38 protein-coding genes and 1 rRNA gene (1 of these 39 only partly in view) are annotated in these 41,009 nt (G+C 36.9%); 24 read left to right on the top strand and 15 right to left on the bottom strand.

Translation table 11 applies throughout. The features are described 5' to 3' along the window. Window positions 1-33 precede the first annotated feature (33 nt). From rrf to B9T35_RS14405, 8 genes are all read left to right on the top strand, one after another. Window positions 34-148: ribosomal RNA gene (gene rrf, locus B9T35_RS14440) — 5S ribosomal RNA — on the top strand. A gap of 95 nt (window positions 149-243) precedes the next feature. Further along, window positions 244-1,089, top strand: a complete 846-nt coding sequence (locus tag B9T35_RS18715; protein ID WP_228147162.1) for a hypothetical protein — start codon at window positions 244-246, stop codon at window positions 1,087-1,089. A gap of 15 nt (window positions 1,090-1,104) precedes the next feature. Then, complete coding sequence (locus tag B9T35_RS14430; protein ID WP_086191794.1) at window positions 1,105-1,416, top strand: ankyrin repeat domain-containing protein; 312 nt, start codon at window positions 1,105-1,107, stop codon at window positions 1,414-1,416. Window positions 1,417-1,703: 287 nt separating this feature from the next. After that, on the top strand, window positions 1,704-2,219 hold the full coding sequence (locus tag B9T35_RS14425) for a metal-dependent hydrolase (RefSeq protein WP_086191793.1): 516 nt from the start codon (window positions 1,704-1,706) through the stop codon (window positions 2,217-2,219). A gap of 348 nt (window positions 2,220-2,567) precedes the next feature. After that, entirely contained in the window at window positions 2,568-3,857 is a 1,290-nt protein-coding gene (locus tag B9T35_RS14420; RefSeq protein WP_086191792.1) for a glutamate carboxypeptidase, read from the top strand. Between the two features lie 118 nt (window positions 3,858-3,975). Next, entirely contained in the window at window positions 3,976-4,419 is a 444-nt protein-coding gene (locus B9T35_RS14415) for an NUDIX hydrolase (RefSeq protein WP_171264292.1), read from the top strand. Window positions 4,420-4,475: 56 nt separating this feature from the next. After that, window positions 4,476-5,720, top strand: coding sequence for an esterase-like activity of phytase family protein (locus B9T35_RS14410; protein WP_086191791.1), 1,245 nt, complete (start codon window positions 4,476-4,478; stop codon window positions 5,718-5,720). 174 nt (window positions 5,721-5,894) lie between these two features. Further along, on the top strand, window positions 5,895-7,100 hold the full coding sequence (locus B9T35_RS14405; protein ID WP_086191790.1) for an MFS transporter: 1,206 nt from the start codon (window positions 5,895-5,897) through the stop codon (window positions 7,098-7,100). Here B9T35_RS14405 and B9T35_RS14400 read toward each other — a convergent pair. Beyond that, on the bottom strand, window positions 7,097-8,113 hold the full coding sequence (locus B9T35_RS14400; protein WP_228147161.1) for an alpha/beta hydrolase: 1,017 nt from the start codon (window positions 8,111-8,113) through the stop codon (window positions 7,097-7,099). The genes B9T35_RS14405 and B9T35_RS14400 overlap by 4 nt on opposite strands. Before the next feature lie 331 nt (window positions 8,114-8,444). Between B9T35_RS14400 and B9T35_RS14395 the strand changes: the two genes are divergently transcribed. Continuing rightward, the gene (locus B9T35_RS14395) at window positions 8,445-10,883 is read left to right on the top strand and encodes a YgiQ family radical SAM protein (RefSeq protein WP_086191789.1); all 2,439 of its coding nucleotides are present in this window, start codon (window positions 8,445-8,447) and stop codon (window positions 10,881-10,883) included. A 542-nt stretch (window positions 10,884-11,425) separates the two neighbouring features. Next, the gene (locus tag B9T35_RS14390) at window positions 11,426-11,965 is read left to right on the top strand and encodes a DUF2726 domain-containing protein (protein WP_086191788.1); all 540 of its coding nucleotides are present in this window, start codon (window positions 11,426-11,428) and stop codon (window positions 11,963-11,965) included. Window positions 11,966-12,084: 119 nt separating this feature from the next. Here the strand turns inward: B9T35_RS14390 and B9T35_RS14385 are convergent, their stop codons facing one another. The 8 genes from B9T35_RS14385 to mdtD all read right to left on the bottom strand — a co-directional run bounded on the left by B9T35_RS14385 (window position 12,085) and on the right by mdtD (window position 20,469). Continuing rightward, the gene (locus B9T35_RS14385) at window positions 12,085-12,441 is read right to left on the bottom strand and encodes a RidA family protein (protein WP_086191787.1); all 357 of its coding nucleotides are present in this window, start codon (window positions 12,439-12,441) and stop codon (window positions 12,085-12,087) included. 63 nt (window positions 12,442-12,504) lie between these two features. Further along, complete coding sequence (locus B9T35_RS14380) at window positions 12,505-12,759, bottom strand: hypothetical protein (protein ID WP_228147160.1); 255 nt, start codon at window positions 12,757-12,759, stop codon at window positions 12,505-12,507. Window positions 12,760-12,829: 70 nt separating this feature from the next. Then, window positions 12,830-14,236: a cell envelope integrity protein CreD gene (gene creD / locus B9T35_RS14375; RefSeq protein ID WP_086191786.1), complete on the bottom strand. Its 1,407-nt coding sequence runs from the start codon at window positions 14,234-14,236 to the stop codon at window positions 12,830-12,832. An 89-nt stretch (window positions 14,237-14,325) separates the two neighbouring features. Then, window positions 14,326-15,795 carry a two-component system sensor histidine kinase CreC gene (gene creC / locus B9T35_RS14370; RefSeq protein ID WP_086191785.1) on the bottom strand — a complete coding sequence of 490 codons (1,470 nt, stop codon included), beginning with the start codon at window positions 15,793-15,795 and terminating at the stop codon, window positions 14,326-14,328. Between the two features lie 3 nt (window positions 15,796-15,798). Continuing rightward, entirely contained in the window at window positions 15,799-16,530 is a 732-nt protein-coding gene (gene creB, locus B9T35_RS14365) for a two-component system response regulator CreB (protein WP_086191784.1), read from the bottom strand. Window positions 16,531-17,041: 511 nt separating this feature from the next. Next, window positions 17,042-18,097, bottom strand: a complete 1,056-nt coding sequence (dinB, locus tag B9T35_RS14360; RefSeq protein WP_086191783.1) for a DNA polymerase IV — start codon at window positions 18,095-18,097, stop codon at window positions 17,042-17,044. A gap of 151 nt (window positions 18,098-18,248) precedes the next feature. After that, window positions 18,249-18,998 (bottom strand): GH25 family lysozyme, encoded by a 750-nt coding sequence (locus tag B9T35_RS14355; protein WP_086191782.1) that lies wholly within the window; start codon window positions 18,996-18,998, stop codon window positions 18,249-18,251. A 79-nt stretch (window positions 18,999-19,077) separates the two neighbouring features. Beyond that, the gene (gene mdtD, locus B9T35_RS14350) at window positions 19,078-20,469 is read right to left on the bottom strand and encodes a multidrug transporter subunit MdtD (protein WP_086191781.1); all 1,392 of its coding nucleotides are present in this window, start codon (window positions 20,467-20,469) and stop codon (window positions 19,078-19,080) included. A gap of 264 nt (window positions 20,470-20,733) precedes the next feature. Between mdtD and B9T35_RS14345 the strand changes: the two genes are divergently transcribed. After that, window positions 20,734-21,699, top strand: a complete 966-nt coding sequence (locus B9T35_RS14345) for a hypothetical protein (RefSeq protein ID WP_086191780.1) — start codon at window positions 20,734-20,736, stop codon at window positions 21,697-21,699. 67 nt (window positions 21,700-21,766) lie between these two features. On the opposite strand, the gene B9T35_RS14340 is transcribed toward B9T35_RS14345, so the two are convergent. Next, window positions 21,767-22,405: a TIGR00730 family Rossman fold protein gene (locus B9T35_RS14340; RefSeq protein WP_416202446.1), complete on the bottom strand. Its 639-nt coding sequence runs from the start codon at window positions 22,403-22,405 to the stop codon at window positions 21,767-21,769. 350 nt (window positions 22,406-22,755) lie between these two features. On the opposite strand from B9T35_RS14340, the gene B9T35_RS14335 reads away from it, so the two are divergent. The 7 genes from B9T35_RS14335 to B9T35_RS14305 all read left to right on the top strand — a co-directional run bounded on the left by B9T35_RS14335 (window position 22,756) and on the right by B9T35_RS14305 (window position 32,352). Continuing rightward, window positions 22,756-24,342: a TerC family protein gene (locus B9T35_RS14335; protein WP_086191779.1), complete on the top strand. Its 1,587-nt coding sequence runs from the start codon at window positions 22,756-22,758 to the stop codon at window positions 24,340-24,342. Between the two features lie 170 nt (window positions 24,343-24,512). Then, window positions 24,513-25,223, top strand: a complete 711-nt coding sequence (locus B9T35_RS14330; RefSeq protein WP_086191778.1) for a hypothetical protein — start codon at window positions 24,513-24,515, stop codon at window positions 25,221-25,223. Window positions 25,224-25,325: 102 nt separating this feature from the next. Next, window positions 25,326-25,841: a YchJ family protein gene (locus B9T35_RS14325; RefSeq protein ID WP_086191777.1), complete on the top strand. Its 516-nt coding sequence runs from the start codon at window positions 25,326-25,328 to the stop codon at window positions 25,839-25,841. Window positions 25,842-25,901: 60 nt separating this feature from the next. Continuing rightward, a complete protein-coding gene (locus B9T35_RS14320; RefSeq protein WP_086191776.1) occupies window positions 25,902-26,546 on the top strand; it encodes a trimeric intracellular cation channel family protein in 645 nt (214 codons plus the stop codon). A 146-nt stretch (window positions 26,547-26,692) separates the two neighbouring features. Further along, window positions 26,693-28,012: an MFS transporter gene (locus tag B9T35_RS14315; protein WP_086191775.1), complete on the top strand. Its 1,320-nt coding sequence runs from the start codon at window positions 26,693-26,695 to the stop codon at window positions 28,010-28,012. Window positions 28,013-28,297: 285 nt separating this feature from the next. Continuing rightward, window positions 28,298-30,517, top strand: coding sequence for a DNA topoisomerase IV subunit A (gene parC, locus B9T35_RS14310; protein ID WP_086191774.1), 2,220 nt, complete (start codon window positions 28,298-28,300; stop codon window positions 30,515-30,517). A gap of 161 nt (window positions 30,518-30,678) precedes the next feature. Next, window positions 30,679-32,352, top strand: coding sequence for an AMP-binding protein (locus tag B9T35_RS14305; protein WP_086191773.1), 1,674 nt, complete (start codon window positions 30,679-30,681; stop codon window positions 32,350-32,352). Between the two features lie 65 nt (window positions 32,353-32,417). On the opposite strand, the gene B9T35_RS14300 is transcribed toward B9T35_RS14305, so the two are convergent. Beyond that, the gene (locus B9T35_RS14300) at window positions 32,418-32,810 is read right to left on the bottom strand and encodes a hypothetical protein (RefSeq protein ID WP_086191772.1); all 393 of its coding nucleotides are present in this window, start codon (window positions 32,808-32,810) and stop codon (window positions 32,418-32,420) included. A 105-nt stretch (window positions 32,811-32,915) separates the two neighbouring features. Here B9T35_RS14300 and B9T35_RS14295 point away from each other — a divergent pair, with 105 nt between their 5' ends. Then, window positions 32,916-33,314, top strand: a complete 399-nt coding sequence (locus B9T35_RS14295; protein ID WP_086191771.1) for an MAPEG family protein — start codon at window positions 32,916-32,918, stop codon at window positions 33,312-33,314. Window positions 33,315-33,440: 126 nt separating this feature from the next. After that, window positions 33,441-33,977 carry an inorganic diphosphatase gene (gene ppa / locus B9T35_RS14290; RefSeq protein WP_086191770.1) on the top strand — a complete coding sequence of 179 codons (537 nt, stop codon included), beginning with the start codon at window positions 33,441-33,443 and terminating at the stop codon, window positions 33,975-33,977. 101 nt (window positions 33,978-34,078) lie between these two features. Here the strand turns inward: ppa and B9T35_RS14285 are convergent, their stop codons facing one another. Further along, the gene (locus B9T35_RS14285) at window positions 34,079-35,380 is read right to left on the bottom strand and encodes an OprD family outer membrane porin (RefSeq protein WP_086191769.1); all 1,302 of its coding nucleotides are present in this window, start codon (window positions 35,378-35,380) and stop codon (window positions 34,079-34,081) included. 310 nt (window positions 35,381-35,690) lie between these two features. Here B9T35_RS14285 and B9T35_RS14280 point away from each other — a divergent pair, with 310 nt between their 5' ends. Next, the gene (locus B9T35_RS14280) at window positions 35,691-36,461 is read left to right on the top strand and encodes a TorF family putative porin (RefSeq protein ID WP_086191768.1); all 771 of its coding nucleotides are present in this window, start codon (window positions 35,691-35,693) and stop codon (window positions 36,459-36,461) included. A gap of 508 nt (window positions 36,462-36,969) precedes the next feature. Next, window positions 36,970-37,743, top strand: a complete 774-nt coding sequence (locus tag B9T35_RS14275) for a TorF family putative porin (RefSeq protein ID WP_086191767.1) — start codon at window positions 36,970-36,972, stop codon at window positions 37,741-37,743. A 160-nt stretch (window positions 37,744-37,903) separates the two neighbouring features. On the opposite strand, the gene B9T35_RS14270 is transcribed toward B9T35_RS14275, so the two are convergent. From B9T35_RS14270 to B9T35_RS14260, 3 genes are all read right to left on the bottom strand, one after another. After that, window positions 37,904-38,413, bottom strand: coding sequence for a GNAT family N-acetyltransferase (locus B9T35_RS14270; protein WP_086191766.1), 510 nt, complete (start codon window positions 38,411-38,413; stop codon window positions 37,904-37,906). A gap of 48 nt (window positions 38,414-38,461) precedes the next feature. Further along, window positions 38,462-39,949: a YifB family Mg chelatase-like AAA ATPase gene (locus B9T35_RS14265; protein WP_086191765.1), complete on the bottom strand. Its 1,488-nt coding sequence runs from the start codon at window positions 39,947-39,949 to the stop codon at window positions 38,462-38,464. A 75-nt stretch (window positions 39,950-40,024) separates the two neighbouring features. Next, window positions 40,025-40,249 carry an accessory factor UbiK family protein gene (locus tag B9T35_RS14260; RefSeq protein WP_086191764.1) on the bottom strand — a complete coding sequence of 75 codons (225 nt, stop codon included), beginning with the start codon at window positions 40,247-40,249 and terminating at the stop codon, window positions 40,025-40,027. Window positions 40,250-40,526: 277 nt separating this feature from the next. Between B9T35_RS14260 and glnK the strand changes: the two genes are divergently transcribed. Together glnK and B9T35_RS14250 are read left to right on the top strand one after the other, a co-directional pair. Next, the gene (glnK, locus tag B9T35_RS14255; RefSeq protein WP_004868205.1) at window positions 40,527-40,865 is read left to right on the top strand and encodes a P-II family nitrogen regulator; all 339 of its coding nucleotides are present in this window, start codon (window positions 40,527-40,529) and stop codon (window positions 40,863-40,865) included. A 68-nt stretch (window positions 40,866-40,933) separates the two neighbouring features. Next, window positions 40,934-41,009, top strand: partial view of an ammonium transporter gene (locus tag B9T35_RS14250; RefSeq protein WP_086191763.1) — the 5' end (the start) only. 1,331 nt of this gene lie beyond the right edge of the window; 76 of the gene's 1,407 nt are visible here — the first part of the coding sequence; its start codon is at window positions 40,934-40,936; its stop codon lies off the right edge, out of view.

Raw genomic sequence — 41,009 nt, 5'->3', positions numbered from 1 at the left:
ATAAGACCTAAGCAAGTAGTCATAAACAGTTGTGCTGGCGACAATAGCAAGAGTGAACCACCTGATCCCTTCCCGAACTCAGAAGTGAAACCTCTTCGCGCTGATGGTAGTGTGGGGTTACCCATGTGAGAGTAAGTCATCGCCAGCTCATTATTCCTAAAAACACCCCCTTCTTATGAAGGGGGTGTTTTTTTATGTCGATATTCTATAAAATATTTATTAATTAAATGAAATATTAACTATATGGACGATATTCAAGCATTAACTCAAGTAATATCATCATTAAAGCAAGAGGAAAACTACTTTAAGGACTATATTTTTCCTGTAGCGATGGCTTTTTTTTCTTCTTTTATTGGGGCTTTATTAGCATATTTTGTTTTTCATAGACAAGAAAGAATAGTTGCGGATAAATTAAAATTAGATAATGTAAATAAATGGTTGTTATTAGCAGATGAATTGCATCAATCTTTGATTGCAATAAAATTTAATTATTATAATCATTTAAATACAGATCCATACCAAAGAGTATTTTCTGTTCCTTCTATGTTGCTAAGTGATGAAAATTATAAATTTGATTACTATGAATTAGTTTTTATTTCAGATATAGATAAAAAAAAGTGGTCAAATATCCCTTATTTAAGAACATTATTTTCTAATTATTCTAGTTTACTTTCTATATGGAAAACACGAAATAATTTAAATGATAAAGTTAGATCGCAAATAATGACTGCTAATAATAAAAATACTACATATATTGACCTAGTAGATTCACAAATTGAAGAGTTCGCTAATCAAAGTGATTTAGCTGCTCTTATAGATTTAACTGAAACAGCATTAAGGCTTACAGATGATTTAGTAATTGAATTTCATAATTTTTTAAATGAATTCCCTGATGTCGCAAAGGATAAAATAAATTTAAAACTAATTAAAAACTATGGTTCTATTTTAAAATATGATTCTAGTAAGAATGGAAGTATAAAATTAGTTTTAAAAGAAATCCCTTTGCCTAATTACAAAAAATTATCAACTATTTTAGGACGTTCAGAAGAAGAAGTTATGGCAAGATATAGCCCATTATTTCATAAATAATCTATGGTGTATTTAATGAAACTCAACTCAATCTCCCCAATTCCTGAAGATAATGAAGAACTTCATCTTCCTGAACTTGTTTATTGGGCATCTTTAGGTGATCTTGAGCAAGTTCGAAACAGTTTAGCCAATGGTATTGATGTAAATTCTACCGATGATGAAGGTTATAACGCTTTACAAGCAGCAGCTGAAAATGATTATTTAGATATCGTCAAATTATTGGTCAGCTATGGTGTGAATGTTCATTATAAAAGTGAATATACTGCTTTAGAGCTTGCTGAAATGGCTGGAAATACTAAAGTCATTGCATATTTAAAGAGTTTATAATCTATAAAAATAGTCGTAAAAAAGCCCCAACATCCTGTTGAGGCTTTTTTATATTCATTGCTTAAGTACAACTCCTATCATACTTCACATCCTGATGTTCAAACTTAGTATTCTTGTTTTATGTTCGGGGAGCTTCCTGTTCCCTATGGCTTAAGAATAATGTATATGTTACTCACCTAAAATAGGCTATTGTTAGTAGGCAATGTAAGCTATTTCTTACATTGATTCTGAAAGTATATTATTTCAAATACTTAATATTTTAATAAATTAAAAATAAAGAGAACACAATGTTTATCGCTCATCTACCTTCGGGGTATATTTTTGCAAAAGCTATTCTAGCTCGCTATAAGTTTGAAAAAATCTCTACAAAAACAGTCATTGTAACGATGATACTGGGTGCAATTTTTCCCGATATCGATTTGGTTTATTTCTTTTTGATAGATCATCAACAAGTGCATCACCACCGATATTTTTTACATTGGCCCATTTTTTGGATCGTATTATGGCTTATTTTATTCGCTTCATTAAAATTGAAACAATGTAAATTATTCCATACTCGGCAATCTTTTTTAGCATTGCTTTTTTGCTCAGCAGCTATACTTCATGTAGTTTTGGATACTTTAGTCGGAGATATTTGGTGGTTTGCACCTTTCATTGATCAACCTTATGCATTGTTTAAAATTAAAGCCCAATATTCTCCATGGTGGCTGAATTTCATATTTCACTGGTCATTTTGGGTAGAAATATTCGTTTGTATAATTGCTGGGATTATCTATCTTAGAAGTCAAAAATTAAAAGAATAACGATAAAAAAAGCCCTGATATCCTATCAGGGCTTTTCCGTATTCATTACTTTTAGTAACATCCTCTTTACTATTTCTTCTCTATTTTTATTGTTCATCCCATCTTTCTTTGTCTTTTATTATTATTTTTGTTTGAAAACTTCCTGTTTCCTGATTAGTTAATATTATTAAAATATCATTTATGTTGAAAGATGCAAAGTACATCACATTATGTAGGTTAAAACGTACAATGCAATTTCTTAATACCATAGTCTGAGTAGAAGGTTATTTTTATTGAAAAGTGTTTTAATTTAATCAGATTGTTTTAAGTATTGAATTGATTAACGAATTGAAAAAATGGAATTTTGATATGTTAGAGAAAAATTTAAATAAGCGTCATCATTTAAAACTTATGTCTTTAGGACTCATCGGTTGTTTGGCTGTAGCACAAGCAAATGCTGCTTCCGATAGTCAATTAAAACAAACCGTTGAATCTGAAAAAACAGCATATTTAAATACATTAAAAGACTTAGTGAATATTGAGTCGGGCAGTAAGGATTTAGAGGGCGTAAATACGATTGCGAAGCTTGTTGCAGAAAAATTGAAAGCGACAGGTGCAGATGTGAGTATTTTACCGACTCAAGATATTTACCGCATGGATGATACACCTGATCAGACAGGTCCAATGGTCAAAGCGGTATTGAAAGGGAAAGGCAAAAGTAAAATTATGCTGATTGCCCATATGGATACAGTATATCAAAAAGGGCAGTTAAAAGATCAGCCCTTTAGAATTGAAGGGAATAAAGCATTTGGTTTAGGGATTCTTGATGATAAACAGGGTGTTGCTGCTGTTATTCATGTACTCAATACAATTAAAAAATTAAATTATCAAGATTTTGGCACGATTACAGTTTTGTTTAATTCAGATGAAGAAATTAGTTCACCTGGTTCGCGTAAAACCATTACTGAAACAGCAATTGATCAAGATGTTGTATTGTCTTTTGAAGGTGGTGGAACAGAAGGTAATCTGCGTTTGGCGACCAGTGGTATTGGGGCAGCATATTTGAATGTGAAAGGCAGAGGTTCACATGCAGGTGCTAAGCCTGAAGATGGGATAAATGCTTTAACTGAACTTTCTTATCAATTGCTTCAATTACAAGATTTGTCCAATCCAAATACGGGGTTGAAGTTGAATTGGACCGTTGCATCAGCAGGGAAAAATCGTAATGTGATTCCAGATAGTGCGGTTGCTCAAGCAGATGCACGTGCTTTAAGAGTTGAAGATTTTGATTTGTTAGAAAAGACCTTACAAGATAAAATTAAAACTAAAAAATTGGTAGATAGCCAAGTCAGTGTAAAGTTTGAAGTACGTCGCCCACCATTGGTTGCAAATGCCAAAGCTCAGAAAATATCTGCTCAAGCACAAAATATTTATAAGACTGAATTAAATTTGCCTTTAAATATTTTATCGAAAGCAACCGGTGGTGGAACGGATGCAGCATTTGCAGGTTTAAAATCTAAAGCTGCTGTGATTGAAGGTTTTGGTTTATCTGGCGAAGGGGCACATTCTGATCAGGCTGAGTTTGTCGTGATTGATACCATTGTTCCGCGTTTATATTTAGCAACACGTTTAATTATGCAATTATCTGAACAAAAATAAGCGATTGATAAAATTTAAAGCCCTTTTTGGAGGGCTTTTTTATTATTGAAATTCGAGATGGGCAAGTAGGCTGTAATCTCGATTTTGGTTTTGATCTAAAGATATTGAGCTAATTCAAATGAATATAATGAATATTCAAAAAGTCGTTCCCGTTGTACTTAGAGTGCAAAAAGCTGAAATTCAAATATTAGTTTTTCGTCACCCATTGGCAGGTATTCAAATTGTTAAAGGAACAGTTGAACTGAATGAAATGCTTGAAGATGCTGCATTACGTGAGTTACTTGAAGAATCTGGAATAAAGCAGGGAATAGTTCAATCTTATTTAGGCATTCATTTTCCTAAAGAGACGGGTCTAAATTGGCATGTGTTTGTATGTGAAGTGCATGAGTTACTTGCTGAAACATGGACACATTTTTGTTTAGATGATGGTGGTTTAAGTTTTCAATTCTTTTGGCACCCATTATTTTCTGAACCGACAGATGAATGGCATCCCATATTTCAAGATTTACTGCACTTTATTCAGATCCAATATCAAGAAGACGCTAATCTGTCATCTGACTGACGTTGAACTGTCATTTTGCTTGGTTTTAATAGACTTTTTGAATATGAAAAACTGGCATGAAAAAAATATACTCTTCACTTTTAGCGTTAAGCCTAACGAGTTTAAGTGCTTGTAATGACGATAATGATGTCTATCAAACTGAACAAAATGTCACAGCACCGACTTTAGTTTCTTTCGCAAAATTAGATGTAGAAACTTATGCTGCTGGGCCAAGCTCAGGTGCATTTGTAACAGGGGCAAATGGTATTTTTCCTCCATTTAAAGGACAACCTGTACAAGGTTTTTCTGCAGCACTAAAAAATGGTGATGGAACTTATATGGCAATGGCCGATAATGGTTTTGGCACACAAGATAATTCATCTGACTTTTTATTGCGTATCTATCAAATTAAACCGGATTTTAGAAGCAAAACAGGTGGGACAGCAAAAGTTCAAGTCATGAGCTTTATTCAATTGAAAGATCCAAATAAATTAGTTCCATTTACGATTATTAATCAAAACACATCGGATCGTTTGCTGACAGGTGCAGATTTTGATCCTGAATCTATGCAACGTACGGCTGATGGAACGTATTGGATTGGCGATGAATTTGGACCTTATCTACTCCATTTTGATAAAGATGGCATATTGCTTGATGCCCCAATTGCATTGCCGAATCCTTATAGTAAAGGTAAAGAATTACGCTCTCCACAGAATCAGTTGAATAAAGCCAATATCAATTATGTTGAGCCTTTAGTTCAGCAAAGTGGTGGTTTTGAAGGTATGGCGCTGTCCAAAGATGGTCAGTTTCTTTACCCATTACTGGAAAAACCATTAAAGGGTGAGACAACCAATCAGCTGCTTATTTCTCAATTTGACTTGAAGAAAAAAGCCTATACAGGAAATTACTATCTCTTCAGCCTGAATAGTAAAGCCAGCAATATTGGTGATTTCCAAATGTATGATGATAAATCGGGCATTATTATTGAGCGTGATGCGAGCCAAAATAAGTTGGATGCTTATAAAAGACTGATCAATGTAAAACTGAATGATTCAGGCAAAACCATAGATCGTACCGATTTGGTAGATCTTATGAAAATTGATAATCCAAATTTATTGTACGGCACAGCGCGTAATGGTGATATTGGCACAGGAAGCACATTTAGTTTCCCGTTTGAAACCATTGAAGATGTCATTATTGAAAATAAAAACACACTGACGGTATTTAATGACAATAATTTTCCAGGTTCTTCAGGGCGTAATGCAAAACTTGCAGATGATAATGAAATAATTCAAATTAAATTGCCGAAAGCCTTATATTAGACATCTTACATAAGCGTGAACAAGCTCTTTATTTCTCTGCTTTCAGACGAAATAAAAGGCACTAAACTAAAAGCTTACTCATCAATAAAAGTAAGAAATTAAAGCTTAAGAATTGGGCTTTAATTTCTTAGCAATAAAAACAGGCGTATACTGATTCAGACCTAAGGAGTAATTATGTCTGAATCTACAAGCTATATAGAGTATGGTACTCAGCCATTTAAGGCGATTTTACTCTCATTATTCTTGGCGGGATTCGCTATATTTTCCTCCTTATATTGCGTACAACCCATGATGCCATTCTTGGCAAAATTCTTTCAAACCACAGCGACCAATAGTAGTTTTCCACTCTCATTGTCGACCATTGCTTTGGCTTTAGGCTTACTGTTTGCAGGTTTGATTTCTGATCGTTTTGGTCGAAAACAAATCATGGCAATATCGCTATTTTCTACAGCAACTTTATTATTGATCAGCTCATTTTTACCTTATTGGGAAATATTTTTAGCCACACGAATGATGATTGGCTTAGCTGTCAGTGGTGTAGCTTCAGTTGCCATGACTTATATTGGCGAGGAAATTGCGCAAAAAGATGTTGGCTTTGCCATGGGATTATATATTTCAGGCACAGCGATTGGAGGAATGGGAGGACGGTTGATTGCAGGTGTATTGTTAGATTTTATTTCATGGCAAACAGCAACATTAATTATTGGCGTATTGAATTTTATTATTGCTATCATCTTTTATTTGGCTTTGCCGGCATCGAAACATTTTAAAGCCTACCCAATTCAATTTTCACGTTTTAAAGAATCTTTTAAAAAGAATTTATCTGATCCTAAGCTACGCTTACTGTTTGCCGAAGGTTTTATTCTCATGGGTTGCTTTGTGACGGTATTCAATTACATGAGTTACCATCTACTGGAAAAACCATTTGAACTTTCACAAACATGGATAGGTCTGATTTCAGTGGCTTATTTATCGGGCATTTATAGCTCACCACGTGCAGCCAGTTGGAGCCAAAAGTTCGGACGTGAAAAAGTACTCATTTTCATGTTTTTAAGTATGATTTTGGGGTTATGGATCATGCTGATTCCCTCTATCTGGTTTATTTTATTGGGCTTATTGATTTTTACTTTTTCATTTTTTGCAGCACATTCAACGTCAAGCAGTTGGGTCTCTGTGCAATCCCTACAATATCGTGCAGTGGGTTCATCGTTATATTTATTCTGTTATTACTTAGGTTCAAGTATTTTAGGCAGTGGTAGCGGTTTAGTCTGGGAGCATTTTGGATGGCTTGGGCTGACCGTCACCATCACCTGCATTTTACTCATCGGGCTGTGTATTGCTGTTAAATTAAAAACAATGAAAAGCAATACAGCTTTTTAAACGGGTAAGTTTTGCTGAATAAATTCAATGCTACTTTTTAGAAGTTGCTCAAGCGCAGTTTTTTCAACTGGGTAGTGTCCACCACCTGATAAAATAACCACTTTATGTGGAACAGTCAGTTTATTTAAAACAGGCTCACTCAGTTCATACGGTGTCCAACGATCAAGTTCAGGTTGGGTCAGTAAAACAGGGCATTGGGTAAATCCAGAAATATTATAAGGTGGTTTATAATTCATATAGCTGTTTAAGAAGCTAATCGACATGGTATTACCTGCCGAAGTTTTATCATTCAGCATGATTTTTAAGGCTCCTGGATCATTGGTCAGTTTAGACATTTGCGACACTAATGACATTGGCACAGGCATGCTCCCAAAAGGTGTTTTGGCTGTGATTTTCATTGCAGGTAAAATTGCAAAACTCAGTGAACTAAAGCGCATGGTTCCTTTTTTAACATTGGTATATTCCTGATCTAAAAAGGTCATGCCAATCACGCCTTTAATATTTTTATTTTGCATTGCAACATGCAGAGTCAGCATCCCACCTGCCGAAAGCCCATAGAGAAAAATAGGGCGATTGTCTTTCTTGGCTTCATTGTTGACAAAATCACTGACCAGTTGAATCCAGTCTTCATAACGAATTGCACTTTTCGATGGATATAGTGTGAGACCATAGCCGGGTAAATCCAAAGCCATGGTTTCATAGCCTGCTTGTGCAAGCGGATGCCCTAAAACCAAACTCATCTGCCGACCATTAGTTCCAACACCGTGTAATAAAATGACTTTAGCCTTTGAGTTTGGATTAGGATAATAATCCACATGCACTTGATTATTTTTCCATTGCCAATAATATTCTTGTGGCTGTGAGCTATTATCAAGTTGATAACCTGAAGGTAATCTAAGCTGAAGTTTTTTCCATGCTTCCTGATCTTTATAGAATTGTTCTTTGGAAGATGCTGCCCAAGCGAAGCTTTGAATAAAAACCATCAGTGAAATAAACAGCTTTTTTAGAATCATTTGTTTTAATCCATTTCTTCTTTGAATAAGAGCTTAATTAAATCTATCTAATAAATGATTTGCTTTTGTGACATTAATCACATTATTTTAACAATAAAAGAGTAGAATTGATGATTAGTGACTGATTTATATCGTGAATAGTAAATCCACCATTTGTCGGAAAAATATTATTTTTAGCGTTGTTTAGAAAATAAGAAGTACAAATAGAAATTACAATTTCCCGATTATGTATTTTTTTTAATCAAGCAAGATGAAGCTGATTCATGTTAAAATGAATAATATTCAATACAGATCTCTCCCGATCGCCATCTGCCAATCGAGATAAAAAACCATGTCTACAGCTTATACTGCTCAAACAGCGCCGATCGCTCTGTTTGATTACGACAAATATTGGGCGTCGTGTTTTGAACCCGCACCATTTTTGCCGATGTCACGCGAGGAGATGGATCAACTCGGTTGGGACAGCTGTGACTTTATTTTGGTCTGTGGTGATGCCTATATCGATCATCCATCATTTTGTTCAGGCATCATTGGTCGTACTTTAGAAGCTCAAGGCTTCCGTGTCGGCATTATTGCGCAACCTGATTGGACCAATGCAGATGCATTCCGTGTTTTAGGCAAACCGAATATTGCTTGGGGTGTGACTGCAGGGAACATGGATTCAATGATCAACCGTTATACGGCTGACCGTAAAATCCGCTCTGATGATGCGTATTCACCAGACAATCAACCGAATAAACGTCCTGATCGTGCAGCGACAGTCTATTGTCAGCGTTGTCGTGAAGCATTTCCTGATGTACCAGTTCTGTTAGGTGGTATTGAGGCCTCTTTACGTCGTATTGCCCATTATGATTATTGGTCAGACAAAGTCCGTCGTTCAGTATTGATGGATTCTAAAGCCGATTTGTTGATGTACGGCAATGGTGAGCGTTCAATCGTTGAGGTGATGCATCGTTTAGCACGTGGCGAAAAAATTCATGAAATTACTGATGTTCGTGGTACAGCGTTTATCGTCAATAAATTAAACCGTCCATCGAAAGCCAAATTTGTTGAAATTGCATCGAATGATGTTGATGCCATTGGTCGTGTAGATCCAATCATCAATCCGTATGTGATGACTGAAGATTTAGATGGTTGTGAAATTGAGCAAGATAAAGGCAATTCACTCGCGAAATATCAAAACTTTCAAAAAGAACCTGTTGCCAATCCAATTGTTCGTGAAGGCGACAATTTGGATGCTGATACACAAATTGTTCAGCTACAAGCTGCACCTTCTAAAGCAATTAAACATAAATTGCCTGCACGTGAGCTAGCAGTGATTCGTTTACCTTCTTTTGAAGAAGTTGTCGAAGATTCAGTGCTGTATGCACATGCGAACCGTATTTTGCATTTGGAAACCAACCCGGGGAATGCTCGTGCGATGGTACAAAAGCATGGTGAGCGTGATGTCTGGTTGAATGCACCTCCGATTCCGCTCACTACGGAAGAAATGGATTATGTATTTGATTTGCCTTATGCACGTTTACCACACCCAGTTTATGCAGAAGCACGTTTCCCTGCATTTGACATGATTAAATTCTCTGTGAATATCATGCGCGGTTGTTTTGGGGGTTGTACATTCTGTTCAATTACCGAACATGAAGGTCGTATTATTCAGAACCGTTCTGAAGAGTCCATTCTGCGTGAAGTTGAAAAAATTCGTGATACTGCACCGGGCTTCACAGGCATTATCTCTGACTTAGGTGGTCCAACGGCAAACATGTATCGTTTGCAGTGTAAAGACCCTGAAATTGAAAAGAACTGTCGTAAACCATCGTGTGTATTCCCAGGTGTATGTCAAAATCTACATACCGACCATGCACCATTGACACAGTTGTATCGTAAAGCACGTGAACTGAAAGGCATCAAAAAGATTTTGATCGGTTCAGGTTTACGTTATGATTTGGCGGTATTAAACCCTGAATATGTGAAAGAGTTGGTTCAGCATCATGTGGGTGGTTATTTAAAAATTGCCCCTGAGCATACTGAAAAAGGTCCATTGTCGAAGATGATGAAACCGGGTATTGGTGCTTATGATCGCTTTAAACAAATGTTTGATCGTTATAGTAAAGAAGCAGGTAAAGAACAGTATTTAATTCCTTACTTTATTGCTGCACATCCAGGTACAACCGAATACGACATGATGAATCTGGCGATTTGGTTGAAGAAGAATGGTTTCCGTGCCGATCAGGTACAGACTTTCTATCCTTCACCAATGGCGACGGCAACCACGATGTATCACACAGGTAAAAACCCACTGGCGAAAGTGGCACGTTATACCGAAAATGTGGATATTGTGAAAGGTGATAAGCGTCGCCGTATTCATAAAGCATTCTTGCGTTATCATGATTCAAACAATTGGCCATTACTTCGTGAAGCATTGAAAGAAATGGGGCGTACTGATTTAATTGGTAATTCGAAACATCATTTGATTCCGACTTATCAACCTTTAGGTACAGAAGGTGAGTATCAGTCTGCACGTAAGAAAAACTCGACTGTTGCTGGTGATTCACAAAAGCGTAGTACTGAAAATGTTGAGCGTAACCAAGCATCGAAGCAGGGGCGTAATGCATCTACAAATGCTCAAGGTCGTCCATCCAATACCAAGAAACGCCCTGAGCGTGGTCAGATTTTGACGCAACATACAGGTTTACCGCCACGTGAAACGGGTGATGCGAAGAAACCATTTGGTGGTTCTAAAGCGAAAGGAAAATCGAAATCAAGAGCTTGATTTGATTGATTTGAAAAGGATGCTGAGGCATCCTTTTTTATTGTTTAAGCGATAGATAAAGTTAAAATTTAGCCTATTGAGACTTACATCATTTTAAATTTTTACATGTAACAAACATGAGAGTACAAAAATACAGCAGTTTTGTGGATAACTTTTTCCTAACTGTGGGTAAAATAAATGAGTCCAAGTTAAACAATAGTTGTACATATTGTCAGACAAGAACATGCTAACTTCATCGGAATGAGTTGTATTCACTGGTGAATATGGTTATAACAGTCACATAAACATATTCATGAATTGGTCATAATAAGTGAATAGAATAAAGTAAGTTCAATTTATAATGAAGAACAGATAATTGAGTCACATTTTAATCATTTAGAATGAAATTAATTATCAGCGCGGATAAAATTTTTGTGTTTATAAAATAGCGTTTTAAAACTTAAATTTTGAATTGAACATATCGGCTCTTTTTTTGTCGATAAGATTAAACAAACTCGGTCGTTGGAACCGAATATTATAAAAATACCAAAGGAAATTAAACAATGGACATGATGATTGTTGCGAGTTTAGTAATACTTGCAATCGTGATTGTCGTTGCTTATAAAGGGTTGAAAAATAAGCAACAACATGACAGCGCGTTAAGACAAAGAGCTGTATTCAATTCGAGTGAACAGATTGCATTTACTCGACTTAAAGAAATTTTGCCTGAAGCAAATGTTTTGGCGCATGTGTCATTTGATGCTTTGCTCACCACTAAATATTTACATACCCGTCGTAAATACCAAAAACTATTTGCCGATTTCGTTGTGCTTGATAAAGACTGCCGAGTGATTGCTGTCGTGGCTTTGGATGATTCAAATTTGATGAAACGTTCAAGTGAAGCAACTTATCAAGATGCTTTATTGGAAATGGCAGGTTATCGTGTGATTCGTTATGTAGGTGTGCCTGAGTATCAGCAACTTCGTGAAGATTTTTTGATGGAGTTTTCTGAAATGCATACTACAGAAACTTTACAGGATCAGTTTATGGGGAAGCTTGATCTGTATCAAGAGCGTATCTCACGTATACGTGCTTACGGTTAATGTAAAAGACCAAATAAAAAAATGCATGTTGAACATGCATTTTTTTTATATCTCAGATAAATTAGATTTTTTTACATAAAGCCTTCATTTTGAATGCTTACTATGAATAGCGAATAAGTTTATTCAGGTTTTACAGCAACCACGGTCATTTCAACCAAAACATCAGGTCGATACATTTTTGCTTCTACGCAGGTTCGTGGTAATGCTTGGATATCTGAACACCATGCATCCCAGACTTCATTCATACCTGCATAATCTTGCTCAATATCTTTGACAAAAATTATTACAGACATGATGTGGCTTTTATCTGTGCCTGCATCGGCAAGAAAACGATCAATAATATCTAAAGTTTGTTGCGTTTGACCTTTAATATCTAAGCTTAAATCAGATGCCAATTGACCTGCCAAATGCACTAAATTTCCAGAAATCGCAATTTCAGAAAAGCGTTTTTCTACATGTAATCTTTCTACAGCCATCACGTTCTCAAATTTGAAAAATAAAAACAGTTTACGTGAACATGAATCATCTGCAAATACGCTTTAATGTTGTGTTGTAAGTGATTCCATACGAATCAATATTTTAGATTTAAAAATAAATAGACAATTATGTTCGGCACAGATAATTAAATTACCTAAATTTAAAAAGTGGATATGTGCTGAATGTAATTGGTTTAGACAAAATGCAAGAGAGCTGTGCAAAGGGCAGAGTTTTAATAATTGTAGATCAGCTATTTTTAAGTTTTCAATGACTGAACCGAGCTGATTGTGATTTGATGTAATGAGAAATTTTGACATGAGCATCTTCCAAATATAAAAAATAAAGCATAAAAAAGGGCGAGCTTTGAAGGCTCGCCTAATAACATTTTTAAGAAAGATTAGTGGATTTTATTTCACGTTCAGGCTTATGACTGAGTTGATACCAATTTACATGTCGAGTAATGAACATCACCACTGCAAGTACAACAAAGGAAATGACTGATCCAATAAGGAATGTCTTGCCGTTGGATTGTAATAACAAATACATGATGGCATAGAGCGTACTGAGAATAATGCCAAACAGTGCTGCCGCTTTGAAGCCTCGCATCACAAAATACAAATACCAAGTCATTAATCCGACGCAGGCGATGCCAGCAGCCAGATAAGCCCATGTAAACGCATAGTATTCACTGATAGAAAGTAATAGAACGAAGAAGATGCCTTGTGCCATTGCGACCAATGAATATTGAATGGGATGGATGCGTAAGCCTTTAAGTACTTCAAATAGGAAGAAGCAACCAAAGGTGATGATGATAATTACGATGCCGTATTTAATTGCACGATCGGTTTGTGTATAGACATTCACAGATTCTAAAAACTCGGTTGAAAGCCCAATTTTTTCAACTGATTCGCCGTTATAAGAAGCTTCTTTGGCATAGCTTGAATTATTGAGTTGGCGGATACAGTCATTACTTTCGCAGTTAGCAAGCTTGGATAGGTTTTGTCGACCAAGTGCAATGTTCTTCCATTGAGCTGTGAATTGTTGATTTATACTGGTTTTTTCATAAGGCAGATTTTGTCCATCATATTTGGTATCTGCCCAATTGCCTTTGGCTTGATAGGTCACGCTTTGACTGGATGGAATTAAAGTGAATTTACTTAAACCTGTACTGTTTGCTGCTAAATTAAAGCTAAAACCATTTTGAATCGCTTGTGCTATTTCAGGACGTTGTTGTGCTGAAATAGTCATAAAATCAAAGCCTGAAGCCTCACTGCCTTCGTTGCTAAATTCAAACTGATAGGTTTTAGCACCAATTTGAATACTTGGTTTATCATTTAAACCCCGTGGATCATGGACAGGAAATACAATTTCTGCTTTGTCCCATTGATAGGGCTGATCTTTCATTTCAGGTTTTTGGAAAACACCTTTTGCTGTTAATTGTGCTTTATAGCTAATCGCGCGATAAATGGTACGTTTATAGGTATCATCTGAAATATTAAAATCCGCTATCCAATGGGTATTATCCGCACCAATAAATGTCCAATGTTCTTCAGTGCAGACATAGCTTTCTTTTTTTTCATTGGTACATGTGGTTTGCTTTTGGTAAGGCACACGAATGAATGGTGAAATAACGCTTTGAGCGCTGATTTGTGAGTTAGAAATATCTTTAATAAAGCCTTGTTGATAGCTTTGTCGTTCTGAAACTAGCCCTGAAACAAAGAATAAGCCCATGTAAAACAAGGCAATTAAAATCACAATAGCGATAATTTTCAATGTGAGAAAGTGTGATCGCATGATCGTCCCTTTATTTGTTATGTTGATGTGGGAAGTATGCGAAATGGAGATGTGTTTTATTTGAGATGTATTTGAAATTTAGATGAAGTTTAAGTGAAGTTCTTGGGCAATTGGATGCTGACTAAAACCCCTTGTTGATGTGAAAAGGTTTGATCAAAGTAACTTTCAGGACTACTTTTCTCATTTTGAATCTGTATTTTTCCATGATGTTGTTCAATCACATTCTTTACAATGCTCAGACCAATACCTGAACTCCGTTGCTGAGTGACTGGGCGAGGCAGAGAAAAATACGTGTCAAAAATTTGATTCAAAGCATAGTCAGGAATCCATTCGCCTTCGTTGAATATTTGAATCTGAACATATTGATCATGAGCACTTAATCGCAAGAGAATTTTGGCTGAATCCGCAGAAAAATCCAGTGCATTATCCAGAATATTCGTGAGGGCTTGATGCAACCAGAAACGATCTGCTTGAATGATGCATTGAGGTTCTATCTCCATTAATAATTGAATATTTTTGTATTGAATTTGACTGCGTTGTTGCTTAATAATTTTTTCAATCAATTCTGATAAATTAATACTTTGGATTTCAAGTGAATGCTTTGATTTTTCTAAACGAGTGAGCAATAACATTCGATCAATCAAATTTCTTAAACGCTGACTTTGTTGATAAATATGCGTGGCAAATTGTTGTTGATCATCCAAGGGTAAATCTTCTTTCAACAATTCAGCACTGGCTTGAATTGCCGTCAAAGGACTTTTAAGTTCATGGGTGAGTGTATTCACATATTGTTCGACATAAGCACGATCCTCAAGTTTTTCCCGCATCTGTTCAACAGCTTGGGCAACTTGATTTAATTCTTCAGCAGAGCGGAAGTAAGGGGTTTGATTGACTGGAGCGAGTGCCTGTGCATATTTGCGGACACGGTCAATGCTATGTTTCAGCCAATAGGCAACCAAGCTTGCCAAAAATAGGCTCAGAAAGGTAATCCATACCGCTTGTTGAATCAGTTTATCTTCAGCCCTTTGAATATAAGGTTGTACGGAACTATTGGGCTTTCCAATACTGATGACACCCAATAATTGCTGTTTGTAAAAAATGGGGGCAGCAATGTACATAATGCTGCTGTTTGGATCATCATAAATAGAACGGGTTGAACGAACGCCATATTTGCCTTGTAAGGTCAGATAGACATCATTCCATTTCGAATAATCTTGTCCTGTCGCCAATCCTTGAGAATCATAGATGACGATGCCTAGAGAATCGGTAATATAAATTTGTTGGTTAATCTGCTGTTTATTATGTTGCCAAATATTGGCGTTAATTTTTCGATTCAATGCATTTTGAATTTTATCGTCAAATTGTGCAGTTGAAACTTTATTCTCATAGACATCTTCTGCCACGAGCATCGCAATAATATTGGCATTCTCCGCCAAAGTATCTTCAACGACTTGGCGTACATTGGGTTTCACTTGCTGATTAAATGTATAGGACATAAACCACAGTCCCAATAAAATAATCAGACCGAAAAAGAACCAAATACGAATAAAGATCGACATCTTCTAGCCCATTCTTTTTAGGCTATAGCCAAAACCACGATGCGTCATAATGGGATCTTGTTCAGCAGAAATTTGTTTGAGTTTTTGTCTTAAGCTTTTAATGTGAGTATCGACAGTGCGTTCTAAACTATGTTCAGGATGTTCCCAAATATGATCCATTAATTGTTGTCGAGCAAAAACTTGTTCAGGATGATCAATTAATAATTTGAGTAGCCGATACTCATAACGTGTGAGTTGTAAGGCTGTTCCAAAATAATGGATTTTCAGGGCTTCTTCAAAGCAGAGCCATATTTTATCAGTTGAATGATCTTTTTCTATTGGGTCTAGGATAGGTGCTTGAATCGTTTGAGACAATTGATTCTGTAGTTCCATTCTGCGCCAAATGGCTTTAATCCGGGACACGATTTCACGTGAGCTGAAGGGTTTAGAACAATAGTCATCTGCACCAATTTCAAGCCCAATAATACGGTCAATTTCATCATCACGTGCAGTTAAAAAGAGTAGGGGCGTATGGTTAAAAGTGCGAATTTTTTTACAAACATCAAAGCCGTTAATATCAGGTAAACCGACATCGAGAATAATAAAATCAAAGTGATTCTGCTCAATCAGTTGAATGGCTTGCATACCTGTATTTGCCCAAGTGACTTGCCATTCTTCACGTTCAAGGGCGTAGCGCAAAGGCATGAGAATTGCGGCATCATCTTCAATACATAAAATCTGTTTTTTATTATTCATTTGAATGCATAAATTAATGGATCAGTTTCAGTGTAATAAAATTAGTGAATTGAAGCGAATGATAATTGACAGAACTATTTGAAAAGGAGCAGAGTTGAATAGACTTCTATACCGTTTTTTTATTTATTTTGAGAGTATAAAAATAAAGAAGTTGTGAATCGTTACTTTGGAAGTTGAATGTAAAATGTGAATTTTGAAAGTAGAAATGAAGGAAAATAATAATAAAATAGGATATTTTTATGATTAAGATCAGCATAGACGGGACAATAGCATCACCCATACCAAATGGCAGAGAGCCCTGTAATCTTCGGATTTGATCGTCACGCTAATCACAGGACAATAGCCGAAAGTAAAGATAATTTTCAGCAACTCGGCTTTACATGGGTAATGTAAAGCGGTGATTAGATTACTCTAAAAATAAGCAGGATGGGAAAATAGTTGTTTTAATTTTACTCGTTTGATTAAAAATTCAGCATAAAGTTTTATGTTCAAGCTTATTTGAAATGCAGTCTTACCAAAGTGATAATTGTGATTCATCTTGTTTTTCTGAGAGTTGATAAAGCCCAACGCCAATCAACCGAAATTGATGAGATTCTGGAATTTGCATTTCTTGTAGTAAGACTTGTATGACTTGGATCATATCTTGTTGCGAACTTAGTGGCTGTTTAAAACTCTTACTATGTTGTAACACTTGAAAGTTTTTGAGCTTTAATTTAACGGTCACGCCCCGTGCTTGAAATTGCCTTTTTTCTAAACTGAACCATACCCGTTCAATTAAGTTGCTCCAATAAGGTTTGCATTGACTTAAAGTAAAATCTACATCAAAAGTAGTTTCTTTGGAAATTTGCTGTCGTTGTCGTTCAGCTTGTACAGGTCTATCATCAATACCTTGTGCATATAAAAACAGTTGCTTGCCGTATTTACCAAAGTGATGAATCAGTACCGCTTCTTCTATTTTTTGTAGATCGCCCAAAGTTTCCAATTGCAGTGATTTGAGTTTTTCTTGTGTGACTTTACCGACCCCTGGGATTTTTTTGAGTGCTAAGCCTTGGATAAAATGTTGAACCTGACTGGGTTTAATCACACAGATGCCATTTGGTTTATGCCAATCTGAGGCAATTTTGGCTAAAAATTTATTCGGTGCAACCCCTGCGGAAGCAGTCAAACCAGTGACTTTAAAAATATCAGTGCGAATGCATTCGGCAACTTCAGTGGCACTGGGAATATTCTTTAAATTTTCCGTTACATCCAGAAAAGCTTCATCTAAGGATAAGGGTTCAATTAAAGACGTGTATTTTTGAAAAATTTCATGAATTTGGATTGAAACATCCCGATATTTTTCAAAATTGGGTTCAATCACAACGACTTGTGGACAGAGCTTTTTTGCTTGCGTCATCGACATTGCAGAACATAGACCAAAGGTGCGTGCAGGGTAGGAAGCCGTAGCAATCACTGCCCGTGGGTGATGTGAAGAAATCACTACAGGTAAGTGTTTTAACTCAGGTCGGTCTTTCAGTTCTACGGATGCATAGAAGGCATCCATATCGATATGTATGATTTTTCTCATGCACTACGCAAGGCAATGTTAGATGATATTATTCTAACCGATGTTTGCTTTATTCTTTAGTGTTGGGAAATATTGTACGACAGATTGTGTCATTTCAAGATGATTCATAGTGGAGTATCAAATATGGTTGAATGTCTAAGTTTATAAATAATTATTTAATATTATTTTTCTCTAAAAACTTTTTCCAGTCATCTTCAGAACCATGAAACACGTTTAAATCTACAGTCGTTGGAATACCTTGAATTTGCCCTTGATTGGTTCGTTGCCAAAATGTCCATGGGCGTTTATTTTTTAAATCAGGTGATTCTTTATATTCACGAATCCAGATCGGTGTTTGTTTAAATTGATCGACTAGAATGATGTTATAGAAGTTTTTCGAGGTATAAAAAATAGGTTGTTTGCCATAATGCTTGTGTAAGCGGTCATGCATGATTTTAATTTGTTTCAGTAATTGGTCTTTGGTGAATGTATTAATGCAATTGCTGTCATATTCCAAATCAATTACAGGGGGAAGGGCATAGGGTTTATTTGGTACAGTTTGAATAAAATTCTGCGCCTGAATTTCGCCGTCACGACATAAACGATAAAAATGATAAGCGCCTATATTTAAATTTTGTTCATGTGCGCCTAACCAATAATCTTGAAATTTATCATCACGATAATCGCCACCTTCAGTGGCTTTCAAATAAACAAATTGATATTTTTGCGGAGAAATCTTCTTCCAATCAATATTCCCTTGATGATGTGAAACATCAAAACCTTGAACTGGATAAGGTTCAGCGGCAGCAGGATTTTGATGGAAAAAAATTAAATAAGAGAGCATCGTACAGCATAATAAAGCCATTCCAATATATGGGCTGTATTGTCGAATTACTTTTTGTTTTGATGATCGCTTTTTCATTGATCCAATGGAGATATTTTCTGTATTTGGTATCATAACGTGATACAGATAGCAAAACCATGTGATTTCTGCAAAGAAATTAAATCGGCATATTTTTAGGTAGCCGTGAGAAAATAAAGGCAGTTAGAATATTGATTGCACCTAAGCAGATCAGTGTGGTGTGGAATGCTGTCGTAATATCATCTGAAGCATAATAAGCTGTAAAAACATTCAATAATGTTCCTGCCAAAGCCACACCAATACTCATAGAAAGCATCATAATCATCGATAAAAAACTATTTCCGCTACTGGCATCTTGTTGTGGCAAATCTTTTAAAGTGAGTGTATTCATTGTGACAAATTGCAATGAGTTGAGTGTGCCAAAAATAAAGAAGTGTATTGCCCGTAACCAATTCGGTGTATCCGCAGTTGTAAGAGAAAAACTGGCAATACATACGCCAACCAGAAGGGTATTGATGAGTAAAAAACGACGATAGCCGATTTTTTGAATAATGGGGCGGATAATAGGTTTGGAAAATAAAGAGCCTAAAACAACAGGGGTCATCATGATTCCTGTCATTAACGGTTCCATTTTAAAGGCAACTTGTAGCATCAACGGTAAAATAAAAGGAATGGAATTACCGCCAAAGCGGGCAAAGAAATTACCTAAAATCCCAATCGCATAAATCTTATTTTTAAATAATTTACTGCGAAATAGTGCATTTTGATGGGTATGTGCATGATATGCATACAGACCTGATGCAATCAGCCCTGCACTTAATAAGCCAAAACTAAATGCTTTTGAAACTTCACGACTGGCAATGTTTTCAATGCCTAAAGCCATGCCGACCATAGCAATGATCAGCAGAATAAAACCACTGAAATCAAATTTTTTCACAGTCGGCTCTGTAGCATTCGGCATGGCTTTAAATGTAACGAGTACGCCTAAAATACCCATTGGAATATTAATTAAAAAAATCCAGTGCCATGTTGCAACTTCAACAAGATATCCGCCGAGTGTCGGACCCATTAATGGACCAAGTAAGCCTGCCAAACTCATCATGCTCATAGCAGAGAGAAACTGTTCTCTTGGAATCAACTTCAACATGGCTAAACGACCTACAGGTAGGAGTAAAGCACCACCAATACCTTGAATCACACGAAAGCCAATCAGTTGATAAAAATTTTGTGATAAACCACAACCTAATGATGCCAGAGTGAAAATCACGATTGCAGCAAAGAAGGTATTTCGAACACCGAAACGATCTGCTAACCAACCACTGAGAGGAATACAGGCTGCCACGGAAAGCACATAACTGATGACTACGCCGTGCATGCGCAAAGGGTCTTCATTCAGACTTTTCGCCATAGCAGGCAAAGCTGTATTGATAATGGTTGTATCCAAGCCTTGCATAAAAAAGCCAATAGAGACAAGGAAAACCAATAATCTAAACTCAGGCTGTAAGCGTTGGTGTGTTGGCGTAGCAGTCATAGCATGGCTAAAGGATGTTGTTTCTCATGAGTTTAAAACAATATGATGAAAAATGATGTATTAAGAATGCATAACGGAATGAGATTCATCATTTAAAATGGAGCAGAGACTCATAAGCTGATCAAGCTATTTAAATATTTATTAACCCATTTCTTTGGTAAAAAGACAGATTGAAAGGTTTGCAAAGTCATTAAAGTGTCATAATCTGCGCCTAGCAGAATCTAAAATTAGGTGAATTGTGTTAGCACAAAAGGTGAGTCATTGATGGGTATTGAAATTTTAATGATTGTCGGCTTTTGTTTGGCTGCTTATTCAATCGTAGGAAATGATGTCCCACAAACATTAGGCACATTTATTTCGTCCAATGCACATCGTCCATGGTGGGTATTGTGGATTTATACCAGTACGATTTTAGCTGTAGTATTGATGTACGGTTGGTGGACTTCTGGGGTCGGTGATGCTTCTTATGGACGTTTGGAAACCATACCCTTTCCGAAAGAAGGAATGACGTGGCTGTACATTGTACCGCCGATTCTACTTTTATTTTTAACCCGATTTGGTATTCCTGTGAGTACCACATTTTTGGTTCTCACCATTTTTTCACCCAGTAGCTTAAGTTCAATGCTGACCAAGTCCATGATGGGCTATGCCGTTGCTTTTGTGGTTGCGATTATTATTTATCGCTTTGTAGTGAAAAGAATAACCGTCTATTTTAGTAAAACGCGACATGAACCTACACCTAAAATGTGGATAGCCATTCAATGGGTGGCAACAGGTTTTCTTTGGAGTCAGTGGCTGATTCAAGATTTAGCCAATATTTTTGTTTATGTACCACGTGCTGTTCCATTGTGGTTTATGGTTTTTGCAATTTTTGTTTTTATTACACTGTTAGGTGTGGTGTTTTATCAACGTGGTGGGGCAATTCAAAACATTATTGATACTAAAACAGGGGTGCAGGATGTACGCTCTGCCACCATTATTGATTTTATGTATGCCTTAATTTTATTGGTCTTTAAAGAAATGAGTAATATTCCAATGAGTACCACATGGGTATTCCTTGGTTTACTTGCAGGCCGTGAATTTGCGATGTCGATGCATTTGGCTGAAGTGAATAAACATCGAACATCACGTAATGTGAGTAAAGATGCTTTAAAATTATTGATTGGTTTACTCATGAGTATTTTATTGGCAACGACTTTACCTTGGTTCTATCATTGGATCGAAGGTTGAGCTACTCGGTACATTTCATACAATAGAAAAGCGAGCTATATGCTCGCTTTTTAGCATTTAAAAAGAATTAAACAACAAATTCTTTTGGATTTTCTAAACTTTTAATCGCATTGAAAATTTGATCTGCATGATTACAGACAATCAATTTTGCTCGGTGTTGAGGGGGTAAGAAACCTTCGTGTACAGCATGATCCAATTGCGCAATCAGGTGGTCATAAAATCCATTCACGTTATACAGCATCATCGGTTTTTGATGTTGATTCAATTGTCCCCAAGTTGCAACCTCTAGAATTTCTTCAAAAGTCCCGAGGCCACCAGGTAGAGCAACGAAAGCACTGGCACGTTCAGCCATCATGGCTTTACGTTCATGCATGTTTTCAACAATATGTAATTCAGTCAGTTTGTTATGTGCAATTTCATAGTCCAACATAAATTCTGGAATTACTCCCACAACGTCGCCACCAGCTTCTGTCACAGTATCTGCAACTTGGCCCATTAAACCAATACTTGCACCACCGTACACAATACCGAAACCGTGGTCAGCAATGCCTTGGGCTAAAGCAATTGCTTTTTCTTTATAAATGGGGCGATTACCTGCGCGAGAGCCGCAATATAATGCGATTAATGTTTGTGTAGCTTTGATTTCAGTGTGGAGAGATTCAGTGGTTATCGATTCATTTTTCATAGATTGTAGTGCGCTATTCATAAATTATTCTTTCTCCTTAACTTAGCATGTTCTGATCTTTTATTTCATCTTAGTTTAGGTCAAAAATATGACAACAACATGAGCCAAGTGAAGTACTTTGCAATAAATTGTAATGGCGCTGTAATGAAGCGTTGTGATAACAGCATAAACGTAAAAAATAGATGAATTACGTGCCAAGCTTGATATAATTAAAGTAAGTATCTCAACAAATGAATCGAAATGGGTAGTGGTTGTCGTCGCTCCGAACAAATACAGTTTCATCAAATAACAATAGTCATAGATGATTTGAATTTTAATTCCTGTCTATTTTATATAGAAAAACAACATCCTATTGGTCGGGAGTTACATTCATGATTTTCGAATGGATGTCAGACCCTTCTGCGTGGGTTGGTTTAGCAACACTGGTTGTGCTTGAAATTGTTTTAGGTATCGATAATCTAGTTTTTATTGCGATTTTGGCGGAAAAATTACCGCCTGAACAACGTGGTAAAGCGAGGGTAATCGGGCTATTACTAGCACTCTGTATGCGCATGCTATTGCTTATGTCGATTGCTTGGGTGATGACACTCACCGAGCCTTTATTCCATGTTTTTGAACATAGCTTCTCTGGCCGTGAGCTTATTTTGCTCTTTGGTGGGGTATTCCTATTGTTTAAAGGAACCATGGAGCTACATGAGCGCTTAGAAGGTGGGCAAATCGTTAAGGATGAAAATCCTGTACATGCGGCATTCTGGATGGTCATTGTACAAATTGTCGTGTTGGATGCTGTATTTTCTCTCGACAGCGTGATTACTGCTGTGGGTATGGTAAAAGATAAATCAGTCATGATTTTGGCCATGATTATCGCTGTTGGCGTGATGTTGTGGGCTTCAAAAGCATTGATGGATTTTGTAAATAAACATCCTACTGTTGTGATTTTATGCCTTGGTTTCTTGATGATGATTGGTTTTTCGCTCATCGTGGAAGGCTTTGGTTATCACATTCCGAAAGGCTATTTATATGCTGCCATTGGTTTCTCAGTATTGATCGAATTCATTAACCAAACCATGCGTAAGAACCAAGAAAAAATGGTGACCACGACAGATTTACGTTTCCGTACTGCTTCTGCTGTACTGCGTATGCTCGGTGGGAAATCCAATGGTTCAGACAATTCAGGTAATCAACCTGAAGACGTGTTAGCAACTCAAGCCTTAGCCAATGAAATGTTTGATCCTGAAAATGGGGCATATCATAGTGTGATGGTACAAGGTGTTTTAGGTTTATCCGAACGTCCTGTGAAGTCTGTGATGACACCCCGTCCTGAATTGGAATGGATTGATTTGGATGATGACCATATCACTGTAAAAGAACGTTTAATGTCGATGACACATTCACGTTTAATTGTTGCACATGGTGAATTGGATAATATTGCAGGTATTGTTCTGACCCATAAAGTGTTGAATGATTATATTGAAACAGGTGTTTTAAACTTTGAAAAACATCTGCGTGAACCCGTGATCGTACATGAAAATGCACAAGTCTTAATGGTGATGGAACAATTACGCCAAGCACCGTTACAGATGGCGATTGTATTAAATGAATATGGCTCGATTGAAGGTATTGCAACACCGATTGATGTCCTTGAAGCGATTGCAGGTGAATTCCCTGATGAGGATGAATTGGAAGCTGCTGCGGAAAGTTTAGAGGATGGTTCTCTGATTCTTGAAGGTTCAACTGATATTCGCCATGTATCGCTATTGCTGGGTCGTGATTTAGTTGATGATTCGGAGCAATATTCGACTTTATCTGGTTATATCCTATTCCATTTAGGGCGCTTACCTGAAAATGGTCAGTATTTAGAAGTAGATGGTTATCGCTTTGAAGTGGTCACTATGGATGGTCACAAAATTGAAAAAGTTCATATTGTTGAGCTAAAAAAAGATGAAGATGATGAGTAATCATTGATCAATATGTGAAATTAAAAAAGCCAATCTAGTGATTGGCTTTTTTATTGTTTGTTTAAATTGAATGACGATTAAGTACAGAATTTATTTGATTAAAAAATGTGTAAGTGTTGAGAGGATAGGTTATCTTCAAGTCAGGATGAAAAAAACAAAATGAGCATAAAATGACTGAATATGCAGCAGTAACAGCACAAGATTCAATTGTCGAGATTTTCCCAAATGTTTATTTATTGAGAGGTAGTATTCGAATTGCATCAATGATGCAGATGAATCGAAATATGCTGATTGTAAAGCAAGGGCAGGATTTAATTTTAATCAATGCTGTTCGTTTAAATGATCAGGGCTTGAAGCAATTAGAACAGCTGGGCTCGGTCAAGCATGTGATTCGTTTAGGTGATTTCCATGGTTTAGATGATCAATTTTATTTAGATCAGTATCAGCCTGAGTTTTGGAGTCAAGCAGGTCATGCAACGTATCCGAATTTAATTCCGCAGCATGTAATTGATGAAAATACCGTTTCACCTATTAAAGAGAGTCAATTCTTTATTTACGCATCAGCCAAATATCCTGAAGCAGCACTGCTATTGCAAGATCATCAATTATTAATCACAACGGACAGTGTGCAATATTGGGATGATTGGAAGTATATGAGTTTTTTAAGCAAAATTATTTTATATCTAATGAGGTTCCGCTTAGGTTTATTTATTGGAGGTCCTTGGTTAAAAAAAGTTTCGACACAAAAAAACAGTTTGAAAGTCGATTTTGAGCAATTACTAAAATTAGACTTTATTCATTTGATTGCTGCACACGGCAATGTGTTAAAAAATACAGCAAAAACTGAGTTGAATAAGGTAGTTAGTTCTACTTTTAAATGATGAGTTTCTAGTTTTTGATGAATGTTGATAGAAACAAAAGCCATTGAGTTGCATTATAGATTTTGCTTTATGATAAGCGCTATTGAACTTTTGAGTTTTGTTATGTCAGATCAGTCTTGTCCTTGTGGTTTAGCGCAATATTCCGAGTGTTGCCAACCCTTACATTTAGGCGCTATTAAAGCTCAAACAGCTGAACAGCTTATGCGTTCACGTTATAGTGCTTTTGCAAAACACGAGATTGATTACATCATTCAAACCACAGCCATTGGTCAACAAAAAGCGTTAGACCAAACTGCGATTGCCGATTGGAGTAAAGCCAACGAGTGGTTAAAACTGAATGTGGTTCAAGCCAAAGAGAAGCTTGATAAAAACCATGCTCAAGTTGAATTTAAAGCGCATTACCATCATAAGAAGGTACATAAAGCAGATCATAGGAAAAATGATCAAAAAAATGATGAAATGCTGGTACAAATCCATCATGAAGTTTCACATTTTGTGAAATATGACGGTGCTTGGTATTTCCTTGATCCAACCACAGAAATGCAAATCACCATGAAACAACCGTGTATTTGTGGTTCAGGCAAAAAATTTAAGCAATGTTGTGCAGAATATGTATAGTTTTTTTCTAAAGATGACTTAAAATAGCGCGCATCTTTTACCCTCAGTGGATGAAGGGAAATGTTACTCACCGTTATTTACATTATTGCAATTACGGCAGAAGCCATGACAGGAGCGTTATCGGCGGGTCGACGTAGTATGGACTGGTTCGGTGTTACGCTGATTGCATGTGTAACCGCACTAGGCGGTGGTTCAGTCCGCGATGTTCTTCTTGGACATTATCCGCTGACTTGGGTGAAACATCCTGAATATTTAGTTTTAACTTGCTGTGCTGCTTTTTTCACGATTATTATCGCGAAATGGATGAAGCATTTACATTCTATTTTCTTACTCTTAGATGCATTGGGGCTGATTGGGTTTACTATTATTGGCTCTCAAATTGCGATGCAGATGGGGCATGGTTTTGTAGTTTGTGCTGTGGCAGGGGTTTTAACAGGTGTTTCAGGCGGTATCTTGCGAGATATTCTGTGTAATGATGTGCCATTGGTCTTCCGCCGAGAGCTATATGCTTCAATTTCCTTTGTTGCTGTTATTTTCTATTGGTTCTGTATTGATTTAGGACTATCTTTAGAAATTACCGTAGTGTCCACTTTAGTTTTTGGTTTCTCACTCCGTTGTATCGCCATCTATTTTGGTTTAGAAATGCCAAAATTTATTTATAAAGATGATGATGAACAGTCTGCTTCTTCTAAAGATGAAACATGATTTTTATGTTGTAAATAATTAATTTTAAATAGTATCTTATATGGCGATCCTGATCTAAATTTAGGATCATCAAAATAATAAAACAAAACAATAAATCCTGTTGTGAAAGCAGTATTCCCACTTTCACCAAATTCAGAGATCGTGTTATGGACTTAGTTTCACGCGTACAACGCCTGCCGATTGGCAAATTTCACTATACTTTATTGTGGGTCATTGGACTGGGTTGGATGTTCGATGCCATGGACACAGGTTTAATTTCCTTTATCTTGGCAAAAATGGCTGAAGATTGGCAAATGTCACCGACTGAAAAGGGTTGGGTCGTTTCCATTGGTTTTGTCGGTATGGCAATTGGCGCTGTTTTTTCAGGTGGATTGGCAGATCGAATTGGGCGTAAAACAGTCTTTGCTATGACCTTGGTGATTTATAGCATTGCCACCGCATTATGTGCTTTTGCGCCAAATTTAACATGGCTACTGGTCTTCCGTTTTATCGTCGGCTTAGGTCTGGGTGGGCAACTTCCTGTCGCGGTGACTTTAGTCAGTGAGTATATTCCTGCACATGTTCGTGGTCGTTTCATTGTTCTATTAGAAAGTTTTTGGGGATTGGGCTGGTTGGTTGCTGCTTTAATTTCTTATTTTGTGATTCCTAAATTTGGTTGGCACATTGCATTTCTGATTGGTGGCTTACCTACAATTTATGTGTTTATGATTTTAAAGAAAGTCCCTGAATCTGTGCCTTATTTGGTGAATCGTGGGCGAATAGCAGAAGCACATGCATTGGTACAAAAATTAGAACGTCAATGTGGTGTAGAGGTCATTGAAATCATTGAAGTCAAACCTGTATCTGAACAACAAGGTGTATCTTTTAAACAACTGTGGTCAGGTGGTTTTGCTCGTCGTAGTTTAATGTTATGGCTGATTTGGTTTGGCATCGTATATTCTTATTATGGCATTTTCACATGGCTTCCAAGTTTGTTGGTTAAACAAGGCTATACCATTGTTCAGTCTTTTGAATATGTCTTGGTGATGATTTTGGCACAGCTTCCGGGTTATGTTGTGGCAGCGTGGCTCGTGGAAAAATTAGGGCGCAAAGCAACCTTAGCAGGCTTTATTGGGATGTGTGCTGTATCCGCATATTTCTTTGGACAAGCGACTACGGTAACCATGATTATGCTTTGGGGTTGCTTAATGTCTTTCTTTAATTTGGGGGCTTGGGGTGTTTTATATACCTACACGCCTGAACAATACCCTGCGAATATTCGTGCTTTCGGTTCAGGTTGGGCTTCAGCAGTGGGGCGTATGGGCGGGATTGTTGCACCACTTGTGGTGACACATATGATGGTGATGAATAATGGCTTTAGTCATGTCTTTATGATGTTTACCGCTGTGTTATTAGCGGTTGCCTTCGTGATTATTGTTTTAGGCGAAGAAACCAAAGGTAAAACCTTAGAAGAGATTGGTTTGTAAGTTTGGATTCAAGTAGATAATGCCTTCAATTGTATATAAAAGTAGGGCATTGTCTATTTCATCAAAAATAAGGGCCTTCTAAAGATCAGCGTTATAGATCTATAGCTTTCAAATTAAAATATTAAGTTGATCATTTCTTTGAAAATGGATAGTTTTACGGCATTAGATACATTATAAGACGCAATTTGTCGTCGTAAGAAGGGCATACTCTTGTACAGTTGCATCATGCGACTTAGCATAAGAACTTAGATACAAAAACGAATTAATTTAGGATTAAAGGTTGTTATGACAATCCTTACGCATCAGGCGACAGAAAACCGTTCCGTAGCAGAATTTACCGAACAAGCTTACCTTAACTATGCCATGTACGTGATTATGGATCGTGCATTGCCACATATCAGTGACGGTTTAAAACCCGTACAGCGTCGAATTGTGTACGCGATGAGTGAGTTGGGTTTAAAAAATAGTGGTAAGCCAAAAAAATCTGCCCGTACGGTAGGTGATGTATTGGGTAAATACCATCCTCATGGTGACTCTGCTTGTTATGAAGCAATGGTCTTAATGGCACAGCCGTTTAGTTATCGTTACCCATTCATTGAAGGGCAAGGAAACTGGGGTTCACCCGATGATCCTAAGTCTTTTGCTGCGATGCGTTATACCGAAGCGAAACTGTCTTTATATAGTGAACTGCTGTTGTCAGAATTAGGGCAAGGCACATGCGATTGGCAAGACAATTTTGATGGTTCAATGAAAGAACCTGTCAATCTACCTGCACGTGTACCCAATATTCTGTTGAATGGTACAACGGGGATTGCTGTCGGAATGGCAACGGATATTCCACCGCACAATTTACGTGAAGTGATTAAAGGCACAATTGCCCTAATTCGCAATCCAAATATTACTGATGAAAAAGTGGCAGAATATATTCCTGCACCCGATTTACCGACCAAAGCTGAAATTATTACCCCACCTGAAGAATTACTCAAAATTCAAACCACAGGTCGTGGTAGCTATCGTATGCGCGCTATTTATACGATAGAAAAAAATGAGATTGTGATTAGCGAATTGCCGTATCAAGTTTCAGGTTCAAAAGTGATTACCCAAATTGCCGATCAAATGCAGGCAAAAAAATTGCCTTTGGTTAGCGATTTACGCGATGAGTCGGATCATAAAAATCCGACCCGTTTAGTCATCGTATTGCGCTCTAATCGTATTGATGCAGATGCGGTGATGAGTCATCTCTTTGCAACGACTGATTTAGAATCCAGCTATCGTGTCAATATGAACATGATTGGCGCTGATAGTCGTCCGCAAGTTAAATCGATTCGCCAAATTTTATTGGAATGGATTGAGATCCGTAAAAATACAGTGACACGTCGTCTACAGTATCATTTAAATAAAATTGAAAAACGTCTCCATATTCTACAAGGGTTGATTATTACTTTTTTGAATATTGATGAAGTGATTCGAATTATTCGTGAAGAAGATCAACCTAAACCTGAATTGATGTCACGTTTTAATATTGATGAAATTCAAGCCGAAGCGATTTTAGAACTCAAGTTACGTCATTTGGCAAAGCTTGAAGAAATGGAAATGCGCCGTGAACAGGAAGAATTGGAAGCACGTGCAGCCATTATTCGTGAGCAATTGGCAAACCCTGAATCTTTGAAAAATTTAATTATTGATGAACTCAAAGAAGATGCGAAAAAATTTGGTGATGATCGTCGTTCACCTTTAGTTAGACGTGCGGATGCAACGGCGATTAGCGAACAAGACTTGATGCCTGCTGAAGCAGTTACGGTGATTCTTTCAGAAGCAGGTTGGATTCGTTCAGCCAAAGGTCATGATATTGATGTTGAAAAATTAAATTTCCGTACAGGAGATCAATATCTGAGTCATGCACAGGGTAAATCCAATCAAAAAGTCTATGTTATTGATGAATCTGGGCGTAGTTATGCGTTGGCAATTAATAGCCTGCCATCTGCACGAGGCTTAGGTGAACCGCTCAGTTCAAAACTTTCACCTGCGAATGGGATTGGATTCAAGCAAATTCTCATTGCAGAAGATGAAAATGAAATTGTCGTGGTAAGCTCTAAAGGTTATGGTTTTAAAACGCAAGCCAAGCAATTAGACACCAATGCCAAAGCAGGGAAAGCATTCTTGAGCTTAGCCGAAGACGCCAAAGCTTTGCCATTGCTTACGGTGACTGATGCAACCCACCTTGCAATCCTCAGTGATGCAGGAAGATTCCTTGTGATTGATTTGTCAGAATTACCAACTTTAAATAAAGGCAAAGGAAACAAGTTGATACAACTTGAAGGCAAAGAACAAATTTTGTCCATGACATTGCTTAATTTAAATGAAATAATTCAGGTAGTTGCAGGACAGCAACAATTAAAATTGAAGGGTGATGATCTTCAGAAATACATTGGTAAGCGAGCGACGAAAGGGCAACTCTTACCACGTGGATATCAAAAAGCAAATAAACTGTTCATTCAAAGATAAAACTAGCATCCATTGATCGAAATACGTTATATATGATCAGTATTCGTGAATATGGATGCAGTATCGAGTATAAAGTTAAGCACAAAGAAACCCAAAAACGATGCTTAATATTGAAAAGAACAGTTTAAAACTAGGGATTACAGATTGGAGAGTATGGCATTATGGAAAAGATTTGGTTCGCTGAATACCAAAAGACTGGGATTCCAGAAACAGTAGAATTACCACAGGAAAACACTTCGCTTATTGATATTTTTGAGCGTAACTTCCAGAAATTTGGTTCACGTGATGCATTTATCTTTATGGATAAAGTGATGTCTTTCAGTGAACTAGAGCTTGCAAGCCGTAAATTTGCCACTTATCTTCAAAGTTTAGGTTTAGCAAAAGGTTCACGTGTTGCAGTGATGATGCCGAACGTATTGCAATATCCAGTGGTTGCTTTAGGTGTATTCCGTGCAGGCTTAGTGCTTGTGAATGTGAACCCACTTTATACTGCACGTGAGCTTGAGCATCAATTGAATGACTCTGGTGCAGAAGCCTTGGTGATTATTGAAAACTTTGCAACGGTTTACCAAGCAATTTTGGGTAAAACACCTGTGAAGCATGTGATTGTTGCTTCAGTGGGCGATATGCTTGGAACGCTGAAAGGGACTTTGGTTAATTTTGTTTTACGTAAAGTACGTAAGCAAATTCCAGACTGGAATATTCCAGGGCATGTGAAGTTCAATACAGCCATTGCAAAAGTTAGTCCAAATAATTATAAACGTCCAAATATGACCCTAAGTGATACAGCAGTATTGCAATATACAGGGGGTACGACAGGTGTTTCTAAAGGTGCTGAACTGACACATCGCAACTTAGTCGCGAATCTTTTACAGTGCGATGGCATTTTCCAAAGTAAATTTGGCGTAGGTGATGGCTCGAAAGATGATCGTATTTTCTGTGCATTACCGCTTTACCATATTTTTGCATTTATGGTTTGTGCGATGTACGGTATGTACAAAGGTCAAGCCAATATTCTGATTCCAAACCCGCGTGATTTACCTGCGGTCATGAAAGAATTACGCAAGTATCAGCCTAGCTTCTTCCCGGCAGTCAATACATTGTTTAATGCCTTGGTACACAATGAAGAATTTAGACAGCTGGATCATAGCAAGTTAAAAATGGCGATGGGTGGTGGTATGGCTGTATTACCATCAACAGCTCAAGCATGGAAAGAAGTGACTGGCACCATCATTATTGAAGGTTATGGTCTATCTGAAACTTCTCCTGTTGCAACAGCGAATCCTCCCGCAACAACAGAGTTCAGCGGTACAATTGGTGTCCCATTACCATTAACAGATGTCGCAATTTTAGATGATGATGGCAATCACTTAGCACTTGGTGAGCAGGGTGAAATTTCAATTCGTGGCCCACAAGTCATGAAAGGGTATTGGAATCGTCCTGATGAAACTGAAAAAGTCATGACTGCGGATGGTTTTTTCCGTACAGGTGATATCGGGATCATGAATGAACGTGGCTATATTAAAATCGTAGACCGTAAAAAAGACATGATTTTAGTCTCTGGCTTTAACGTCTATCCTTCAGAAATTGAAGAAGTGATTGCAACACATCCAAAAGTATTGGAAGTTGCTGCAATTGGCGTACCTGATGAAAAATCTGGTGAAGTGCCTAAACTCTTTGTTGTGAAAAAAGATCCATCTTTAACCACTGAAGAAGTTTTAGCTTATGCTAAAGAAAACTTAACAGGCTATAAACGCCCACGTTATGTTGAATTTATGGATGAGTTGCCAAAATCAAACGTAGGTAAAATCTTACGTAAAGATTTACGTAAATAAGTTCTCAATATTTTAAAAGCGCCTTTAAAGGGCGCTTTTTTTATGGGAGATGGGTTCTAAACAGGTTAAAGCTTGTCTATTGAGCTGGCATACCAACGGTCAATATATGGACGGCTGATTCCGATGATTCCGACAAACGTCAGCATTGTACCCATTTGTCGCCCTAAGGCAGAAGGTGGAATTGAGCCATAACTTAAAAAGATATCGATGAAACAATAGACAGCAATCATCGCTAAAGCCATATATAAATTCATTCGCTTAATGCCGACAGCATAAAATGCGATGACTAAAACAAGGAATGTCCCTACAGTCGATTGCCAATTGTAATTGGCACAAATAACGCACAGCAAAAAAGCGGTAATGGGAAACACGACTTTCAGAATCCGATCAACGCGTAATTGTTGTTGACGTTGCTTATCTAATTGCTCAAACATTTCTTTCTGATCAGGTTGTGTCATTTTGACTCCACTACACAATTTTGCAAAACTCTCGATTTCGCTAAAATTATAACAACAATGCCATGTTATGATGTTGCCCTAAAGATACTTCATGAGAATAAAGTCATGTCTGGGATAGATGGCATCATATATTTAATTTTAATTGCCTGTTTACTACCTTATATATTCACAATAATTGCAAAAGTTGCAGGTGGTTTTAAAGCCAAGGATAACCAAAATCCAAGAGCATTTTTAGCCAATACATCAGGCTTAGCCGCACGTGCCAATGCAGTACAACAAAATAGTTTTGAAAGTTTACCTTTGTTTATTGCATCGGTGTTGATGGCTGAATATATGGTTGTTCCACAAGTAATTATCATGATGCTTGGAATCGCATATATTGTTTTACGAATTATTTACGGAATTTGTTATTTGTGTAACTTATCGACCTTAAGATCGGTGATCTGGTTTCTTTCAATTGCGTGTCCGATCGTATTATTTATCAGTATTATTCGCACCATCTGATGTAAATTGTTGATCTCTCCCCATGTTCAATTTATTGCTTGAAATTGTATAATTGGCAACAGATTGCGATATAAAGCGTTATAATCGGCCAGATTTTAAATAAGACCTCACTTTAAAGAGTATCCTATGAGCTACAGTAATATTCCTGCGGGCAAAGATGCGCCAAATGATATCTATGTCATCATCGAAATTCCTGCAAATGCAGCACCAATTAAATACGAAATTGACAAAGATTCTGATGCATTGTTTGTAGACCGTTTTATGGGTACTGCAATGTTCTATCCAGCAAACTATGGTTATGTACCAAATACTTTGTCTTTGGATGGTGATCCACTTGACGTACTTGTTGTAACGCCATATCCAGTTGAACCAGGTTCAGTAATTCGTTGCCGTCCAGTGGGTAAATTGAACATGGAAGATGATGGTGGTGTAGATGCGAAATTGATTGCAGTTCCGCATGATAAATTAACACCGTTGTATAAAAATGTTCAAGAATATACAGACCTTCCTGAATTATTGATCAAACAAGTAGAACACTTCTTTGCTCACTATAAAGATTTAGAGCCTGGTAAATGGGTTAAATTGAGCGGTTGGTCTGGTGCTGATGTTGCAAAACAAGAAGTATTAGATTCAATTGAAGCCTATAAAGAAGCAAACAAATAATTTTTTGCTGATGTATATGATTTGGATATTGTTTCCAATATCTACATAAAAAACCCACATCAAATGATGTGGGTTTTTTTATGTCTTAAATATCGTATGAATTAGAAAAATTTCACAGGGATATCAAGGAATACACGCCATTCATTGGTATCAGGCATATACACTGCATTGTATGCATCATCTGCGCGATAGTAAGAATTACGAAGACGTAAACTTGCATCTTTTGCAAAACCACTTTGAACGGTATATTTCACTTGGTTAAAGAATTCGCTTTCTTTTGCTTTGTTATCTGTTGGTGTTTTGATATCCCAACCGTAAACATAAGCTGTCGTCCAGTTCAAACCTGGTACGCCAAAAGCAGCTAAATCTAAGTTATATTGAATTTGAGTAGACTTCTCATGGTTACCAATAAAGTCTGAAAGATATGAGTTTGGTAGATAAATACTTTGACCACCATCTGCATTTTCACCATAGTCATAACCTGTATTACCCGTATTCTGCTGGTAAGCCAACATTACACTGTGCGGACCTTGATTATAAGTTCCTGATAATGCCCAAATATTATTACTACGATCATCTGCAGCGACATTAGGTGATGTTGAGTAAGTGCTTGCATCTTTATCAAATTCAGTATGATAACCACTGAAATCAAACGTTAAAGAGCTCTTGTCAGCCAAAGGTAATTTATAGTTTGCATTGATATAGTGACGTTCAAGTTTATCTTTACTGTCTAAGCCATAGTAAGACGCATTAAGTTGGTCATCAAATTTATATTTACCACCCCAAACAATCGCGCTATCAAGACGTCTACCATCAGTATTGATTTGATCTGAATATTGGTTCTTTGTAAATTTACCTGCAATAAGCTCAAGATTTTTAATTTCATGGCTGGTGATTAAAGTACCTTCGAAGTATTCAGGTACTAAACGTGCAGTATTACTTGCAAGTACAGGGATGTCTAAAACTTGAGTACCATAGACTGCTGTCGTATTAGAGATACGTGCTTTCACATAACCACCACCACGTGTCCAATAATCATAAGCATCTACATGACCATTGGCATCTCTTGCACCATCATTATGAGTTGGAATCATGTTGTTACCAGCATGATCATTTTCACCAATTTTGAATGACGTATCACCAATGATACCTACACCAAAACCGACAATGCCTTGAGTAAAACCAGAATCTAATTTTAGCATCGCAGTTTGAGCAAATGAGCTTCTGTCTGTGCCAGGAGCAACATCTTTATAATCACGGTTGATATAGCCAGTGCGGAACAGTACAGAACCGTTGGCATCTTCAAGAAATCCTTTTGCTTCGCTCTGCTCGCTGGCGTGTGCTGACATCACTAATGCAGTGTTAATTAGAATGGCCAGTGTTAGTTTTTTTGCTGGTAGCATGAGTATTACATCCATATGTTTGGTTACAATTTTATTTTAACAGCGTTTCAAATATGGACAAATTGTATAATTATTCTGTAAAAAAGATATCTTTTTTATTAAATATATTTCATTCTTGTTACCTACTCGGGAAATATGCAACAGTTTGTTAAGTTTAGCGAATATATGTGAGTCATCGGATTTACCGAATAGAACCATTAAAATAAGCAAAAAATATTTTAAATATTAATTAATTTTTACATTGTATTGCTTCTTATCAGTTCAAAAATACGTAAAATCGTGCGCTTCTTTCTCCCTTTGCATTTTGTATATGTTTGTTTCTCTATCAAAAAAAATATTGCCTTTATCTTTGCTTTTAATTTCATATTCGGCATTTGCTGAAAATTCAAAATCTACAGTTACAGATGCAACATTAACGGGAAATATTGGTCTGGTCACGCAATATATTTATCGTGGTGGCGTAGAAAATGATGATATTGCGATGCAAGGTGGGCTGGAATACGCACTAAAAAGTGGCTTCGCTGTTGGTTATTGGGGTTCAAGTTTAGATTATGATTCAACAGATGCTACTCGAGAGCATGGTTTTGAACATGATCTTTATTTGTCTTATGCACAAGAATTGAACCAAGACTGGGCATATAAAGTTCAAGCAACATCGTATATTTACCACAATGGTGGTTCTATCTATGGTGAAGCGGATGATAAACGTACCACTACCGCATATGATGTTTTAGGACAAGTGGTATATAAAGATTTAACTTTGGGTTTAAGCGTTGTATTGGCTGATGCATCTTTTGGAAATGCAGGCGATGTCTATATGAGTGCAGCATATACCTACGCACTCCCACAAGATTTTCATTTGAATACTTCAATTGGTGTTTCAGCATATAACAGTAGCCATGACGACAGCTTGATCCAAACGAAAAAAGACTTTGCTTTTAGTGAAGCACGTGTGGGAATTAGTAAAGTCATTCCAAATACAGGTGTGACTGCTTCATTTGACTATATTTTAGGTGGTGAAGATCGCTTAGGTGAAGACTTTGATGATCATTTTGTTCTGGGTTTGAATTACGGTTTTTAAGCTATCGTTTTAGCATCATCATTTATAAAATTGATTGAAGAGGTGCATCAGCAAAAGTTGATGCACTTTTTTTAAGCATAAAACAAAGTTGAACGTTGATCATGCACTGAAAATATTCTCAGCATTCATTTTTTATCAAGGCTCATGTGCTTATCAATAATAACATCCTAATTTTACGTAAAATTTATGCTTTTCAAAAGATAATGAATAGAAAAATTATATCTGCATTCATCACAATACATCCTGTGTTATTGATCTATTCAAAGGATTGTAATGAGTGATTTTATAATAATCCATTGTCAGTCCTACTAATATTCTAGGCAGTCATTACAAAATTTAAAGCCACATTTATCTTAAATAATATTTTTAAAATAAGTGGCTTATCCTTATTTTGAAAAAGTCATAAAGGGGCTTTAAATTTAGTTGGCACAGCTATTGCTATGTCTAATATGAGTTTATCAAATTAACCAAAAGAAATAGACATCAGCTGATGGGGGAGTTAAGTCCAATGAAATTTACAATCAGAGCATTCACACTTGTAGCACTATCAACAACAGCAACTTTGGCAATGGCAGAGGATGAAACTGCATTATCAAAACTAGGTTTGAGTTTTTCTGGGAATGCTGCACTAACCACAGATTATCGCTTTCGCGGTATGACACAAACGCAATCAGATCCTGCTGTTCAAGGCAGTTTTACTTTGGCACATAAATCAGGTGTATATTTCAGTGCTTTTGCTTCTAATGTGAACTTTGGGACATCTGATCCGCATTTAGAATTAGATCCATCGCTTGGTTTTACAACCCCTTTAAATCTTTCGGCAAGTGTTAAACCCGTATTAGATGTGGGTGTAGTTGAATATAATTATCCAAGTGCAGCAGATGATTTTAACTGGACAGAATTTTATGCAAAATTAACATTTGCAGATGTATTTGTGAAAGGTGGAAGTTTGCTGACTAATGTTAACTATACCAATGATTGGGCAGCAGTCGGTGGCAATAGTTGGAATTTCACACTGGGGTATTCTGCTCCAATTGCAGATACTGGCTTTGGTGGTGTTGCAAGTGTTGGATATACCACAATGGATAAGGAAGCTTTACCAGATGCTAAAGATAACTATGTCGATTGGAAATTGGGTGTGAACTATGCAGTAAAATCGATTCCAGGTTTAACCGCAGAGCTTGCCGCTGTAGGAACAAATATTGATACAGATGGTTTAAGTGATGCAACTCAACGTGGTTTAGAAACAGGTGCAGTATTCACTTTGGCGAAAACATTTTAAGCTATTTGATTTAAATGAAAGGTGACTTTGAGTCACCTTTTTTATATAAAAACCTGCATACATAAATTTAGGTTTTGCCTTTAAAATGTGGAACAGGTTTTATATGAGGTAATTATGGAAAATATTAGAAACTTAGAGATCTCTCATATATGAGAAATGGTTATTGTGTTGCTTCAAAAGCAGGATGATATTTAACTTCGCCTTGAGGAAACGTTCCCCTAAAAGAAAGTGCCTGAAAATATTCAGTCGGTACATGAGCTAGAGTTAAATTTGGGATTACTTTAAAGCCAAATTTTGAATAATAAGCAGGATCACCCAAAACTACACAGCCTGTGCCATCTAACTGTTTAAGTTGTTGTAATGCTTGTTTCATTAAAGCAGAGCCAACACCTTGCTTCTGATATTCGGGTGCAACTGAAATAGGTCCTAAGCCATACCAATCTGGCGCACCTGAAGAAATTTCTACAGGTGAAATTGCAACATGGCCAATGATTTTTTGATTTAACTCAGCAACAATCGAAATGGTTAATTGCTGTGCGCCTCTTAAAGCATTCACAATAAATTGTTCTGTGTGATCAGTATGTTCTGCATGTTCAAACGCTTTTTGAGTCAGCTCAAAAATGGCGTGAATATCAGTTTCCTGTTCATTACGTAAAATCAAATTTAACATTGTGAATGTCCATCCTCATATTAGATTTTAAATTTCAGTGCTTTAGTTTTAAGTTTCATTATTTCGGTAAGATAAAGCTTCAGTTAAATGCGGGCTTTGAATTTCTGCACTTTGAGATAAATCTGCAATTGTACGTGCAACACGTAATACCCGATGATAAGCACGTGCAGAAAGATTTAAACGTTGTTGTGCCATTTCTATAATTTTTTTAGAAGACTCATCTAAGTTCGCATGTACTTCTAGTTGTTGTGGTGACAAGCCTTGATTTAAATAACCTTGTCGCTGAATTTGCAAATGATAGGCAAGGGTGACACGCTCTCGAACCGTTGCTGAGTTTTCTACAGGAGCATTATCTTGTAACTCTTGTGCTTTTAAAGGAGGAACATCAATATGTAAATCTATACGGTCAAGCAATGGACCTGAAATTCGATTTCGATAACGTTTGATTGATTCAGCAGAACATTGACACCGACTGTCTTGGTTAAATGCATAACCACATGGGCAAGGATTCATGGCTGCAACCAGTTGGAAGTTTGCAGGAAAGGTTATTTGTCGTGAAGCACGTGAAATTACAATTTCCTTGGCTTCTAATGGTTGCCTTAACACCTCTAAAACTTTGCGGTCAAATTCAGGTAACTCATCTAAAAATAAAATTCCTAGATGGGCAAGCGTAATTTCCCCCGGTTTTGGGTGTGATCCACCACCCACCAAAGCGACGGCTGAAGCTGTATGATGTGGGGCACGAAAAGGTCGATGTCCAAAGGGATGTTGAGTATTGGCAATTGAATAAATACTGGCAACTTCTAAATTTTCTTGAGCATTCAAAGGCGGTAAAATACTGGGAAGACGAGAAGCTAAAAGTGTTTTTCCTGTACCCGGTGGACCTTTAAATAAAATAGAATGACCACCAGCAGCTGCAATTTCTAATGCTCGACGAGGGCGTAATTGTCCTTTGACATCAATCAAATCAAATTTATAGTGTTGCTCTTGTTTTGACGTTTGGGATGTACTTGCTTCAATTTTGTGCGTTTCTAAAAAGTGTTCACAGACTTGCTTTAAATGTGTTGTAGCAAAAACCTCTAAATTGACCAGTTGTGATGCTTCTTCAGCATTTGCTTGTGGAAGCATGAGGCGATGCCCTATAGATTGGCAAGCCATCGCAATTGTTAAAGTACTGGTTACAGGACGTAAATGACCATCAAGTGCTAATTCACCAATAAATTCAAAATCATCTGTAGCATTCTCAGGAAGCTGTCCCGAAGCAATTAAAATACCTAAAGCAATAGGTAGGTCTAAACGTGAACCATCTTTGGGCAAATCTGCAGGGGCTAAATTGATGGTAAGCCGTTTGGTTGGGAATAAAAACCCACTATTAATAATTGCAGAACGAACGCGATCTTTACTTTCTCGAACAGCCGCTTCTGGTAAACCGACAATGGTTAAAGATGGTAAGCCTTGACTAACGTGTACTTCCACTTCAATCAGTGGTGCATGTAAACCGAGTAGACCTCGGGTATAAATTTTGGCAAAAGACATCTTATTATTCCAATATGCTTTATTTTTAATCGTTATTGGTCTTTTTATGCACTAAAACTGTGCATATTTTATCAATTATACTTTTTTAATGTGTGATTCTAATATTTTTACCTGTTCTTGCAATTGTGTTAAACGGAGATTTGCATTTTGTAGTGCGGTTTTCTGACGTTCAATTTCATCTTTAGAAACAAGATCCATTTTACTTACAGCTTCATTTAATAAAGCACGCAGATTATGTTCTATGTCTTTTCTAGGTTGATCAACTTGTTCTAGAATGGCTTGTAATAATGTTTCAATCATGATTTATTCCAAAGAATATCGGTATGTTAGCTAGTTTAACATTGCTGCAAGTCAGACTATAGCATTAACTGATTAAGATGGATTTATTCGATAAAAAAAGATATAAAAACCAATATAAAAGTATGTTTTTTTAAAACTCAAACAACATGTTCGGGTATAAAATAGGTTATAAAGATGTTTCTTGCTCGAACAAAATAACACCCCCAACCGTTATGGCGTTTTGGCATGAAAATTGAACATAAAACCTTACTGGTGAGAAAAGCCGAAGGAAAACAACATGAAACTCGTAACTGCAATTGTAAAACCATTTAAATTAGATGATGTGCGTGAAGCGCTCTCTGAAATTGGCGTTCAAGGAATTACCGTAACGGAAGTTAAAGGTTTTGGACGTCAAAAAGGCCATACAGAACTCTATCGTGGCGCTGAATACGTGGTTGATTTTTTACCTAAAGTAAAAATTGAAATCGCAATCAGTGATGACATGGTTGATTCTGTTATTGAATCAATTACTCGTGTCGCTAGCACTGGAAAAATTGGTGATGGAAAAATTTTCGTGACGAATTTAGAACAAGTCATCCGTATTCGTACAGGTGAAACAGGTCCAGATGCTGTTTAACTTGGCACAAAGTTTGCAGGTTATGTACATCGTTACATAACTAACAAAAATGAGGTTGGGGGATACGAATGAAAAAAATACTATTTGCACTCAGCTTGTCTGGCGCACTCTTGGGTGGTTCTGTAGTTGGTGGGTCAGTTGCGT

The organism is Acinetobacter sp. ANC 3832, from assembly GCF_002135415.1.
GTDB lineage: Bacteria > Pseudomonadota > Gammaproteobacteria > Pseudomonadales > Moraxellaceae > Acinetobacter.
This window is presented reverse-complemented; position numbering and strand designations above follow the sequence as displayed.

Bases quoted from the DNA above. Each gene is read 5' to 3' on its own strand.
- B9T35_RS14335 (WP_086191779.1), top strand. From the start codon at position 22,756: ATGATTTTCGAATGGATGTCAGACCCTTCTGCGTGGGTTGGTTTAGCA.
- mdtD (WP_086191781.1), bottom strand. From the start codon at position 20,469: ATGACTGCTACGCCAACACACCAACGCTTACAGCCTGAGTTTAGATTA.
- B9T35_RS14315 (WP_086191775.1), top strand. From the start codon at position 26,693: ATGGACTTAGTTTCACGCGTACAACGCCTGCCGATTGGCAAATTTCAC.
- B9T35_RS14285 (WP_086191769.1), bottom strand. From the start codon at position 35,380: ATGCTACCAGCAAAAAAACTAACACTGGCCATTCTAATTAACACTGCA.
- parC (WP_086191774.1), top strand. From the start codon at position 28,298: ATGACAATCCTTACGCATCAGGCGACAGAAAACCGTTCCGTAGCAGAA.
- B9T35_RS14260 (WP_086191764.1), bottom strand. From the start codon at position 40,249: ATGATTGAAACATTATTACAAGCCATTCTAGAACAAGTTGATCAACCT.
- B9T35_RS14345 (WP_086191780.1), top strand. From the start codon at position 20,734: ATGGGTATTGAAATTTTAATGATTGTCGGCTTTTGTTTGGCTGCTTAT.
- B9T35_RS14410 (WP_086191791.1), top strand. From the start codon at position 4,476: ATGAAAAAAATATACTCTTCACTTTTAGCGTTAAGCCTAACGAGTTTA.
- B9T35_RS14325 (WP_086191777.1), top strand. From the start codon at position 25,326: ATGTCAGATCAGTCTTGTCCTTGTGGTTTAGCGCAATATTCCGAGTGT.
- B9T35_RS14425 (WP_086191793.1), top strand. From the start codon at position 1,704: ATGTTTATCGCTCATCTACCTTCGGGGTATATTTTTGCAAAAGCTATT.
- glnK (WP_004868205.1), top strand. From the start codon at position 40,527: ATGAAACTCGTAACTGCAATTGTAAAACCATTTAAATTAGATGATGTG.
- B9T35_RS14395 (WP_086191789.1), top strand. From the start codon at position 8,445: ATGTCTACAGCTTATACTGCTCAAACAGCGCCGATCGCTCTGTTTGAT.
- B9T35_RS14305 (WP_086191773.1), top strand. From the start codon at position 30,679: ATGGAAAAGATTTGGTTCGCTGAATACCAAAAGACTGGGATTCCAGAA.
- B9T35_RS14300 (WP_086191772.1), bottom strand. From the start codon at position 32,810: ATGACACAACCTGATCAGAAAGAAATGTTTGAGCAATTAGATAAGCAA.
- B9T35_RS14295 (WP_086191771.1), top strand. From the start codon at position 32,916: ATGTCTGGGATAGATGGCATCATATATTTAATTTTAATTGCCTGTTTA.
- B9T35_RS14265 (WP_086191765.1), bottom strand. From the start codon at position 39,949: ATGTCTTTTGCCAAAATTTATACCCGAGGTCTACTCGGTTTACATGCA.
- dinB (WP_086191783.1), bottom strand. From the start codon at position 18,097: ATGAGAAAAATCATACATATCGATATGGATGCCTTCTATGCATCCGTA.
- B9T35_RS14380 (WP_228147160.1), bottom strand. From the start codon at position 12,759: ATGTCAAAATTTCTCATTACATCAAATCACAATCAGCTCGGTTCAGTC.
- B9T35_RS14390 (WP_086191788.1), top strand. From the start codon at position 11,426: ATGGACATGATGATTGTTGCGAGTTTAGTAATACTTGCAATCGTGATT.
- ppa (WP_086191770.1), top strand. From the start codon at position 33,441: ATGAGCTACAGTAATATTCCTGCGGGCAAAGATGCGCCAAATGATATC.
- creC (WP_086191785.1), bottom strand. From the start codon at position 15,795: ATGTCGATCTTTATTCGTATTTGGTTCTTTTTCGGTCTGATTATTTTA.
- B9T35_RS18715 (WP_228147162.1), top strand. From the start codon at position 244: ATGGACGATATTCAAGCATTAACTCAAGTAATATCATCATTAAAGCAA.
- B9T35_RS14385 (WP_086191787.1), bottom strand. From the start codon at position 12,441: ATGGCTGTAGAAAGATTACATGTAGAAAAACGCTTTTCTGAAATTGCG.
- B9T35_RS14405 (WP_086191790.1), top strand. From the start codon at position 5,895: ATGTCTGAATCTACAAGCTATATAGAGTATGGTACTCAGCCATTTAAG.
- B9T35_RS14415 (WP_171264292.1), top strand. From the start codon at position 3,976: ATGAATATAATGAATATTCAAAAAGTCGTTCCCGTTGTACTTAGAGTG.
- creB (WP_086191784.1), bottom strand. From the start codon at position 16,530: ATGAATAATAAAAAACAGATTTTATGTATTGAAGATGATGCCGCAATT.
- B9T35_RS14430 (WP_086191794.1), top strand. From the start codon at position 1,105: ATGAAACTCAACTCAATCTCCCCAATTCCTGAAGATAATGAAGAACTT.
- creD (WP_086191786.1), bottom strand. From the start codon at position 14,236: ATGCGATCACACTTTCTCACATTGAAAATTATCGCTATTGTGATTTTA.
- B9T35_RS14280 (WP_086191768.1), top strand. From the start codon at position 35,691: ATGTTTGTTTCTCTATCAAAAAAAATATTGCCTTTATCTTTGCTTTTA.
- B9T35_RS14330 (WP_086191778.1), top strand. From the start codon at position 24,513: ATGACTGAATATGCAGCAGTAACAGCACAAGATTCAATTGTCGAGATT.
- B9T35_RS14420 (WP_086191792.1), top strand. From the start codon at position 2,568: ATGTTAGAGAAAAATTTAAATAAGCGTCATCATTTAAAACTTATGTCT.
- B9T35_RS14355 (WP_086191782.1), bottom strand. From the start codon at position 18,998: ATGAAAAAGCGATCATCAAAACAAAAAGTAATTCGACAATACAGCCCA.
- B9T35_RS14270 (WP_086191766.1), bottom strand. From the start codon at position 38,413: ATGTTAAATTTGATTTTACGTAATGAACAGGAAACTGATATTCACGCC.
- B9T35_RS14320 (WP_086191776.1), top strand. From the start codon at position 25,902: ATGTTACTCACCGTTATTTACATTATTGCAATTACGGCAGAAGCCATG.
- B9T35_RS14400 (WP_228147161.1), bottom strand. From the start codon at position 8,113: ATGATTCTAAAAAAGCTGTTTATTTCACTGATGGTTTTTATTCAAAGC.
- B9T35_RS14340 (WP_416202446.1), bottom strand. From the start codon at position 22,405: ATGAATAGCGCACTACAATCTATGAAAAATGAATCGATAACCACTGAA.
- B9T35_RS14275 (WP_086191767.1), top strand. From the start codon at position 36,970: ATGAAATTTACAATCAGAGCATTCACACTTGTAGCACTATCAACAACA.